The sequence below is a fragment of the Streptomyces sp. NBC_00659 genome, assembly GCF_036226925.1.
In the GTDB taxonomy this organism is placed as follows: domain Bacteria; phylum Actinomycetota; class Actinomycetes; order Streptomycetales; family Streptomycetaceae; genus Streptomyces.
Window position 1 is genome coordinate 2,585,237 of the sequence record NZ_CP109031.1, and the last position, 55,488, is coordinate 2,640,724.

The window sequence follows — 55,488 nt, forward strand, 5'->3', positions numbered from 1 at the left end:
ACAGTCCCCGCTTATTTCGCGGGCAGTCCGTGCTGCCCACTCGCACCGTACCGGGGACGTCGGACCAGGAGAACTCCATGCCCACCGGCACCCCCGCCCCCGACAGCCCGTCAGCCGGCTTACGCCCGAGCCGACTCCGCCCCGCGGACGAGACCGGCACCACCGCCCTCCTCGTCATCGTGACGGCCTATCTGATGGTCGGAATCGACTCCACCGTCGTCAACGTCGCCCTGCCGGACGTCCAGCGGGACCTCGGCTTCACCCCCACCGGCCTGTCCTGGGTCCTCAACACCTACACCCTCGCCTTCGGCGGCCTTCTCCTCCTCGGCGGCCGGATCGGCGACATCGCGGGCCGCCGTCGCACCCTCACCGCCGGCGCCCTCCTCTTCGCCGCCGCCTCCCTGCTCGGCGGCCTCGCAACCGAGAGCTCCTGGCTGCTCGCGGCCCGTGCGCTCCAGGGCGTGGGCGCCGCACTCATCGCTCCCAGCACCCTCGCCCTCATCACGACCGGTTTCCCCGAGGGCCCCCGCCGCCACCACGCCCTCGGCGTCTACTCCTCGATGGCCGGGATCGGCGCGTCGGTCGGCCTGGTCCTCGGCGGTCTGCTCACGTCGTGGGCGTCCTGGCGCTGGTCCCTGCTGATCAACGTGCCGATCGGCATCGCCGTCGCCGGCGCCCTGCCGCGCTTCGTCACCGAGACCCCGCGCCACGCGGGCCGCTTCGACGCGGCGGGGGCGCTCACCGGCACGGCGGGCACGGCCTCGCTGGTCTACGCGTTCATCCGGGTCTCGGAGCGGGGCTGGAGCGACACCCAGGCGATGCTGGGCTTCAGCACGGCGGCGGCCCTGCTCGTCGGCTTCCTCCTGGTGGAGACGCGCGCGGAGCAGCCGATCATGCCGCTGCGTCTCTTCGCCGACCGCAACCGGGCGGGCGGTTACGCCGGTGTCCTGCTCCTGCCCGCCGGCATGTTCGGCGCGTTCTACTTCCTCACCCTGTTCTGCCAACAGGCCCTCGGATACAGCCCGTTGCGCACGGGGTTCGCCTTCCTGCCGATGACTCTGGTGATGTTCACGACCGTGCGTCTCGTGCCACGACTGCTCCAGCGCTTCGGCGCCAAGCCCGTCCTGCTGTCAGGCATGTCCCTGATCGCCGTCGCGGGCGCCTGGCTGTGGCGACTGGAGCCCGGCGACGGCTACCTCGCCGGCCTGCTGGGCCCGTTGCTGGTGATGGGGCTGGGCGTCGGCCTGAGCTTCCTGCCGCTGAACGCCACCATCCTCGCGGGTGTCGGACCGCGTGAGGCGGGATCCGCGTCCGGACTGCTCCAGACCCTCCAGTGGCTCGGCGGCACCCTCGGACTCTCCGTCCTGGTCACCGTCTTCGGCACGGCGACCCGGCACTCCCGCGGCTCACCGCCGGAGATCCTCACCGAGGGCTCGGCCCGCGCGTTCGGCGCCGGTTCCCTGATCGCCCTGACCGCACTGGTGCTGTCGGCGTTCGTGATCACCGGCACCGCACGCGAACGCGGGGCTTGAGAGGCCGGTCCCGCCGGACCCGGCACGCACGGGGGCGCGGCCCGTACCGAAGTACGGGCCGCGCCCCTGTCCCGGACCCGAGGGCCTCACCCCTCAGCCGGCCTGGCCCCACGGCCAGTCCGCGTCCCGCGCCGACTCCAGAAGCGGAACCATCCGGAAAGCCGCGTCCGAGAGCCCCCCGAACGTGTGCCGGTTGCCCTTCCCCGAGGGGCCGTGGCCCGCGCGGTATCCGGCGAGGTTCCAGGTGTAGACCGGGATGTGCGCCGGGACCTGCTGGGTCGGGTCGCCGTAGTGGCTGTACGCGGCCTGCTCGTCGGTGACGATGAGGACCCGGTCGTGCTTCTTGTAGTGCGCGCGGACCGCCTCGCTGGTGTTGGTGCCGCCGAGGTCGCCGAACCGCTCGATGACCTTGAGCACCGACTCGCCCTCGCGGAACTTCACCCGCTTGCTGGTGGTGCCGAACTCGACGAGATCCGCGTCCGCCGCCCGCAGCGCGAGCGCCGTGCCGAAGATCGCCGCCGCGTCGGCCCGGTTGAGCTCGGAACGCTCCGACAGACGCGAGTAGAACATCGAGCCCGAACGGTCCACGAGCACCAGGGTCCGGCCGGGCAGCGCGGGCACGTTGGCCAGCGAGTGACCGAGCGCCTGCTCCAGCGGGTACGACCAGCGCAGCGACGGCGCGTGCCGGTAGGCCGCGAGGTAGCGGAACGGGAACTGCCGCGAGCGCGCGACCTCCGCCGGGTCACTGATCTTCGCGGCGACCTGTGCCGCCACCTCGTCGCTGACGCCGGCCTCGTCGAAGTTGCGCAGGTTGCGGACGAGCGCCATGGCGCCCATGGACGGAATGACGGCCTCCCAGGCCGCCTTGTCCATCGGCCCCTGAAGCCAGCCCGCCAGCGCCTCCCAGGTCATCCCCGCGTCAGCCAGGCGCCGCGCCCCCTGCGCACCGGTCACGACCTCGCGCCGCTCGGCGGGCCGCAGCGTCATGAGGTCACGGTGGGCGGCCAGCACGGGCAGCGACGTGGGGACGACGGCCGTGTCCGGGTTGTGGCGCCGGTCCAGCGCGTACTGGAACAGGTCGCCCTGCCAGGACTTGTCCGGGTCCGGCGCCGCGTGGACGAGGTTGAGGACGTCGCCGAAGCGGTACCCCTTGGACGCGGTGTCGTACTTCAGCAGCGACTTGCCGTGGTAGAGACGTCGTACGGCGTCGGCGATGCCCCGCTTGACGGGCTTGGGCACGTTGCGGCCGTACCGGGAGGTCCAGTAGGCGAGCAGCTCGCCCGGCTCGTCCGGCCGGCGCAGTACGGAGGCGACGACCTGCCGGTTGGCCGGACCGTCGGTGGCGCCCGCGTCCAGGCGCGCCTTCACGTACTCGGCGGCGCCCACGAGCGCGGCCGTGCGCAGGTTTCCCTCTCCGCGCAGCCAGCCCAGCAGTCCGGCGGTCCAGGACGGGTCGGAGACGGCGAGCTCGCGCACGAGGGCGGCGAACCGGTCGTCGCGGGCCTCGCCGGTCTCGTAGAAGGTCTGCTGCGAGACGAAGTTGGCGATCGCCAGGAGGAAGAGCTCGGAGCGCGCGTCGCGCTCCTGGCCCCGGCCGCCCTGGTGCGTCCGCAGCACACGGCCGGTGGACGTCACGCGAGAAGTGGGCTGGGCCTTCGCGGCCTTGGTGTTGAAGCGTGCCATGGTGAATTCCCCCGAATTCTTTCTACGACGATGACGTCGCGTTTCGGAGGGAGACACAGCAAATGGAGGGTGCCCGAGGTCAGAAGTCGGCGACGGACTTGCGCAGATGCTCTACCGTTGAGCTACACCGACCCGAAGTCGATGACGGGATTTGAACCCGCAACCCTCTGATCCCAAATAGAAGTAACCGTTGCCTGCGCACCGGGCACCCACCATGAGCTGCGCCTCCCGAGATCAAGTCGGCCGCGGCATGGATTCTTTGGAAGAGAAGTAGCCGCGGCCCGCGCACCGGGAGGTGCATGAAGTTGTGGTGTCCAGAGTTCAGGTTCGGCTGAACCGACGTAGGTGCTCTAACCCCTGAGCTACACCGGCGCGTTGTACCGGTGGCGGGACTCGAACCCGCGGCCGCCCCATTATGAGTGGAAGTAGGTCCTGCCTTCGCACCTGGACAGGCATCACTTTAGGAGGGCGGCCGCGCGTCGGGCGAGCGAATTAAATCGCCGGGGAAACGACAGGAGTTCAGCCGCGCTTCTGGCGCTTCCAGGGGCCGGTGATGGCGAGCATGATGCCCGGCACCTGGATGTTGGCGTAGAGGGTCCGGCCGTCGGGCGAGAAGGTGACGCCGGTGAACTCGCTGTATTCCGGCGCCTCGGCGGTGCCGATGTTCAGCTCGTTGCGGGCGATCGGGTACGTACGGCCGCTCTCGGTGGCGCCGAAGAGGTGCTGGACGCCCTCGCCGTCCTCGGCGATGACGAGGCCGCCGTACGGGGAGACGGTGATGTTGTCGGGGCCGTCGAAGGCGCCGTCGACGGACGGGTCGGGGTTCACGCCGATGAGGACCTTCAGCGTCAGGGTGCGGCGCTTGGGGTCGTAGAACCAGACCGCTCCGTCGTGCGCCTGGCCGGGGCTCTCGGTGCGGGCGTAGGAGGAGACGATGTAGACGCCGCCGTCGCTCCACCACATGCCCTCGAGCTTGCGGGCGCGGGTGACCTGACCGGCGGTGAACTGCTTGCGGACGGACACGGTCCTGGCATCACGGTCCGTGACGTCGACCCAGTCCACGCCGTACACGGTGCCGATCTTCGTGGCACGGGAGAGGTCGTCGACGAACTTGCCGCCGGAGTCGAAGCACTTGAAGGCCTGGAGCGACCCGGCGTCGTCGGCGAGGGTGCGGAGCTTTCCGTGGCCGTGCTCGAAGCCCTGCGGGGGCGTCCAGCGGTACAGCAGGCCGTTGGGGTTCGAGGCGTCCTCGGTGAGGTAGAGGCGGTCACGCTTGGGGTCGACGACGACGGCCTCGTGCGCGTAGCGGCCGAGCGCCTTGATCGGCTTGGGGTTCCGGTTGCGGCGGCGGTCCTCGGGGTCGACCTCGAAGACGTAGCCGTGGTTCTTGGTGAAGCCGTTGGTGCCGGCCTTGTCCTCGGTCTCCTCGCAGGTGAGCCAGGTGCCCCAAGGGGTGTTGCCGCCCGCGCAGTTGGTGGCCGTGCCGGCGATGCCGACCCATTCGGCGACCTTGTCCCGGCGCACCTCGACGACCGTGCAGCCGCCCGCGGCGGCGGGGTCGTAGACGAGGCCTTCGGTGAGCGGCACCGGGTAGGGCCAGTTGGCGCGGGGGCCGGCCAGCTCGTGGTTGTTGACCAGGAGGGTGGCGCCGCGCGGGCCCTCGAAGGTGGACGTTCCGTCGTGGTTGGAGGGCGTGAACTCGCCCGACTCCAGCTTGGTCTTGCCGCTGTGGGTGATGACGCGGTAGGAGAACCCGGCGGGCAGCGCGAGGAGGCCTTTGGGATCGGTGACGAGCGGGCCGTAGCCGACGCCGCCGTGGCGGGACTCCGCCGAGTCCTCACCCGCGCCCCCGGTCTCCGTCTCCGTGGCGGCGAGCGCGTTGGGGGCGGTGGCAAGGGCGCCCACGCTGCCGATCAGGGCCACGCCTGCACCGGTGATCGCGGACTGCCTGGCGAAGTCCCTGCGAGAGAGCGACATGTGATGTCTCCTGTGACGGTGGACTCGAACTGTCTTGGGGGGGGCGGCTGGCGACCTCGGATCGCGGCCACACCGTCCCGCCCTCCCCTGAACACGAGTTGAACGCGCGCCGACTTCCGAGGGCCCGCTTGCGTGAATCCAATCGACCGGCGTACGGAACGGGCCGCTCCGGGGAGCGACCCGCCCAGGCCAGGCACACGGGCCCGGCACACGACACACAGCGCCCGGCAGACGGCGCCGGACAAACGGCCCCGAACACAAGGCTCCGGGTACACGGTGACCGAGTCACCTCACCGGCGGTGTCACACTCCCTGCTGCGACCGGGCCTTGAACGCCGCCTTGCGGGCCTCCTTGGCGACCCTCTTGTCGGGGTGCAGACGGCCCATGGCCTCCAGGACGTCCGGGGCGGCGGGGTGATCGACCCGCCAGGCCGTGTCGAAGAAGCCGCTGTGCTGCCGGGCCAGGCCCTCGACCAGGGACTGGAGCTCCGCGGAGTTCCCCTCCGCGGCGAGCTGTGCCGCCACCGTGTCGATGGTCAGCCAGAAGACCATCGCCTCGGACGGCGGAGGCACGTCGGGCGCGCCGCGCTCGGAGAGCCAGACCCGCGCGAGACCGCCCAGTTCGGCGTCGTCGAGCACCTCGCGCAGCGCCGGCTCGGCCTCCGTGCCGACGAGCGCGAGTGCCTGCTGGCAGTGCAGGCGGCGCAGCGGGGCGTTCGGGTCCGCGCCACGCGCCGCGGAGAGCAACTCCCGCGCGGCGGGGAGCGGTTCACGCCGGGCGAGCCACTGCTCGATCTCGGCCTGGGCGGCGGTCGGAGGGAAGCCGACCGTGCCGTCCAGCAGTGTGTCCGCGCCCTTGTCGGTCAGCTCGCCGACCGCGGGGGCGGAGAAGCCCGCCTCGATCAGCCGGGCGCGCAGTCCGTACAGACCGAGCGGTGTCAGGCGCACCACCCCGTACCGTGACACGTCCATGTCGTCCGCGGGGGCCGGCTCCTCGGCGGCTTCCGCCATCAGGGCCTCGTCGACCGGCTGGTACTCGACGAGTCCGATGGGTTCCAGCAGCCTGAACTGCTCGTCGAGCCGCATCATGGCGTCCGAGACCTGCTCCAGGACGTCGTCGGTGGGCTCCCCCATGTCGTCGGGGAGGATCACCGAGGCGGCGAGCGCGGGCAGCGGCACCGGCACCTCGCCGAGCGCGTCCTCGCCGACGGTCAGCAGATACAGGTTGCCGAGCACCCCGTCGAGGAGCGCGGACTCCGCGTCCGGGTCCCAGTCCAGCGAGGAGAGGTCGATCTCGCCCTCCTCGTCCATGGCGTCGACGAGACCGCCGAGGTCGGGCACGCTCGCGTCGGCCAGCACGACGTCGAGGGCGCCGAGCCAGAAGCCGAGGACGTCCTGCGGGGCGCCGGAGGTGAGCAGGGCGAGGTCCTCCCCCTGGGTGACGGTGCCCTCCGCCTCGTCCTCCTCGTCCACGATCTCGACGAGCCCGGTGTCGACGGCCACCCGCCAGGCCTCACCGGCGAGGGCGGCCGCTTCGTCACCGGTCAGGCCGAGGACTCCGGCCGCCTCGGGAAGCTGTTCCTCGACGAGTTCGCCTCCGGCGCCGACTCGGGTGGCGGGGCCTGCCCAGCGGGCCAGCCGCGCGGCGCGGGAGAGCAGCGGCGCGGCGAGTGCGTCCCGTGCCAGCCGCGCCTCGGAGTGCAGTTGCACGGGCGGCAGGGAAGAGCTGTCTGACATCGGCTGAGTTCTCCTCCGAACACCATCGGTCACGGCGTGCGCCGGATCCCGCCGGGCGCCGGCGGGCCCGAGGCCCGGGGGCGGCCCGGGAAATCCGTGCCGACTGCTCAGCCTAGACGGATTTCCACCCATGCCGCCCGGTTCATGTGTCCGACAGGTCTCGTACACCGTCGAAACCTTGACAACTCCCCCTGTCACACACGAGATTGACGCGCGTAGAAGTTCAACAGCCTTACGGCCAGACTCTTCTACGCGCGTCACTGGCCCGCAAGCAGGTCGCGCTCCCCCCACCAGTCCACCCTCGTCCCGGCGCTCACGAACGTCCCCGGAGGGATTCCCTTGCCGAGCAAGAGAACCGCGCGCATCGGCGCGCTGACCGTCGCCGCGGTCTGTTCCACCGTCTCCGCCGTTGTGCTCACCACACCGGCCCAGGCGGACACCGTCCACATCCACGACATCCAGGGCACCACCCGGACCTCCCCCCTCGCGGGCACGAAGGTCACGGACGTGCCCGGCATCGTCACCGGCGTGCGGACATACGGTTCGTCCAAGGGCTTCTGGTACCAGGACCCCACCCCGGACGCCGACCCCGCCACCAGTGAGGGCGTCTTCGTCTTCACCAGCTCCGCCCCCAAGGCCGCCGTCGGCGACTCGGTCACGGTGACGGGCACGGTCTCGGAGTACGTCCCGGGCGGCGTCTCCACCGGCAACCAGTCGGTCACCGAGGTCACCAAGCCGACGGTCACCGTCGTCTCCAGTGACAACGCCGTCCCGGCCGCGACGGTCGTCGACGCCAGGTCCGTGCCGAACACCTACGCCCCCACCGGCGACACCGCCGCGGGCGGTTCGGTGAACGCCCTCACCCTGGAGCCGGCGAACTACGCCCTGGACTACTACGAGTCCCTCGAGGGCACGACCGTCCAGGTCGCCGACGCCCGGGTGGTCACCGCCACCGACCCGTACACGGAGCTGTGGGTCACGGTGAAGCCGCGCGAGCACGCCACCCACCGCGGCGGCACGGTGTACGGCTCGTACACCTCGCAGAACACCGGCCGGATACAGATCCAGTCCCTCGGCGCGACCGCCGACTTCCCGACCGCGAACGTCGGCGACAAGCTCACCGGCACCACGGCGGGTCCGCTCGACTACAACCAGTTCGGCGGCTACACCCTCGTCGCCAACCAGCTGGGCACCCTGGAGAAGGGCGGCCTGGAGCGCGAAACGACGCGGAAGCAGTCGCGCGGCGAGCTGGCGGTGGCGACGTACAACGTCGAGAACCTGGACCCGGGCGACGCCACGTTCGACGCCCACGCGTCCGCGATCGTGAACAATCTGAAGTCGCCCGACATCGTGTCCCTGGAGGAGATCCAGGACGACAACGGCGCGACGGACGACGGCACGGTCTCCGCCGCCCAGACGGTCCAGAAGCTCATCGCCGCGATCACCGCGGCGGGCGGCCCGGCGTACGACTGGCGTTCCATCGACCCGGTCAACGACCAGGACGGCGGCGAGCCCGGCGGCAACATCCGCCAAGTCTTCCTCTTCAACCCCGAGCGGGTCTCCTTCACCGACCGCGCGGGCGGCGACTCGACGACCGCCGTCGGGGTCACCAAGGTGCACGGCAAGACGCAGCTCACCGCGTCGCCCGGCCGCGTCGACCCGGCGAACGAGGCCTGGAAGAGCAGCCGCAAGCCGCTCGCGGGCGAGTTCGTCTTCCGCGGCCACACGGTCTTCGTGATCGCCAACCACCTCAACTCCAAGGGCGGTGACCAGGGGCTGACGGCGCAGTACCAGCCGCCGACGCGCAGCTCGGAGGTCCAGCGGCACGCCCAGGCGACCGCGGTGAACGCCTTCGTCGACGAGATCCTGAAGTCGCAGAAGAACGCCGACGTCATCACGCTCGGCGACATCAACGACTTCGAGTTCTCCGACACGGCCAAGATCCTGGAGGGCGACGGCGAGCTCTGGTCGGCGATCAAGTCGCTGCCGAAGAGCGAGCGTTACACGTACGACTACCAGGGCAACGCCCAGGTTCTCGACCAGATCCTGGTCAGCCCGTCGATCCGCAAGGACTGCGGGCTGGAGTACGACAGCGTGCACATCAACTCGGAGTTCTCCGACCAGATCAGCGACCACGACCCGCAGGTGCTGCGGTTCCGTCCGTAGTCGCTCCGGTACGCGAGAGCCCGGCCCCGTCGTCCGGGGGGCCGGGCTCTTCGCCTGCACGGAGTGCCGACGGGCGGGTCAGCCCGCGAAGACCCCGTCGAGCCAGCCCTTCCAGGCGGTCTCGTTGGCCTTGGCGTCGGCGCCGGGCGCGAAGTCGTGGACGCTCATGCCGACCGGCGCACCCCAGCGGCCTCGCCCGAAGAAGCGGATGAGCGCACTGTCGGTGCGCAGCCCGATGAAGTACGGGTTGCGGTAGTCGAGTACGGCGTCGAAGTCCTCGCCGCCGGGTCCCTTCGCCCGCACCGTCGCGCCCCCGGCGGTGTCGTCCGAGAGGCCGAGCTCCCTTCCGACGGCCGCGAAGGCGTCGGAGTCCGCGGACACGCCGGGCCCGTCGAAGGTCGCGAAGGCCACCGGCCGGCCCGCGAAGTGGGTCACGTACTCGCGCAGGGTGTGCAGGTAGAAGTCGGTGTGCTTGTCGGCTCCGTCGTACTGGTTGTCCCAGTCGTCGGTGAAGATGCCGCTGTGCACGTACCGGACCCAGGAACTGCGGCCGTCGTCGCGGGGCTCGATGGTGTGGTCGATCTGGTTGAGGCTCTGCGTCGGGAACCCGACGTCCTCGGTGCGCACGGTCAGCCGGTGCGGCGGGTCCCAGGTGGTGATGGTGCTGCCGAAGGGGCCGGCCCCGCCCTCGCGCGGCTCGTACTCCATGGGCCACAGCCAGCCGCCGCTGCCGCTGGTGATCGCGTCCCACACCCGGCTGGGCGGAACGTCGACCTCGTACTCGCGGGCGACCTCGAATTCCTTGGGCATGATGATGACTCCTGGCTGATCAGTGGGTGGTTTCGGGGCCCCCGGGGGCCTCCACGGCTTCGGTCCGCGCCGCAGCTTCGGGTTCTGCCGCGGCTCCGGGTTCGGGTTCGGGTTCGGCTTCGGTCCGTGCCACGGCTCCGGCCACGGCTTCGGGTTTGACCGTGGGGTGGACGGCGACGACGATCCGGTGCGGGCGCCCTGCCTCCGCGTCCCCGTCGTGGTACTTGCGGATGAGCGCGCTCACCCCGGCCGTCAGCTCCTCGATGAACGCGGCACGGTCGGCCGCCGAGGCGAAGGTCACCTCGCCGTCGAGCGCGTACGTCGCAAGCCGCTTACGGGCCTTCGCGGCTCCGGTGACCAGAAGGCCGACGTCCCGGACGAGCCGGGCGCCGAGCGCGAGGAGCCAGCGGGCGGACAGCTGGTCCCGGAAACGGTCCGGATCGGGCTGTACGGCGGCCAGCGCCTGGGGCGAGATGACGTACGACGCCGCGGTCGCGCGCATCATCCGCTCGGTGACGTTCCCCTTGCGGCGCTCGCCCGCCAGCTCGACCAGGCCGTGCCGCTCCAGGGTCTTGAGGTGGTAGTTCACCTTCTGCCGGGGCAGGCCGACCTTGCCGGCCAGCATGGCGGCCGACGCGGGCCCGGCGGCCAGCTCGGCGAGCAGCCGGGCCCGTATGGGGTCCAGCGACACGGCGGCGGCCTCGGCGTCCTCGATCACGGTCACGTCCAACATGACTCCAGCCTCCCACCGAAAACTTTTCTTGTCCAGACGATTCGAATCGTCGGTGGCCACGGGGCCGGAGTTCAAGAAGGCCCGTGTTCCGGAGCGGCCCGGGCGCTCCCGGCGGGCTTCAGGAGCCGGATCCGGGCAAGACGGCGGTCATGGACGAGAAGCGACCGGAATCGAAGCAGCGCGCTCTTCCGGACCCGGTCACGGACGCGGACGCGGGCACGAGCACCGGCATCAGGACGAGTACGGGCACAGGCACGGGCACGCGGACGGCGGGGCCCGGCGGGAAGGACGGTCCCGTCAGGCTGACCGCGCGAGCGTGGTGCTCCGTGGCCTGGCGCACGGTGAAGGAGTTCCGCGACGACGAACTCGCCGACCGCGCGGCGGCATTGACCTACTACGGCGTACTGTCACTGTTCCCCGCACTGCTGGTGGTGGTCTCCCTCCTGGGTGTCATGGGGCAGCGCGTCACGGACAGACTCCTCGACAACGTGGGGGACTTGGCGCCGGGCCCGGCACGCGACATCCTGCGTGACGCGGTGACGCAGCTGGCGCACAGCGGCGGTACGGGCGGGGTGCTGGCGATCGTCGGGCTGCTCGCGGCGCTGTGGTCCGCGTCCGGGTACGTCGGCGCGTTCATCCGTGCGTCCAACGCCGTGTACGACCTGCCGGAGGGCCGTCCGGTCTGGAAGGTCACGCCGCTCAGGCTGGCGCTCACCGTCACGCTGATGCTGCTCCTCACCGGGAGCGCGATCATCGTGGTCTTCACCGGACCGCTGGCCGAACGCGCCGGTACCGCGTTCGGGCTCGGTGGCGCGGTGATCACCACGTGGTCGATCGTCAAGTGGCCTGTCCTGCTGGTGTTCGTGGAACTGATGATCGGGCTGCTGTACTGGGCGGCGCCCAACGTCTCCGGCCGCGGCTTCCGTTGGTTCAGCGCAGGCAGCGTCCTCGCCACCCTGGCCTGGCTGACCGCGTCCGCGGGATTCGCCGTCTACGCCGCCGGCTACGGCTCGTACAACAAGACGTACGGAACGCTCGCGGGCGCCATCGTCTTCCTCGTCTGGCTCTGGCTCACCAACCTCGCCATCCTCCTGGGACTGGAGTTCGACGCGGAACTGGCCCGCCAGCGCGCCATCACCCACGGCCGGCCCCCGACCGAGGAGCCCTACGTCGAACCGCGCGACACCCGCAAGTGGCCGCCTCGTCTGCGGGCGTTGCGCGCGGCCCGGGAGAAGGTGGAGACAGGGATCGCGCCGACGCGTGCCGAGGCCGGCCGGGACACCGCCGAGCGGGTGTGAGGAGAGGGCCGGCGGGGTGCGTACGACGCGGCGGCGGACCGGCATCCGGTCCGCCGCCGCGTCATTCCCCTCCGGCTCCTTCGATTACCCGGCCCGGCGCGCGCTACCCCTGGGTTCCCCGGTCGTGCAACTGGCCCAACTGGCTCTGGAACCAGTCGAGTCGGGCCTGGAGCAGAGCGGCCTCCGCGACCAGCTCGGCCACCCCGAGGCCGGCCGCGGCACCGCCGAGACCGGTCATGGCACCCCCGGGACCGGCCGTGGCGCCCCCAGGACCTTCGACGCCGGCCACGGGGCGGCCTGCGGCCCGGACCCGCAGACCCTCACCGGCCAGCCGCGCGAAGGAGGCGAGCGAGAGCGACGTACGGCCGTGTACGCAGCCCGCGCACGCCGCCGTCAGGGCGCGCCAGCCCGGACGCCCCCAGCCGGCATCGGCCAGCGCCGCGGCCACGGCGCCGCAGCCGCAGGGACCGACGTCGGCGCTGCGCACCCGCTGACGGGCGTAGCGGAATCCCCGCTCGAAGCGGATGTAGGCGCCGAGGACGGAGACTTCGAGGAGAACGGCGGCCCGGTGTTCGGCGGTGCACAGCATCGCCTCGGCGACGGCGGACTCGTGCACGCAGTGGAAGCCGCAGTCGCAGCGGCGGTGCGGGGCGCGGTGCCGCCGTCCGTAGACACAGCGCGCCTCGTCCACCACTCCGTAGGGCAGGGCACCACCCAGCGATACGCCGGTGAACCCGGCCCGGGTGCCGTCCTGGGACAGCACCGGGTGGGCGATCTTGTATCCGGTCGGAGGCTCCGCCGGGCGTTCCTCGGGGAGCCGCAGCCTCATCGGCCGGCCGGAACCTCTTCGGGCACGGAGGCAGCCTCCGGCTCCTCGACGAGGTCGGGGATTTCCGCCGTTTCCTCGTGTGCGTGGACCTGTTCCTCCGCGACTCCGGTGGCGAGTGCCTTGCCGAGCCTCATGACGCCTCCCGCTGTGCCGACGACTGCCGTTCAGGCCATGGTGACCCATGACGCCCCGGTTTGGCACCAGTGCCTCGCTCATCCCCACACCCCGACGACGTAGCACTCGTTGACGACATCTCGTAGAAGATTTAAGTGGAGCTTCACAATGGAGTGGCCGAGACTACGTTCATGACCGTTCCGAGGACCACTCCCGCGACGCCCGTCCCCCCTGCCCCGGCCGTCACCGCCGGCCCGCACCCGGCGCGACCCGCTCCTCCCTTCGGCCGTGCCCTCTGCGCGATGGTCACGCCGTTCACGCGGGAGGGCGCGCTGGATGTCGAGGGCGCGCAGCGGCTCGCCGGGTGGCTGGTGGCCGAGGGGTGCGACGGGCTGGTGCTCTCCGGGACGACGGGCGAGTCGCCGACCACGTCGGACGCCGAGAAGGCCACGCTGGTGCGGGCGGTACGGGAGGCGGTGGGCGACCGGGCGTCGATCGTGGCGGGGGTGGGGACCGCCGACACCCGGCACACCGTGGAACTGGCCCTGGCGGCCGAGAAGGCGGGCGCGGACGGGCTGTTGGTGGTCGCGCCGTACTACAGCAGGCCTCCGCAGGACGCGGTCGAGGCGCACTTCCGGGAGATCGCGGACGCATCGGGGCTGCCGCTCATGCTGTACGACATCCCGGGACGCACCGGGACGCGGATCGAGCCGGAGACGATGATCCGGCTCGCGGGGCATCCGCGGATCATGGCGGTGAAGGACTGCGCGTACGACCTGCTCGGTACGCAAAAGGTGCTGGCCCGGACGGAGTTGGCGTACTACGCGGGCTGCGACGAGTACGTCCTCGCGCTGTACGCGATCGGCGCGGCCGGGTGCGTCAGCACGGTGGCGAACGTCGTGCCGGGCCTGATGCGGGCCGTGCTCGACGCGTTCGACGGCGGCGACACGGCGGGGGCGGCCGGGCTGACGCGGCGGGCCATGCCGCTGATCGAGGCGATGATGGCGGCGGGCCTGCCCGGCACGGTCACCGCGAAGGCGCTGCTGGCCACGCTCGGGCTGCCGGCGGGCCCGGTCCGGGCGCCGCTGCGGCCCGCCGGCCGGGAGACGGCCGACGGGCTGCGGGCGGTGCTCGCCCAGGTCACGGACGATTTCGCCGTGGCCTAGCGGATCACCTGCGGGCCTCAGCGATCGGCGAAGAGGGGCTCCCAGCGCCCCGCCGAGCCGTCGGTGCCCTTGAGGAAGCCACTGAGCGGCACCTCTTTGTCACTGCCGATGGTGACCAGCACCAGCCGATTGTGGAACTCGTTCTTCTCGCCCTTGGCGATGTCCCAGGCGATCAGGGACTTGTCGTCGGCCCAGGCGAGGAGCTGCTGGCCGTGGACCTCGGCCAGGTGCTTGCCGGTGCGCGGGTCGAGGATCCAGGAGGAGGTGTACCACTTCTCGCCCGCGAAGTCCCCGGCCATCTTGGTGCCGTCGGGCGACAGGCCAGCCTTGACGAACCAGGTGCGGTACCGCTCTTCGTGGGGCGCGCTCACCTCCCGGCCGGACACGTCGTAGAAGCGGTCGCCGGACGTGAGCGACTGCAGGCCCGTGATGGTCCTCCCGTCGCGGCAGAACCCGAAGTCCTGACGTGTGTTGATCTCGTTGCCCTGGTCGTCCCTGACCACCCCCACGTCGGCCCAGGCGCCCTTGCCCGAGGCCACGTCGAAGACGTAGAAGCCGGTGCGGGAGGGCTTCACCGACACAGGAACTCTGTCGATGTTGTCCATCTTGATCCGCTTGTCGGGATTCTCGCTGTACGTCGTGGCCACGAGTCTCGTGCCGTCGCGCGAGAACTCCAGCCCGCCCACCGGGTGGTCGACCGGAATCCACCGAGCGACCTTGCCGCTCGTGAGGTCGAGCAGCCCGATCCGGCTCGCGGGCAGGTGCCGCTCCAGTACGGCGGCGGTCCGCAGGCCGGGGGCCACGGCGACCCACGACCACCGGGTGTCCTTCTCGTAGTGGCCGGACTTCGGGTCGAGCAGCCAGTAGGTGCGCACCCCGATGCCCTTGCGGATGCCGTCGTGGGTGCTCTGCCAGTCGGTCTTCTGGGTGTAGTAGGCGGCCATCGCCGTTCTCCCGGCCGCGACCAGCTCGTGCACCGGTGACTGCCCCGGGTGCGCCGAGGGCACCGGGTGCGTGGTGGCCGGCTTGGGGTCCACCCCGCGCAAGGGACGTACGTCGTGCCCTCCGGAGTCCAGGCTCGGCACCGCGATCGCGGCGGTGAGCACCACGGCCGCGGCGGCCGCGACGGACGCGATGCGCCGGGTCCTGCGGCGCCTGCGGACGGCGAGCACACGGTCGGCGAATCCGGGCGGTGTGCGCGGGCCGTCCTCTGCCTGCTCCCGGAGTGTGTCGCGGAGGAGTTCTTCGACGTTCACCGGTGTACCTCCACGGGCGAGAAGTCACGGGACGGCGGCTGGGGCTCGTGCCCCGGGCCGAGCGCGGCCAGTTCGGGGGCGAGCGTCCGCAGCCGGGCGAGCGAGCGATGGGTCGTGGAGCGCACGGTTCCGACCGAGCAGCCGAGGAGCCGGGCCACCTCGGCCTCGGGCAGATCCTCGAAGTAGCGCAGCACGAGCACGGTGCGCTGCCGCGCGGTGAGCCGGGCCAGCGCGCCCCGCATGACGATCCGCAGTTCGGCGGCCGCCGAGGCGTCCGTGCCGGGGACCGCGGGGCCGGACGTCTCGGGCGGTTCGGCGACGCTCAGTTCGCGTCTCGGCCACTTCAGCCGCCAGCGGCTCACCTGCTGCCGGTACAGGATCCGCCGTACGTACGCCTCGGGCTCGTCGATCCGGTTCCAGCGGCCGGCCACCTTGATCAGCGCGTTCTGCAGCAGGTCCTCGGCGGCGTGCCGGTCTCCCCCGCTGAGCAGCACCGCCGTCTTCAGCAGCGCGGACGACCTGTTCGCCACGAAGTCCCGGAAGGTCTCATCCGCTTCGGCATCCATCGTCACCTTCTCGTCCCCGGCGGTCCCTTGCGACCGACCTCTGTGTCCCTGGTGACGCGTGCCGTCGTCTCCCGCTATGCCTCCCGGCACGAACCGAGCCGAAAAGGTTTCCCGCCCCGGCCCCGGCGCCCTCTACGGTGACCCGATGAGCCGACCCCTGCTGTTCCTCGACGTCGACGGCCCGCTCAATCCGTACGCGGCCCAGAAGGAGCGCCGGCCCTCTGGGTACACCACGATCCGCGTGGCGCTGAAGCCCGGCCGGCCGCTGCGGGTCTGGCTCCACCCCGGCCACGGCCGTGCCCTCCTGGCGCTCGGCTACGACCTGTGCTGGGCCACCACCTGGATGGACTCCGCCAACCGCTGGATCGGCCCCGTGATCGGCCTGCCCGAACTCCCCTGGGTCGATTTCACCGGCGCCCTCTTCGCCGAGCGCCCCGACGGCGTCCACTGGAAGACGGAGCGCATCGTGGCCCACGCCGAGGGCCGCCCGTTCGCCTGGGTGGACGACGAACAGAGCCCGGCCGACGAGACGTTCGTCTCCGCCCACCACCCCGCCCCCGCCCTCCTGCGCCATGTCGATCCCCGGCTCGGGCTGCGCGAGCCCGACTTCGCCGCGCTGACGGAGTTCGCGTCCCGGCTGTGAGAACGCCGGACGTCGAGAGGTGACGCACGAGCGCCCTCCCGGGCCGGCCTGGGGCCGCGGAAGGGCGCTCGATGGCACCAGCGCCGACAACTGCCCGCGGTGCGGCGGCAGTTCGGAGCGATGAGCCGGCGGACGGCCGCGAGGCGCGGCCGCCGTCGGTCAGTTGTGGCTGTTCTGATTGCGATGCAGGTCAGGGGGTCAACTTGCCCCGTGGGCCGTATCGGGGCCGTCTTCGGTGCTCTCCGGATCCCGAAAGACCCGGTCGACGGCGGCCCGAGTGCGTGCCTCGCTGTTCGGCATCAGGTGCGTGTACGTCCGGAGGGTGAAACCGGCACGTTCACCGTGATCCGCTGCTCAGCCCGGATCACCTGATAGACGTCCGCCATGTGCGAGACGAGAGCTTCGAGGAGATCGAGAGCGGTGTCGGGGTTGTCGGCGAGCGCGGAGAACCGCCGTGCCAGCGGGAAGAGCTCAACCCCCTGCTTGCAGTCGATGCCGACCAGGGCGACGTCCATCGGGGCGAGGCCGGCCACCAGGTTCCGCTGATAGACCGACTTCCCCGACTCCGTGGCGCCGAGAGTAAGGCCATGCGGGACGGCCCGGTAGTCGCGGTAGTGCACCGCACCGTCCTCCCGCAGAGCGACCGGGGACCCGCATCGGCGCCGGATCAGCCTTGGCGGGCATCTGGACCCGCTTGAGGACGTCATAGCCGGTCATCCGCACCTCGACCACACCGGAGCGCAGCTCACGCGAGGTCACGCCGTACATGCCGAAGGAGTGGCGCAGCCGGTCGGTGGCAGCGGAGACGTCGAACGCGTCCTGCCCGGGGCGGAGTTTGAGGCGCAGGACCAGGCCGGTCCGGGTGGGGCGAAGGCGCAGGATGCGCGGGGCCCTCGACTCCGGGACGGGCCGGTTGGTCATCCGGGCCAGGGCCAGGCGCCAGCGCGAGGGCGGGACGGTCAGCCTGCACGCGTCCATCACCGACGTGTAGTGGACCAGGACCCGCACCGTGGCGAAGACGGCACCGAAGGCCAGCCAGTACCAAGCGGGACGCCGCCACCGCAGGACCAGCACGGCAGCAACCAGTGCCACCAGGCCGATGCTTAACCCTGTCATGATCAGGCCGCCTTCGATGTCGAACCGGCGGCGGCGAGCGAGGTGACCGCGACCGCGCGGAAGGCGATCCCGTGCCGCTTCTGCCCGTTGAACTCGTTCTCCCAGGCCGAGGCCACCAGGCCCGTCAGCGCGACCGGGGTCCCCATGACCAGGTCCTCGGAGACGCCCGGCTCGGGAACAGTGAGCTTCAGGATCTCCACCTCGTCCGGCGTGGAGAACATGACCTCCACCGTCATCAGCGTGACGCCGTCCTTGTCCACGGCGATCTCACCGGTACGACGGTCCTTGATCTTCGGCTGCGGAGCCTTGGCGACCATCACGGTCGCGTTCGTGGTGTCGACGGGAATCTGACGCATTGTCTTGTCTCTTGCAACTAGGCGAAGTTGACCGGGGCTTGTCGGTGAGTTCAGGAGACCGCGAGACCCCACGGACGTATCACGGTCCGTCTGGACGTTTAGGGACGTCTGAGTTACCGTCAAAACGTCCCTACGTCCTACGGGGAGGACACCTCATGGCGAACGAGCGTCTGCGCGCGGCGATTTCGGCGAAGGGCGAGACCATCCAGTCCACCGCTGATCACGTCGGAGTGGACCCGAAGAGCGTCGAGCGGTGGATCACGACGAATCGCACGCCGCACCGGGGTCACCGCTGGAAGGCTGCGAGCTTCCTGGGCGTCGATGAGGTCTATCTCTGGCCGACAGTGGAGAAGCAGGCGGAGACCGCGAGCACTTCTGAGCTGGTCACGTACTACCCGCACCGCGGCGCCGTTCCAGCTTCCCTGTGGTCGTCGCTGATCGAGGGGGCGAAGGATCAGGTCGAAATCCTCGTATACGCGGGACTGTTCCTCTTCGACAATCACCCCGACCTCCCCGACCAGCTCGCAGAGAAGGCAACGGCCGGCACCCAGGTGCGTGTCCTCCTGGGCGACCCGGAGTCGCAGATGATCCGCCAGCGGGGCGAAGAGGAAGGCATCGGCGACGACCTTGCCGCCCGCGCCCGGATAACCCGCCGCTACCTCGAACCGGCAGCCAAGACGCGCGGCGTGGAGATCAGGCTGCACGACACGATCCTCTACAACTCCATCTACCGCTTCGATGATGACGTGTTGGTGAACCCGCACGTCCTCGGAGCTCCCGCAGGACAGAACCCGGTACTGCACTTCCGATACATTCCGGGTGCCCGCACGTTCCGGCACTACATGCGAAGCTTCGACTACACCTGGGAGCGCGGGACTCCCATCGTGCTGTGACCGTCGACGGACTACCGCTGCTCGCGGAAGTCTTCCCCGAGCTGACTGCCGACATCGTGCGCTTGCTTGGCGACGATGACCCGGTCCTGATCGCGCAGATCCCAGCCTTGCGCTTCCACGGCGTGTGCACTTGTACGCCCACCTGTAGGGCCCTCTTGACGGCGCCGCAGGGTTCGCCCACTCCCTACCTGTGCGAACTGGAGGAGCACGACGAAGTGGTGATCTGGCTCAGTCTTGATCCGACCGGGTCGGTCATCGTGGACATCGAGATCCTGGACGGAAGAGACCTCGGTCCCGCAGCGCGACGAACCTGACCCCTCGCCAGACGTGCGAGGCTGGAACGCATGGCGCGCATCGACTACTTCAATGACCCGAACGCCCCGAAGGCGAACAGCCTCGTCCCCTCCGTGACCGCGGTGACCCGCAACGAGGCCGGAGAAGTCTTGCTGATCCACAAGACGGACAACAACCTCTGGGCACTGCCCGGCGGCGGCATCGACCTGGGCGAGTCGGCTCCTGACGCGGCCGTACGCGAGACCAAGGAAGAGACCGGGTTTGACGTGGAGGTGACTGGTCTCGTCGGGATCTACACGAACCCCGGGCACGTCATGGCGTACGACGACGGCGAGGTACGCCAGCAGTTCTCGATCTGCTTCACAGCCCGGATCACCGGCGGCGAGCTGCGGACCAGCAGCGAAAGTAAGGAAGTCGCCTTCGTGGCCCCGAGAAGGCTGAACGAGCTGAACATTCACCCGTCCATGCGCATGCGGATCGAACACGGCCTCGCGGGCCGGGAGCAGCCGTACATCGGATAGGAGCCGGGCGGACCATGACAACATCACGCGGCATGGACCGCGAAGAAGCCCTGTCCCTCGTACGACGTCTCATGGACGCCGACTTCACGGACGAGGGCGAGGCAGACGAAGTCCTGGCCAAGCTCGAGCGCGGACTCGCCTGCCCTTACATCAGCGACTACATCTACTGGGACTCCGCGGAACCTACCGCTGAGCAGATCGTTGATCGCGCCCTGGCCTACAAACCGTTCGCGCTCTGATCCGCAGCCCGCGTGAGGCGGTCCTGAGTTCGTTGGATCGCTCCCGCGAGGTAGGGCCGTGCTTTGCTGATGGCGGTGTGCACCACGCTGCCCACCTCATAGCGGACAAGGATCTCGTCAATCCGGCGCTCGAAGACGAATGACTGGCCGGCGGGGCCGGTCGTCATGTCCGCGTAGATCAAGGCATCGAGAAGCGGCGAGTCTTCACGCTCGTAGGCTGCCAGCTCAGCCGAGAGGCCTCGTTGCTCCGCTTCGTACACGGCACCAGAGTGGTGGGCGACGAGCCGGACCAGTCGATCAGGAGCGCCGAGACGCACAAGGTGCCGAGCCCCGTCGATCGGGTGAAACCCGGTGTCATGAAGCTCTGGTGCGTAGCCGAGGTCGTGAAGCCATGCAGCGGATACAAGGAGATCGCGTTCGCTCTCTGGGACAGCCGCGGAGACCTCACGAGCCCGAGCCGCTACGGCCTGAGTGTGCAGCCACCGGTTCCCGAGCGGGGGCAACAGAGACTCGGCCAGTGCGGCCGCTTCTTGGGGCGTGTCCAGTGCAGAGGGCATGAATCGCACCGTATCCGAGTCGGCCGCCCAGCCAACAGTCCATGGTCGAACGCCCCAGCAGCACCAGCGCGGTAGAACTTTCCCTACTTCATCAAGTGCCCGCGCGAGCGCGGGCTGGCCCTTAGGCCTTGGCCCCTCTGCGCCTTCGGCGCCGGGGCCAAGCCCTGGGCCGCAGCGAGTGCGGGCCCGAGTCGAGAACAGTAAACCCGTAGATGGGCCGGTTGGCTCCGAGACTTTAGGCAGCCACCATGGGGCGAGCCTCGAAGATCATGGCCCCAACGTCGTGCTTTACGGGCAGGTCCACAGACTGCCCGACTCGCGATGAGCTTACGGGGCCATGATCACTCGCCCCATGGCAGCTCCCGCCCAAAGTCTCGGAGCCAACCTCTCACCGTCGTCGACCGCAGACGGCCGGCCATCCACGCGACCCCACCAGATGTAGCCTTCCCATCCAACCGGAACCATTGATTCCTCCGGATGGTTCCCGAATGTTCAAATCTGATGGAGGGGGAATAGTGCAGGAAATGAAAGAGCTGGCCCGCGCCGAGGGTGATCTTGCGATCCGACGGCTCATTCTCCCGTGGGTTCATGTGGCCGTGGCCGTGACCTGTGCCAGCCTGTCATGGGTCGTACCCGCTGAGGCGGTCCGGCCGTTGGCCTATGCCGCGACGCTGTGCCTGCCCCTCTGGGGAGTGGCGGTCTCCACGCGGTTCGGGCGCAGCGCCTGGCTCCATGGCCTCCCGGAACCTGCGGGTAGCGACGGTGACCACGAAGACGACGAGCCAGAGTTCACACCGGGGCCGACGGCCCACATCTGGGGCATGCGCTTCACTTTCGTCGTGATCGGAGCCATTGGGGCAGGGATGGTCGCTCTGCTTCCGGAAGCATGGATCCCCTGGGTTCTGTCCGCGCTGGCAGTCTGGGCGCTGTGCGAAGCGATCCGGCAGCAGAGGCGTCTGCGACGGTCGCGTGAGCTGTGCCGTGAGGCAGCAGGCAAGCCGTGGCACGCGGAGTACCTGGCGCTCATGGACGAGCGCGGGCGGCAGCTGCGCGACAGTCAAAAGTCGGCGCCCTGACCGACTTACCTGGTCATCGGACGTTGTTGAGAGACCACCGGCTACACACCGGGTCAGAGAGACTGCCTGTCGACGTGCCCCTCCCCTGTCCGTTCAGTCGGGAAACAGCGGGGAACCACGGTCCCTCGCGGGTAACGCTCACGAGATCGACCCCCGACCGATTTACCTGGTCAGGGGCCGTTCACCTGCGGTGGGTGTGGGATTTGAACCCACGGTGACTCGCGCCACGACGGTTTTCAAGACCGTGTACGGATCGACGCCCTCAAAGCGTCGAGTGCGCCCACGGCCGCGTGGATATGAGCTGGGCCGCGACGCAACCGTTCTCCCGCGCACCACCAGCACAGTCGCTCCTGTGCATCCTCCCTTGGATGCATGCCCAGGCCATGCTCGGGGCACAGGGGCCACGCCTGCCACAGAAGCTCCATGACGGTCTCCTGCGCGGCATCGGCGACGCTCGCCAGTGCAGAGGCAAGGCTGTCCTGTGAGTTCGGGTCCAGGTAATTGCCCTGCCACTCACCGTTGGCCATGGCGACGTAGACGTTCTCCGGCTCATCCGCATCGTAGGACGGAAGGGCCAGCAGCTGCAGGGGTTCCAGCTGGGGAAGCGTCACCGCCAGGTCTCGGTTCAGAAGGGCGAGAGCCTGGTCCCACACGGGGTATTCGCCTGGCGAGACGCGGCGAGGCTCGGGAGGGTCGAAAAGAGCGCACATGAGCACCATCCTCCGCCACACCAGGGACAGCCCCAATCGCTCAACAGCGTCGCCCCCTGCAAAAGCCGCGTGTGGCGGCTGACATCAGCGGCTGACACCAACAAGCACGAACAGCAGCGCTCGGCGGCGGACCTCAGTGGACGATCGGCCGAGGCGCAGGCCAGGTTGACCGATGTCGACAGTCCCCTGTGATCGACCTGATAAAGATGAGGCTGCACGTCAAAGTTCGTCTTCCGCAGCTGTCGCTACAAGCCCGCCGCAGGATCGCCGTCGCCGAGGCCTATCCACCAGTGCCCGTCATCCTTCACCAGCAGCAAATCCTGCCGCTGGCCGGTTCGTTCGTACGTCACCGTCACCGAGTTGAAGTAGGGGACGACTCCCTCCAGCACGGTGGCTTCGACGGAGCCGCCCGCCGCTTGGCCGTACATGCGCACGTACTTGGCCGCGATGGGCCCGGGCTGCTTGTAAGCGGGGCCGGCCAGCTCGGCGATCCCCTTCGCGTCTCCGGCCTTGAGCCGCTGCACGTAGACCCGTACGAGAGTGTCGACGTCCTCGGCCGTCTCCTGTACGTCGGGGTACTTGGACTTTTCCGCGCGCACCGTCACGTCGACCTTGGGCGCGTCGGCCAGGGCATAGGGCTCGTGAAACCAGTTCCACCACACCCCTGCGGTGATCCCGACGACCAGCAGGCCACTGCCGAGCGAGACGGTCAACTTCTTCATGCGCACCTTCCTCTACCAGTTGGACTTGACGCGGTGAACGAGTGACCGGTTCCCGCACACAAAGACGGCCAGCCGACTCCGGAACCGCCGTAGTACAGCACGGATGTACAGCAACTGCGGCGACCCCGGCCGACCGTCACCAGCGCTCGATGACCAGTTGACCAGCTCAGGAGACCTCAGCAACCGTCCCGCCCATAGTTCGCATCGAGAGGGTCAAGGGGCTCGGATCGAACTCCGCTACTTGTCGGCTCGATAGACCTTGATGTCCTTGTTGACGAAGAGGTGGACGTACCCACACCCCCAGCAGATCAGGCCTGTAGCGCTCTCGTCGGCCCAAGCCAACTTCATGAACTCCATGCCGGAGCTGTTGAGCATGACGTTCCGCACGCGGAACAGGTCCCCCTCACAGAACTGACAAGTGATCCAGACCTCGCCCCAGGCCGCACGTACCGGCTTTGCCATCTCGCGAACGCCCCCCTCGTTGCCATATAAACGGAGTGAGACTACCGGGCAGTACGAACCGCTCACCGCCCGCTAGCTGTGCTGCAGCGACCGGGCCGCGTGCCACAGCCGTGCCACATCGTGCGGTCAATCACGGTCAACGACAGTTAGCCGCAGTCGAGATCTGCCGCTGAGCTGTGCCCTCGCGGAACGCTGGGTGACCTGGGCGCCTTCGCTGCCTTGCACAGCCGCCCTTACAAGGCGGCCGTCTCCCCCAACGCACGAGCGCCCTCCCGGGCCGTCCTGGGGCCGTGGAAGGGCGCTCGATGGTGACCAGCGTCGACAACTGCCGACAGCTCAGCGGCAGGTCAGAGCGGTGATCGATAAGGTGGCCGCAGGTCACGGCCGCCCATGGTCAGTTGTGGCTGTGCAGGACCTCGTTCAGGCCGCCCCAGACCGCGTTGTTCGGGCGGGCCTCCACGGTTCCGGTGACCGAGTTGCGTCGGAAGAGAATGTTCGAAGCCCCGGACAGCTCGCGGGCCTTGACGATGTCCCCGTCGGGCATCGTCACGCGCGTACCGGCGGTGACGTACAGCCCGGCCTCGACCACGCACTCGTCGCCGAGAGCGATGCCGACGCCCGCCTCGGCGCCGACGAGGCAGCGCTCGCCGATGGTGATCCGGACGTTGCCGCCACCCGAGAGGGTGCCCATGGTGGACGCGCCGCCGCCGATGTCCGAACCGTCGCCGACGACGACACCGGCCGAGATGCGGCCCTCGACCATCGAGGTGCCGAGCGTGCCCGCGTTGAAGTTCACGAAGCCCTCGTGCATGACGGTCGTGCCCGCGGCGAGGTGCGCGCCGAGGCGGACCCGGTCGGCGTCGGCGATGCGGACGCCCTTGGGCGCGACGTAGTCCGTCATGCGCGGGAACTTGTCGATGGAGGTGACCTGGAGGTGCAGGCCCGCGGCGCGCGCGTTCAGCCGGACCTTCTCGACGTCGTCGACGGCGACCGGACCGAGCGAGGTCCAGGCGACGTTGGCGAGCAGCCCGAACACGCCGTCCAGGTTCTGGCCGTGCGGCTTGACCAGGCGGTGCGAGAGAAGGTGCAGACGCAGGTACGCGTCGTGGGCGTCGAGCGGCTTGTCGTCGAGCGAGGCGATGACCGTACGGACCGCGACCACCTCGACGCCCCGGCGGGCGTCCGGGCCGATGGCCTGCGCGGCTCCCTCGCCGAGCAGTTCCACGGCCCGCTCGGTGGACAGCCGCTCGGTGCCGGACGGGCCGGGGCCCTCGGACAGTTCGGGTGCGGGGAACCAGGTGTCGAGAACGGTGCCGTCGGCGGCGAGGGTGGCGAGCCCGGCGGCGACGGCGCCGGTGGTACGAGAAGCAGTCGTGTCGGTCATGAGTGCAACCTAACTTGACGGGGGCCGCGCGGGCGAACCGGTGCGCGGGGCGTCTCGGTGAGCGGGCGTCCGGTCACCGGCCCGGACCGTCCGAGGCCCCCTCGCGGCCCCGCAGGATCCGCGCCAGCGCCTCCCGGGCGTACCCCTCGTCGTACGGCGTCCCGGTCAGCAGTACCTGGAGGCAGATCCCGTCCAGCAGGGCGACGAGCGCCCGTGCGGTGACCGCGTCGGTGCGGTGGGTCAGTGGTCCGACGAGGCTGTCGATCCACTCGGCGGCCACCGGGCGCAGCGCGGGTCTGCGGAGGGCGGCGAGGTAGAGCTCGTACTCCAGCTCCACGCCCGTGCGGTCGCCGGCCAGCCATTCGCCGGTCAGTCCGGCGAGTTCGGCGGCCAGGTCCGCGCGGGTGTCCTCCAGGGTGCCGCGGGCGGCGACCACCTCGGCGAAGCCCTCGTTCGCCTGGCGCAGGGCGGCGACCATGAGTTCGTCGAGGGTCGTGAAGTGGTACGTGGTGGAGCCGAGCGGTACGTCGGCCTCGGCCGCGACGGAGCGGTGGCTGAGCCCGGCGATGCCCTTGGCGCCGACGACTCGGATCGCCGCGTCGATGATCCGCTGCCGCCGCTCGGGGTCATGGCGCCGCGCCATCACGGTGCGCCGTCCGCCGCTCCGGGCCCGGCCATCAGTGCGCCCCGCCCAGGTTCAGCAGGACGACCCCGCCGATGATCAGGACGATCCCGGCGGCCTTCGCGGCCGTGAACCCCTCGCCGAGGAACAGCATGCCGATCGCGGCGATGGCGGCGGTGCCGACGCCGGCCCAGATCGCGTACGCCGTGCCGACCGACACGGTCTTCAGGGTCTGCGCCAGCAGCGCGAAGGCGACGACGTATCCGAGGACGGTCAGCAAGGACGGCCACAGCCTGCTGAAACCCTCCGTGTACTTCATCGCGGTGGTCGCGCCGACCTCCGCCGCGATGGCACCGGCGAGCAGTACATATCCCATGCGTACGACTGTACACATGGAGCCCGCAGTTGTGTACGGGTGTACGCATCCAGTGCCCGCGGCCGTCCGCGCATGGATCCCGTATACGCCATGGGCACCATGCGCCCCAGCGGATATCGTTCGCGATCACAAGGGGGCCGGAGTCGAACAGACTCCCGACAACACATGGAGCGCGAGGGGCATGTCGGACAGTTCTGGGTGGGGGCCGTCAGGGCCGTCGGGACCTTACTGGGGTACTCCGGGCGGCTGGGGCTGGATGCCACCGCCGCCGCCACCGCCCAAGCCGGGTGTGATCCCCCTGGCTCCGCTCGGCGTGGACCACATCCTCGGTGGCGCCTTTGTCACGATGCGCCGCTACGCGAAGCCGCTGTTCGGGCTCGCCCTCGCGGGCGTCGTGGTCCTGGCGGCCCTGACACTGGGCCTGCAAGTCCTCGTCTTCCACTCGACGAAGGATCAGATGGACCGCATGTCCGCGGCGCCCCGGTCCATCGACCCGACCGATCTGCGCACCGTCCTGATCGCGTTCGGCTTCGTGTGGGCCGTGGGCATGCTGGTCTCGCTGGTGGCGAGCTCCTTCATCCAGGCCTCGTCCGCGGCCACCCTGCACGACGCCGTTCTCGGGCGCCGGGTCCCCCTCGGCGCCGTATGGAAGCGCGCCTGGTCGCGCACCCCGTCCGTCCTCGGGGTGACCCTGCTGATGGGCGTGTTCATCGCGATTCCGATGGCGCTGTTCGCCTTGATGTTCTTCGGGCTGATGATGGCCGCCTCGAACGGCGAGCCGTTCGTCCCGGCCGGTCTCGCCTTCCTGCTCCTGCTGCTCTCGGGGCCACTGGTGCTCTGGCTGCTCGTCCGGTTCAGCTTCGCCCCGGCCGCCGCCGTGCTGGAGGGGGCGTCCCCCTTGACCGCGCTGCGTCGATCGGCACGGCTGGTACGCGGCGCGTGGTGGCGCACGTTCGGCATCACCCTGCTGGGCGGTCTGATCGCGTTCGTCGTCGCCATCGTGGTCAACGTGCCGTTCAGGTTCGCGATGCCGACCCCGCAGCCGTACACCGCCTCGGCGCAGACGTCCGTGAGCATGAGCGAGGTCTACGTCCAGTCGCTGCCCGACCTGGGACCGGCCCTGGTGCTCTCGGCGATCGCCGGTGTCTTCGCCCAGGTGTTCTTCATGGTGTTCATGCCGCTGGTGAGCAGCCTGCTGTACATCGACCAGCGCATCCGCAGGGAGGGGCTGGCGGACGTACTGGTGCGCGCGGCCGGCACGGGGACGCCCGGTGGACCCGGTGGACCCGAAGCCCCCGGGGGACCTGGCGCGTCTGGCGGGCCGCAGGCACCCGGCGGACCGCAGCCGGCCGGGTCAGTCGAGTAGCGACTTCTTCGGGCGCAGCACGCAGAACTCGTTGCCCTCGGGATCGGCGAGGACGGTCCACGTCACGTCCTCGCCCTGCCCCACGTCGGCCCGGCTTGCCCCGAGAGCGAGGATCCGCTCGACCTCGGCGGCCCGGTCGTCCGGCGTGAGATCGATGTGGAGCCGGTTCTTGACGGTCTTGCGCTCGCCGACGGGTACGAAGCAGATTCCGGGGAGCGCGTTCGCGTCGGCGCCGATGACGATCTCGTCCTCGTCCTCGAACAGCACCTGCCAGTCGAGGACCTGACACCAGAAGCGGGCGAGCGCCGGCAGGTCGTGGGCGTCGATGACCAGTTGGTAGAAAGAGACAGCCATGAACGGCAGTCTCCCCCGGCGGCAGAGGCTCCGCCACCGCCACCGGGCCACACCTGCGGGCGCACACGGGCGGGCGCTCCGGGACAGCCCTGGCGGGGCCGCCGGCGGCCCCTCATCCGGAAGGGGCCTCTCCCCCGCCCAACTCCCGCGGCTCTGTGGGTGATTGCCCGAGAAAAGCCGCGGGATGTTCCCGGTATCGGTGTGGTAAACGACTGCTCAGTAGCCACTGGTTCCACTACTGTTTCACCAGCCGCACACCGGGTCTCCATGACCGCCCGCTCCGTGTGCCGCGTCCTCACCCTCTCGCTTCACCCCTCACGCGCTCGCCCTCCCCCGCTTAGGAACGCGTATGCCAGAAGTGACGCCCGGATCCGGTCCCGACGGGTCCACCCCCTCCAGGGAGATCGCGCCCTGGCACCCCACCCCGCGCGGCGCGCCCTACCCGGTGTCGACCGACCTCGTACCCGTGTCCCCCACACCCTGGGAGGCCCTCGGGGCGGACGACGAGGGCAGGCTGCCGGGGACCCGCCGGCTCTGGCTGGCCTGTGGGCTCGCGGCGGTGGTCACGGTCACCGTCATCACCGCGATCTCCGTACAGGCGAACTCTTCTGACGACTCGTCACGTCAGGCGGGCAACAGGACCGTGGCCGACACGGCGAACCCCTTCCTCTTCGGCGCGCCCGCGGGAGCGACCACCGCCCCGGCGGGCAAGGACGCGCTGTCCTCGCCGGAGACCTCACGCTCCGCCTCGGCGGATTCCGCGTCCCGGGACGCCGTGTCGCCGGATCCGTCGGACCAGGGCTCCGACAGCGGGACCACCCCCGGGAAGTCGACGCCCGCCGCCTCCGGCAGCGCTTCCGCACCCCAGCAGTCCTCGCGGCTGAAGTCCGTCCAGGCGGTCAACTACCCCGACCGCTACTGGCATCTGAGCGACGGTCAGGTCCGGCTCGACCCGGTCGGCTCCGGCAGCCCGGCCACGACCCGGCGGGCCGCCAGCTTCAAGGTGGTTCCAGGACTGGCGAAGTCCTCCTGCTACTCCTTCGCCACCACCGACGGCTCCTACCTGCGCCACCGCGACTTCATCCTGCGCGCCGACCGCGACGACGGCTCCGCGATCTTCCGGGAGGACGCCACCTTCTGCCCCCGCGCGTCCTCCCGCTCGGGCGCCGTGATGCTGGAGGCGGTCAACTACCCGGGCCGTTTCCTGCGCCACCGCAACTTCCAGCTCGTCCTCGCGCGTTACGAGCGCGACAGGCTCTACGGGGAGGACTCCGCGTTCCGCCTGGTGCGGGGCCTGGCCTGAGCCCAGAGCTCCCGCCGGGAAAACGCGACGGGGCGGCACCCGAAGGTGCCGCCCCGTGCGAGGTACTCGAGGGCCGAAGCCCTGGACCGAGGACTCAGACGTTGAACCCGAGCGCGCGAAGCTGCTCGCGGCCGTCGTCCGTGATCTTGTCCGGGCCCCACGGCGGCATCCAGACCCAGTTGATGCGCAGCTCGTTGACGAGACCGTCCGTGGCGGACTTGGCCTGGTCCTCGATGACGTCGGTGAGCGGGCAGGCCGCGGACGTCAGGGTCATGTCGATCGTCGCGATGTTCGCGTCGTCGATGTGAATGCCGTAGATGAGGCCGAGGTTGACGACGTCGATACCCAGCTCAGGGTCGACGACGTCGTAGAGCGCCTCGCGGACCTCTTCCTCCGAGGCGGGCTTCGTCGTCAGGGTGTCGCCCGACGCCACGGCGGTCTCGCCGGACGCGGCCACCGACTCGTCCGACGTCACGACGGTCTCGTCCGATGTCACAGTGTTCTCGCTCATGCCGTCTTCCTCTCGGCGCTCTCGCCCAGAGCCTGGGCCGTCGCGTCCTTCCACGCCATCCAGCTGAGGAGGGCGCACTTGACCCGGGCCGGGTACTTGGAGACACCGGCGAACGCGACCGCGTCCTCCAGCACCTCCTCCATCGCGTCGTCGGGCTCGATACGGCCCTTGGACTGCATCAGTTCCAGGAAGGTCTCCTGGATCTTCTGCGCGTCGGACACGTCCTTGCCGACCAGGAGGTCGTTCAGAACGGAGGCCGAGGCCTGGCTGATCGAGCAGCCCTGGCCCTCGTACGAGATGTCCTCGATCCGCTCGCCGTCGTACTTCACCCGCAGGGTGATCTCGTCACCGCACGTGGGATTGACGTGGTGCACCTCGGCGTCGCCGTCCCGGAGACCGCGCCCGTGCGGGTGCTTGTAGTGGTCCAGGATGACTTCCTGGTACATCGAATCCAGCTTCACGTTCCCAGCCAGCCCCTCAGCCGAAGAAGTTCCGTACGTGCTCCAGGCCGTCGACCAGAGCGTCGATCTCGGACGGCGTGGAGTACAGATAGAACGACGCCCGCGTGGTCGCAGGAATTCCGTACCTCAGGCAGACCGGACGGGCGCAATGGTGACCGACCCGGACCGCGATGCCCTGCTCGTCGAGAACCTGGCCCACGTCGTGCGGGTGGATGTCGCCCAGCGTGAACGAGATCGCCGCGCCGCGGTCCTCGGCCGTGGTGGGGCCGATGATCCTCAGGTCGGGGACCTCCGCGAGCCGCTTCACCGCGTACTCGGTGAGCGCGTGCTCGTGGGCGAGGATCTTGTCCATGCCGATCGCGGAGAGGTAGTCGATCGCCGCGCCCAGACCGACCGCCTGCGCGATCGGCGGGGTGCCCGCCTCGAACTTGTGCGGCGCCGGCGCGTACGTCGACGAGTGCATCGACACGGTCTCGATCATCTCGCCGCCGCCGAGGAACGGCGGGAGGTCCTCCAGGAGTTCCTGGCGGCCCCAGAGGACGCCGATGCCCGTCGGACCGCACATCTTGTGACCGGTGAAGGCCACGAAGTCGGCCTGGAGGGCCTGGACGTCGAGCGGCATGTGCGGCGCGGCCTGCGACGCGTCGATCAGGACCAGGGCGCCGACCTCCTGGGCGCGGCGCACTATCGCCTCGACCGGGTTCACGGTGCCCAGGATGTTCGACACCAGCACGAAGGAGACGATCTTCGTCTTCTCCGTGATGATCTCGTCGATGTTCGACAGGTCGAGACGGCCGTCGTCGGTGAGGCCGAACCACTTCAGCTTCGCACCGGTGCGCTGCGAGAGCAGCTGCCACGGAACGATGTTGGAGTGGTGCTCCATCTCGGTGATGACGATCTCGGTCTCGTGGTCCACGCGGTAGGGCTCGTCGGCCCAGCCCAGCATGTTGGCCACGAGGTTGAGCGACTCGGAGGCGTTCTTGGTGAAGATCACCTCGTCGCGGCTCGGCGCGTTGATGAACGCGGCGACCTTGTCGCGCGCACCCTCGTACAGCGCCGTGGCCTCCTCGGCGAGCACATGCACACCGCGGTGGACGTTGGCGTTGTAGCGCTCGTAGTACTCGTTCAGGGCGTCCAGCACCTGGCGCGGCTTCTGCGAGGTCGCCGCGTTGTCCAGGTACACGATCTTCTTACCGTCGTGGACCTGACGGTCCAGGATGGGGAAGTCCTTGCGGATCGCCTCGGTGTCGAGGAGGCCCGGCAGCTGTGTCACGCGGATACGCCGCCCTTCGCGTCGAGTGCGTACGACTCGTAGCCCTCGTTCTCCAGCTTGTCGGCGAGCTCGGCGCCACCGGACTCGACGATGCGGCCGCCGGAGAACACGTGCACGAAGTCGGGCTTGATGTAGCGCAGGATGCGCGTGTAGTGGGTGATGAGCAGGGTGCCCACCTCACCGGTCTCGCGGACGCGGTTGACGCCCTCGGAGACGACGCGCAGGGCGTCGACGTCCAGGCCGGAGTCGGTCTCGTCGAGGATCGCGATCTTCGGCTTGAGCAGCTCCAGCTGAAGGATCTCGTGGCGCTTCTTTTCACCGCCGGAGAAGCCCTCGTTGACGTTGCGCTCGGCGAAGGCCGGGTCCATGGAGAGGCGCGCCATGGTCTCCTTGACCTCCTTCACCCACGTACGCAGCTTGGGGGCCTCGCCGCGGACGGCGGTGGCGGAGGTGCGCAGGAAGTTGGAGACCGAGACGCCGGGGATCTCGACCGGGTACTGCATCGCGAGGAACAGGCCCGCGCGGGCGCGCTCGTCGACGGACATCTCCAGGACGTTCTCGCCGTCGAGGGTGACGGTGCCACCGGTGATCGTGTACTTCGGGTGGCCCGCGAGCGAGTAGGCGAGGGTCGACTTGCCGGAGCCGTTGGGGCCCATGATGGCGTGCGTCTCGCCCTGCTTCACGGTCAGGTCGACGCCCTTGAGAATCTCCTTCGTGGCGTTGTCGGCCTCGACGGTGACGTGCAGGTCGTGGATTTCAAGCGTTGCCATGGGTTCCTCAGGACTCCTGGTTGAGGGAGACGAGCACGTCGTCCCCTTCGATCTGAACGGGGTATACGGGGACGGGGCGCGTCGCGGGAAGACCGGACGGCTTGCCGGTGCGGAGGTCGAACGCGGAGCCGTGCAGCCAGCATTCGATCTGACAGTCCTCCACCTCGCCCTCGGAGAGCGAGACGTTCGCGTGCGAGCAGATGTCGTTGATCGCGAACACCTCCCCCTCGGTCTTCACGACCGAGACCGGCGTGCCGTCGAGTTCCACCCGCTTCGGGGTGTTCTCCTCCAGCTCGCTCAGCCCACAGACGCGCACGAAGGTGCCGGGCATCAGAGCGACGCCTCCAGCTCCTCGTCGATCTTCACGAGAAGGCGCTCTTCGATGTCGTCGACACCGATCTGCTGGACCAGTCCGGCGAAGAAGCCGCGGACCACCAGACGGCGGGCCTCGTCGGCGGGGATGCCACGGGCCATCAGGTAGAAGAGCTGCTCGTCGTCGAAGCGGCCGGTCGCGGAGGCGTGGCCGGCGCCGACGATCTCGCCGGTCTCGATCTCCAGGTTCGGCACGGAGTCGACGCGGGCGCCGTCGGTCAGAACCAGGTTGCGGTTCATCTCGTAGGTGTCCGTGCCCTCGGCCTTGGCCTCGATGAGGACGTCGCCGATCCAGACCGCGTGCGCGCCCTCGCCCTGCAGCGCGCCCTTGTACATGACGTTGGACTTGCAGTGCGGGGTGTTGTGGTCGACCAGGAGACGGTGCTCCTGGTGCTGGCCGGCATCCGTGAAGTACAGGCCGAACAGCTCGGCCTCGCCGCCGGTGCCCGCGTAGGCGATGCGCGGGTGGAGGCGTACGAGGTCGCCGCCGAAGGTGACCACGAACGACTTGAAGGTGGCGTCGCGGCCGATCAGCGCGTTGTGCTGGCCGACGTGGACGGCCGAGTCGTCCCAGTCCTGGACGGAGACGACGGTCAGCTTGGCGCCGTCGCCGAGGACGTAGTCGACGTTGGCGGCGAGCACCGCGTCACCGGTGTGGTCGATGACGACGACGGCCTCGGCGAAGGCTCCCAGCTCGATGACCTGGTGGCCGTAGGCGACCCCGCCCTCGCCGTGCACGGCGATCCGGATGGGCTCGGTCAGCACCGTCTCCTTGGGGACGGTGACGACACCGGCCTTCTCGAAGGCCGAGTACGCCTGGGCGGCGACACGGTCCACGGGGGTGCCGGCCCTGCCGATCCGCGCGTCGTCGCGGGCGACCGTCTCGACGGTGACGCCCTCGGGGGCCTCGACGTCGATCCGTACGCCTTCGCCGGTCGCGACGGCGGTGCCGTCGTGCAGCCCGCGCAGGCGCTCCAGCGGCGTGAACCGCCACTCCTCCTCGCGGCCGTGGGGGACGGGGAAGTCCGCCACGTCGAAGGAGGGGGGCGCGCTCATGCGCGTGGCGACGGTCGACTCGGCGGCCACCGCGATCTGGCCGGCGGTCGTGCTGCCCACCGGAATGTTCTGAGCCTCAGCCATGGCTGTCGGTCTGCTCGCTTTCTTACGTGAGTGGCTTGATGGATACGGCGGTCGGCGCTTAGCCGACCGAGCCTTCCATCTGGAGCTCGATCAGCCGGTTGAGCTCGAGGGCGTACTCCATGGGCAGTTCCTTGGCGATCGGCTCGACGAAGCCGCGCACGATCATCGCCATCGCCTCGAACTCCGTCAGACCGCGGCTCATCAGGTAGAAGAGCTGGTCCTCGGAGACCTTGGAGACGGTCGCCTCGTGGCCCATGGACACGTCGTCCTCGCGGACGTCCACGTACGGGTACGTGTCCGAGCGGGAGATCGTGTCGACGAGCAGCGCGTCGCACAGGACGTTCGACTTGGAGCCGTGGGCGCCCTCGCCGATCTCGACGAGACCACGGTAGGACGTACGGCCGCCACCGCGCGCCACCGACTTCGACACGATGTTCGAAGAGGTGTTCGGCGCCATGTGGACCATCTTGGAGCCGGCGTCCTGGTGCTGGCCCTCGCCCGCGAAGGCGATGGACAGGGTCTCGCCCTTGGCGTGCTCGCCCATCAGGTAGACGGCCGGGTACTTCATGGTGACCTTGGAGCCGATGTTGCCGTCGATCCACTCCATGGTCGCGCCCTCGTACGCCACGGCGCGCTTGGTGACCAGGTTGTAGACGTTGTTCGACCAGTTCTGGATCGTCGTGTAGCGGCAGCGGCCGCCCTTCTTCACGATGATCTCGACCACCGCGGAGTGCAGGGAGTCCGAGGAGTAGATCGGCGCCGTACAACCCTCGACGTAGTGGACGTAGGCGTCCTCGTCGACGATGATCAGCGTCCGCTCGAACTGGCCCATGTTCTCCGTGTTGATACGGAAGTAGGCCTGGAGCGGAATCTCGACGTGCACACCCTTCGGCACGTAGATGAACGAGCCTCCGGACCACACCGCGGTGTTCAGCGACGCGAACTTGTTGTCACCGACCGGGATGACCGTGCCGAAGTACTCCTTGAAGAGCTCCGGGTGCTCCTTGAGCGCCGTGTCGGTGTCCATGAAGATGACACCCTGCGCCTCGAGCTCTTCGTTGATCTGGTGGTAGACGACCTCGGACTCGTACTGGGCCGCGACACCGGCGACGAGGCGCTGCTTCTCCGCCTCGGGGATGCCGAGCTTGTCGTACGTGTTCTTGATGTCCTCGGGCAGGTCCTCCCAGGACTCCGCCTGCTTCTCCGTGGAGCGCACGAAGTACTTGATGTTGTCGAAGTCGATGCCCGACAGGTCGGAACCCCAGTTGGGCATGGGCTTCTTACCGAAGAGGCGCAGACCCTTGAGACGGAGCTTGGTCATCCACTCCGGCTCGCTCTTCTTCGCGGAGATGTCGCGGACGACGTCCTCGTTGATGCCACGCTTGGCGGAGGCACCGGCCACGTCGGAGTCGGCCCAGCCGTATTCGTACGTGCCCAGACCCTCGAGCTCGGGGTGGGCAGTCTCCTCGATGGGGAGCGTCATGCGGGGTTCCTCCCGGCGGTACTTGCAGATGCGTTATGAGTGGTTTGCGAAATCTTGGGGATGAACGTCGTGCACACCCCGTCGCCGTGGGCGATGGTGGCCAGTCGCTGGACGTGCGTGCCGAGCAGCTGGGAGAAGAACTCCGTCTCCGCCTCGCACAGCTGCGGGAACTGCTCGGCGACGTGCGCCACCGGGCAGTGGTGCTGGCAGAGCTGCTCGCCGACCGGTGCGCTGCGCGCCGTGGCAGCGTACCCGTCCGCACTGAGGGCCTTGGCCAGGGCTTCCGTGCGTTCCTCGGGCGTCGCGGCCTCGATGGCCTCGCGGTACGCCCCGGCCTGCGCGGCGATCCGGGCGCGGGCGAAGGAGAGGATCGCGTCGTCCCCGCCCTCGCGCTCGGCGATCCAGCGCAGGGCGTCCTCGGCGAGCTTGTCGTAGGACTGGTCGAAGGCGTCCCGGCCACAGTCGGTCAGGGCGAACACCTTGGCGGGACGGCCGCGTGTCCGCGCTCCGTAGACCCGCTGCTCGCGCGCCTCCACGACGTCGTCGGCGACCAGCGCGTCCAGATGACGGCGTACGGCGGCATGGGTCAGGCCCAGTCGGCCCGCCAGGTCGGCGACGGTCGACGGGCCGTGGTCCAGGATGGACCGCGCGATCCGGTTGCGCGTCGAGCGCTCACCGGTCGCGAGTTCCTCCTGCGGGGGCCCCGTGGGGGTCTCCCGAGCCTCGCCAACGTTTTTCACAACACCATTGTTGCGTAATTCCTCAGGGCCTGACAAGCCGCACCCTTCGGGGTGGACGGTGCGCTGCATCACTTAGGTATACCTAACGTGACCTGGGCAAACGATCTTTGATCGATCAATCCGCTGGCGTACGGACGGCCTCTCGGGAAGACTCCGGGACCATGCCGACACCCCCTCCGACCGGCCCACTCGTCACCCGGGACACCCTCGCCGCCGACCTGCGCGCCCTGGGTGTGGGAGCGGGAGAAACGCTCCTCGCGCACTCCTCGCTCAGCGCCCTCGGCTGGGTCAACGGCGGTCCCGTGGCCGTCGTACAAGGACTGCTCGACGTACTCGGTCCGGACGGCACGCTGGTGGTCCCGACCCAGTCCGGCGACCTCTCCGACCCGGCGCTGTGGAGCCGCCCTCCGGTTCCCGAGGAGTGGTGGTCGACCATCCGGGCGACCATGCCCGTCTACGACCCGCGCGTGACGCCCTCCCGCGGGGTCGGCGTGATACCCGAGACCGTCCGCACCTGGCCCGGCGCCCTGCGCAGCGCGCACCCGGAGACCTCGTTCGCGGCGCTCGGCCCGCGCGCGGCGGCCATCGTGGACGGACACGCGCCCGACTGCCGGCTCGGCGAGCGGAGCCCGCTGGCCCGCCTGGAGGCCGGCGGTGCCCGCGTCCTGCTGCTCGGCGCCGGCTACGACACCTGCACCAGCTTCCACCTGGCCGAGTACCGCATCCCCTCACCCGTCGTGGAGGTCGGCCGGCCCTCCCCCACGGGCTGGCGGACGGTGCGGGAGGTGTCGATCACCTCCGAGCTGTTCGAGGAGCTGGGCGCCGACTTCGAGCGGGACCGTCCCGTCGTACGGGGGACCGTGGGCGCGGCCCGGGCGCGGCTCTTCCCGGTGGCCGACGCGGTGGCGTACGCGGAGCGGTGGCTGTCGCTGCACCGGCCGCGGGACCTGTACGTGGATGCGGCCCCCGGCGGTTCCGGGACGCGCCGACGTCCCTAGACTTGCTCCTCATGCGAAGCGAGCCCGTCGTCCAGGTCCAGGCCCTGGTGAAGCGGTACGGAACCAAGACCGCGGTGGACGGCCTCGACCTGGTGGCCACGGCGGGCGTCACCGCCGTACTCGGACCCAACGGAGCGGGCAAGACCACCACGGTCGAGACCTGCGAGGGATACCGCACGCCGGACTCCGGCACGGTGCGCGTCCTGGGCCTCGACCCGGCGAGACAGTCCGGCGAGCTCCACACCCGGATCGGCGTGATGCTCCAGTCCGGCGGCGTCTACTCGGGCGCCCGCGCCGACGAGATGCTCCGCCATGTGGCGAAACTGCACGCCCACCCGCTGGACGTGGACGCGCTCATCGAGCGACTCGGCCTGGAGGGCTGCGGCCGCACGACGTACCGCCGGCTTTCGGGCGGCCAGCAGCAGCGCCTCGCGCTCGCCATGGCGGTCGTCGGCCGTCCCGAGCTGGTCTTCCTGGACGAGCCGACCGCGGGCCTCGACCCGCAGGCCCGCCGCGCGACCTGGGATCTGGTCCGCGACCTGCGTTCCGACGGTGTCTCGGTGATCCTCACCACGCACCACATGGACGAGGCCGAGCAGCTCGCCGACGACGTCGCGATCATCGACGCGGGCCGGGTCGTCGCCCAGGGCTCCCCCGAGGAGCTGTGCCGCGGCGGCGCGGAGAACACCCTGCGCTTCGGCGGCCGTCCCGGACTCGACGTGAACTCCCTGCTCAAGGCCCTTCCGGCGGACTGCACGGCGGCCGAGCTGACACCGGGGGCCTACCGCGTCGGCGGCAAGGTCGACCCGCAGCTGCTGGCGACCGTCACGTCCTGGTGCGCCCAGCACGGTGTGATGCCGGAGAAGATCTCGGTCGAACGCCACACCCTGGAAGACGTCTTTCTGGAACTGACCGGCAGGGAGCTGCGCTCATGACCCAGGCACAGCCCGTAGCCGACCGGCAAGGAGCCGAGTCCGTGACGACCGCCGGTACGTACACCCCGAAGCCGGGCGCCGCCCCGCTGACCCGCATGATCGGCGCGCAGGCCGCGCTGGAGACGAAGATGCTGCTCCGCAACGGCGAGCAGCTCCTCCTGACGGTCGTCATCCCGACCCTGCTCCTGGTGCTGTTCAGCTCGGTGGACATCATCGACACCGGCGCGGGCGAGGCCGTCGACTTCCTGGCGCCGGGCATCCTGGCGCTGGCCGTGATGTCGACGGCGTTCACCGGCCAGGCCATCGCCACGGGCTTCGAGCGCCGGTACGGCGTCCTGAAGCGGCTGGCGGCCTCTCCGCTCCCCCGCTGGGGGCTGATGACCGCGAAGACGGTGTCGGTCCTCGTCACCGAAATCCTCCAGGTGATCCTGCTCACCGCGATCGCGTTCGCGCTGGGCTGGTCGCCGCACGGCAATCCGTTCGCCGTCCTGCTCCTGCTGGTCCTCGGCACGGCCGCCTTCTCCGGGCTCGGCCTGCTCATGGCGGGCACGCTCAAGGCCGAGGCGACACTGGCCGCGGCGAACCTCGTCTTCCTGCTGTTCCTGGTCGGCGGCGGGGTCATCGTGCCGATGGACAAGTTCCCCGCGGGCGCCCAGGACGTGCTTGGTCTGCTGCCCATCTCGGCGCTCTCGGACGGACTGCGGAACGTGCTCCAGCACGGCGCCGGGATGCCCTGGGCCGACCTCGGGATCCTGGCGGTCTGGGCGGTCCTGGGCCTCGGCGCGGCCGGCCGGTTCTTCCGCTGGGAATGACCGGCCCACCCCACCGGAAGTGGTGAACCTTTCACGGGGAGTGAGGGGCCCCGCCCTGGAGGGCGGCCGACCCGCCGCTCCCGGGCGGACCCTCGTGAAAGCGTGCACAAGCGGGCCCCTACGATGGTGCGCGTGCAGAACCTGACCCGAGCCGACGCCCTCAGCGCGGTGCGCAACCCGCTCGCCTTCATCGCCGAACGCTGGACCCCGACCTCCCGGACGGTGCAGCGGGCGGCCCTCGCCGCGCTCGTCATGGCGGTCGTCATCGTGGTCACCGGCGGTGCCGTGCGGCTCACCGGCTCCGGCCTCGGCTGCCCGACCTGGCCCAAGTGCACCGACGACTCGCTCACGGCGACGAGCGCGATGGGCTTCCACGGCGCCATCGAGTTCGGCAACCGCATGCTGACGTACGTGCTGTGCGCCGCCGTCGGGTGGGCGATCATCGCGGCGCGCTCGCGGAAGCCGTGGCGGCGCGGCCTCACCCGGCTCGGCTGGGCCCAGTTCTGGATCGTCATGAGCAACGCGGTCCTCGGCGGGATCGTCGTCCTGGTCGGTCTCAACCCGTACACGGTCGCCGCGCACTTCCTGCTCTCCACCGCGCTCATCACGGTCGCCGCGCTCATGTGGCAGCGCACCCGCGAGGGCGACGCGGCGCCGCGTCCGCTGGTCGGCAAGTCCGTGCAGCAGCTCGTGTGGTTCATGGTCGTCGCCTCGGTCCTGCTGATCGCGGTCGGCACGGTCGTCACCGGTGCCGGACCGCACGCGGGTGACTCGAGCGAGGTCGCCCGCATCCCCGTCGGCTGGGAGAACGTCGCCAAGCTGCACGCCGTGCTGGCCTGGATCGTCGTCACGCTGACCTTCGCCCTCTGGTTCGTCCTGAAGGCGGTGGACGCCCCCCAGGGTCCCCTGCGGCGCACCCGCGACCTGTTCCTGATCCTCCTGGCCCAGGGCGTCATCGGCTACGTCCAGTACTTCACCGACCTGCCCGAGGCCCTGGTCGCCCTCCACATGCTCGGCTCCTGCCTGGTGTGGATCGGGGTGCTGCGGGTGCTGCTGGCCCTGCGCGAGCGCCCGGAGACCGTGGCGGATCTGCCGGGTCCCGCGACCACGTCGGCCCTCACCCGCGCGTAGCTCGTCCGGGCGGCCCGTCCGGGGACGCCGTTGACCTGTGCCTGGCCCGTCCGGGCCGTCCAGGGACACCGTTCACCCGCCCGTGGCCCGTCCAGGCCGTCCGGGGACACCGCGTTCACCCGCGCGCGGCCCGTCCAGGGAGCGCCTTCGCACGCGTAGCCCATCCGGGGGAAAACACCCACGCGGCCCGCCGGGGAGCGCCCTCACGCGCGTGAGCCCTCGGCGGGCGCCGGTGCGCTCACCCCACCCCGTACACCCGCCGCGCGTTGCCCGCCGCCACCATCGTGGCCACGCGCTGGGCGTCCTCCAGGGACCACGCCCCTTCCGCGACCCAGCCGCCGAACACCCGGCCGAGCGCCTCCCGGAACAGGCGGGCACCCACCACGTGCAGCTCGGGCAGGCCCTGCGCCCCGCTGGAGAAGAGGATCTTGCCGAACGGCGCCAGTTCCAGGATCTCGGCGAGGACGGTCGCGGCCCGGGCTCCGGTGCGCACCAGGGCGGCGCCCGAGTCGGCGTAGACGTGCGCGAAGACACCGGCGAGGTGGGCGGCGTGCCGGTGGTACGGGTAGCCGTGCAGCAGGACCAGGTCGGTGCCGAGGCCTGCCGTGGCCCGGACGAAGTCCGTCAGCAGCACCGGGTCCGTGCGGTCGATGCGCTGGCCCGGTTCGCCGAGGCCAGCGTGGAGCTGGAGGGGCAGGCCCGAGGCGACGGCGATCCACAGCAGATGGCGGAGCAGGACGGGGTCGGTGAGCGTGCCGCCGACCCGGCGGCCCGCGAGCCAGCGGCCCGCCGCGCCCCGTACCTCCCCCGGTCCCGGCGGTTCGGGCGCGAGGGCCAGACCGTGCCGCACGCCCGCGACGGAGGTGAAGGCCACGGCGTTCACGGCGGCTCCGTGGACGGATTCGGCGAGATTGGCGAGAAATGCCTCGCCGGTTCCCGAGGTGTCGGCGACCTGTTCGGCGAGCAGCTCCAGCCGGACGATCTCGTGCGCTCGCGCGTCTCCCGTGGAGGCCATCTCGCCCGGCCCGGTCAGATCTCCGGGCAGACCGGTGTCGACGAGATACGTGGTGATGCCGCTGCCGCGCAGCAGTCTGCGGCCCGACTCCAGGACGCCGAGTTCGCGGCGCCGGGCCAGATAGTGCGCGGGCGTGCAGTGCGGTTCGAGTCCGAGCAGGGGCGGGCACCAGCGTCGTACGGCGAAGCCGGTCTGGGTGTCGAAGAAGGTGGTGCCCGCGGCAGGCGGCCCTTCGGTCCTGGTGAGGTGGGCCTCGAACGTGCCGAGGCCCAGCTCCGTCCGCAGTACGCCGTGGCAGTACTGGTCCACCAGGGACGGCGTTTCGATCATCCGGACTCCCGCGAATGGACCGTTGCTTTTCAGGTCCTAACGGCTGAGCCGGGTGTCAGGTGTTGGTCGCGCACACCCCGTGCGAACAGCCGACGATTGTCGGCCGTCCGTGCGAGGGGTGACGTGTCAGTCGTTGGAGGGACCGCCGACCTGGATGCCGGCCATGCGCTTCCACTCGTACGGGCCGGTCTTCACCTTGGCCGCGAACTCGCCGTCGAACGCCTCGTGGACGGTGATCCCGGCCTTCTTGACTGCCTTCTCGGCGATCTCGTAGCTCGTCGCCACGAGGTCGCCCCAGCCGCCGTCCTCGCCGACGAGGACGATGCGGGCGCCGCGCTGTCCGATGTACGCGACCTGCGCCTCGGCCCCGCCGTGCGCCTTGGAGAAGGCGGTGATCCGCTGCGCGAGCTTGGCGGCGGCGCGTTCGGCCTTGGGGTCCTGGACGGCGCCGGGGGTCTCGTCGATCTGCTGGGTGTCTGCCATGGCCAGGATGCTACCGACGGGTAGATCGAACGGCGACGGGAGGGGTGCGTGGCCTTGACCACGCACCCCTCCCGTCCACGGTTCACCGGGTCCGGCGGAGGGTCTAGCGGAGGAAGGGGTCCACCGCGACGGCCACGAAGAGGATCGACACGTAGGTGATCGACCAGTGGAACAGCCGCATCTCCTTGAGCTTGATGCCCGTGGCCTCGGCCTTGGCGCGGTTCTGCAGGCCGTGCGCCTCCCACAGCCAGAACCCGCCCGCGCCGAGCGCGACCGCGGTGTAGAACCAGCCCGTGTACCCGAGCGGGGTGAGCAGCAGCGAGACCGCGACCATCACCCAGCTGTAGAGGACGATCTGGCGGGCGACCACCTTGTTGCTCGCGACGACCGGCAGCATCGGCACGCCCACGCGCGCGTAGTCCTCGCGCACCTTCATGGACAGCGGCCAGTAGTGCGGCGGCGTCCAGAAGAACATGACGAGGAAGAGGATGACCGGCGCCCACGACATGGAGTTCGTGACGGACGACCATCCGATGAGCACGGGCAGACAGCCGGCGATGCCGCCCCACACGATGTTCTGCGAGGTACGCCGTTTGAGAATCATCGTGTAGACGACGACGTAGAAGAGGAGCGCCCCGAGCGACAGCCAGGCGGACAGCCAGTTGACGGCGAGACCGAACAGCAGGGTCGACACGACCGCCAGCGTGATGCCGAAAGCGAGGCACTCACGGGGGCTGACCATGCCGGTGACGAGCGGACGCTGCGAGGTGCGCTCCATGAGGGCGTCGATGTCGCGGTCGATGTACATGTTGAGCGCGTTGGCGCCGCCCGCGGACAGATAACCGCCGAGGCAGGTGAGGAGCACCAGCTTCAGATCCGGCACACCTTGCTGGGCCAGGAACATCACCGGAACGGTGGTGATCAGCAACAGCTCGATGATCCGCGGCTTGGTCAGCGCCACGAACGCCTTGACACGGGCCCCGAACGGCCGCTGGCCCCGGCTGCTGCTCGTCCCGAGCACACCCGCTGGACGGGATTCGACGGCCGTCACGCACACCCCTGACAGAGACATCCCAGCGGGCCTCGGGATGAATTCCCCGCAAAGGCCCGCGCGTACCACGCCACTGTAGACGTTGCCCAGACCCCGGCATTCGCGGGGGTGGGCCCGTGTTGAGGAGTGCGGCCGGAAGAGCTGATCGAGACTCGATTGAGCACTCGGACGAGCGGCTCCGTATTCACTTGCCGAACACGGAACGACCTAGTCGGGAGGCGGATCCCGACGAGTCCCGGCAGTCTGGAATGACTCGAAAAAACGCGCGTACTCACGGGGGTAGGCTCGACAACGGCCGGGGCGCCCAGTGCACCGGCATTTCGACATGCGTGACATGTGGAGAGGAGCCCTGACCCAGGGTGAGCACCAAGCCGACCACCACAGACCTCGAGTGGACCGAGCTGGACCAGCGGGCCGTGGACACCGCCCGCGTCCTGGCCGCCGATGCCGTACAGAAGGTCGGCAACGGCCATCCCGGTACGGCCATGAGCCTGGCGCCCGCCGCCTACACCCTCTTCCAGAAGGTGATGCGGCACGACCCGGCGGACACCGACTGGGTTGGACGGGACCGCTTCGTGCTGTCCGCCGGCCATTCGTCCCTGACCCTCTACACCCAGCTCTACCTGGCCGGTTTCGGCCTGGAGCTGGACGACCTGGAGTCCTTCCGGACCTGGGGCAGCAGGACCCCCGGACACCCCGAGTACGGTCACACGCCGGGCGTGGAGACCACGACCGGTCCGCTCGGCCAGGGTGTCGCCAACGCGGTGGGCATGGCGATGGCCGCCCGCTACGAGCGTGGTCTGTTCGACCCCCAGGCGCCGCAGGGCGAGTCCCCGTTCGACCACTTCATCTACGCGATCGCCGGTGACGGCTGCCTCCAGGAGGGCATCTCCGCGGAGGCCTCCTCCATGGCCGGGCACCAGAAGCTCGGCAACCTGGTCCTGCTGTGGGACGACAACCACATCTCGATCGAGGGCGACACCGAGACCGCGGTCTCCGAGGACACCGTCAAGCGCTACGAGGCGTACGGCTGGCACGTGCAGCGCGTCGCCCCGAAGCCGGACGGCGACCTGGACCCGCACGCCATCTACAACGCGATCGAGGCCGCGAAGAAGGTGACGGACAAGCCGTCCTTCATCGCGATGCGCTCGATCATCGCCTGGCCCGCCCCCAACGCGCAGAACACCGAGGCCGCGCACGGCTCGGCGCTCGGCGACGACGAGGTCGCGGCCACCAAGCGCGTCCTCGGCTTCGACCCGGAGAAGTCCTTCGACGTCGCCGCCGAGGTGCTGGCCCACACCCGTCAGGCCCTGGACCGGGGTGCCCAGGCCAAGGCCGAGTGGGAGAAGGGCTACGCCGCCTGGCGTACCGCCAACCCGGAGCGCGCGGCGGAGTACGACCGTATCGCCGCGACCGAGCTGCCGAGCGGCTGGGAGGAGAAGCTCCCCGTCTTCGAGGCGGGCACGGGCGTCGCCACCCGCGCCGCGTCCGGCAAGGTGCTCCAGGCCCTCGGCGCGGTCATCCCCGAGCTGTGGGGCGGCTCCGCCGACCTCGCCGGCTCGAACAACACCACGATCGACAAGAGCAGCTCGTTCCTCCCGGCGGACAACCCGCTGCCGGAGGCGGACCCGTATGGCCGCACGATCCACTTCGGCATCCGCGAGCACTCCATGGCCGCGGAGATGAACGGCATCGCGCTGCACGGCAACACGCGCGTCTACGGCGGCACCTTCCTGGTGTTCTCCGACTACATGCGCAACTCGGTCCGCCTGTCGGCCCTGATGCACCTGCCGGTGACGTACGTGTGGACGCACGACTCGATCGGCCTCGGCGAGGACGGTCCCACCCACCAGCCGGTCGAGCACCTCGCCTCGCTGCGCGCCATCCCCGGCCTCAACGTCGTCCGTCCCGCGGACGCCAACGAGACGGCCATCGCCTGGCGCGAGATCCTCAAGCGCTACACCAAGGTGTTCGGCAAGGGCGCCCCGCACGGTCTCGCCCTGACCCGTCAGGGTGTGCCGACGTACGAGGCGAACGAGGACGCCGCCAAGGGCGGTTACGTGCTGTTCGAGGCCGAGGGCGGCTCGCCCGAGGTCATCCTGATCGGCACCGGCTCCGAGGTGCACGTGGCCGTCGAGGCGCGTGAGCAGCTCCAGGCCGCGGGCATCCCCACGCGGGTGGTCTCCATGCCGTGTGTGGAGTGGTTCGACGAGCAGGACCAGGGGTACCGGGACAGCGTCCTGCCGCCTTCGGTGAAGGCCCGTGTCTCCGTCGAGGCCGGAATCGGTCTCACCTGGCACCGATTCGTCGGGGACGCCGGACGCATTGTTTCGCTGGAGCACTTCGGTGCTTCGGCCGACGGCAAGGTGCTCTTCCGCGAATTCGGTTTCACTGCCGAGAACGTCGCGGAAGCCGCCCGGGAATCGATCGCCGCAGCCCAGCGCTGACGCCGACATACGACACGTAGGAGATGCAATTTCCATGACAGACGCACTCAAGCGCCTCTCCGAGGAAGGCGTCGCGATCTGGCTGGACGACCTGTCGCGCAAGCGGATCACGTCCGGAAACCTTGCCGAGCTGATCGACCAGCAGCACGTCGTCGGCGTCACCACCAACCCGTCGATCTTCCAGAAGGCGATCAGCAGCGGAGACGGCTACGAGCAGCAGGTTTCCGAGCTCGCTGCCCGCAAGGTCACCGTCGAAGAGGCCCTGCGCATGATCACCACGGCGGACGTGCGCGACGCCGCCGACATCCTGCGCCCCGTCTTCGACGCCACCGAGGGCCAGGACGGCCGCGTGTCGATCGAGGTCGACCCGCGTCTGGCGCACAACACCGCGGCGACCATCGCCGAGGCCAAGCAGCTTGCCTGGCTGGTGGACCGCCCCAACACCCTCATCAAGATCCCGGCCACCAAGGCGGGTCTGCCGGCGATCACCGAGGTCATCGGCCTCGGCATCAGCGTCAACGTCACGCTGATCTTCTCGCTGGAGCGCTACCGCGAGGTCATGGAGGCCTTCCTCCTCGGCCTGGAGAAGGCCAAGGAGCGCGGCCTGGACCTCTCGAAGATCCACTCCGTGGCGTCGTTCTTCGTGTCCCGCGTGGACACCGAGATCGACAAGCGGCTCGACGCCCTGGGCACCCCCGAGGCCAAGGCCGCCCGCGGCAAGGCGGGCCTCGCCAACGCCCGGCTCGCCTACGAGGCGTACGAGGAGGTCTTCTCCACGGACCGCTGGGCCGCCCTCGACCGGGCGCAGGCCAACAAGCAGCGCCCGCTGTGGGCCTCGACCGGCGTCAAGGACCCGGCGTACAAGGACACCCTGTACGTCGACGAGCTGGTCGCGCCCAACACCGTGAACACCATGCCGGAGGCAACCCTGGGGGCCGCCGAGGATCACGGCCGGATCACCGGGAACACGATCGCCGGTACGTACGAGCAGTCCCGTACCGAACTCGACGCCGTCGAGAAGCTCGGGATCGCCTACGACGACGTGGTCCAGCTCCTTGAGGACGAGGGCGTCGAGAAGTTCGAGTCCGCCTGGAACGACCTGCTCAAGTCGACCGAGGCGGAGCTCCAGCGCCTCGCCCCTTCGGAGGGCTGAAATCTTGTCGAGCAGCAACCCGCTGCGTGACCCCGCAGACCGACGGCTCCCGCGTATCGCGGGGCCGTCGGGCCTGGTCATCTTCGGCGTCACGGGCGATTTGTCACGTAAAAAGCTGATGCCCGCGGTGTACGACCTCGCCAACCGGGGCCTTCTTCCGCCGGGCTTCTCGCTCGTCGGGTTCGCCCGCCGCGAGTGGGCCCACGAGGACTTCGCCCAGGAGGTCCACGACGCGGTCAAGGAGCACGCCCGCACGCCCTTCCGCGAGGAGGTCTGGCAGCAGCTCGTCCAGGGCATGCGCTTCGTCCAGGGCACCTTCGACGACGACGACGCGTTCGACCGGCTGCGCTCGACCATCGAGGAGCTCGACAAGGCGCAGGGCACGGGCGGCAACTTCGCCTTCTACCTGTCCGTGCCGCCCTCCGCGTTCCCGGTGGTGATCCAGCAGCTGAAGAAGCACAAGCTGGCCGACCAGTCGAACGGCCAGTGGCGCCGCGCGGTCATCGAGAAGCCCTTCGGCCACGACCTCAGGTCGGCCGAGGAGCTCAACGCGATCGTGCACGAGGTCTTCGCCCCGGACCAGGTCTTCCGCATCGACCACTACCTGGGCAAGGAGACCGTCCAGAACATCCTGGCGCTGCGCTTCGCCAACACGATGTTCGAGCCGATCTGGAACCGGTCGTTCGTCGACCACGTGCAGATCACCATGGCCGAGGACATCGGCATCGGCGGCCGGGCCGGCTACTACGACGGCATCGGCGCCGCCCGTGACGTCATCCAGAACCACCTGCTCCAGCTCATGGCGCTGACCGCGATGGAGGAGCCCTCCTCCTTCGACGCGGACGCGCTCGCCGCGGAGAAGACCAAGGTGCTCGGCGCGACCAGGCTGCCGAAGGACCTGGGCAAGAGCACGGTCCGCGGCCAGTACGCGGCGGGGTGGCAGGGCGGCGAGAAGGTCGTCGGCTACCTCCAGGAGGACGGTATCGACCCCAAGTCGAAGACCGACACCTTCGCCGCGATCAAGGTCGAGGTGGACAACCGCCGCTGGGCGGGAGTCCCGTTCTACCTGCGCACCGGCAAGCGCCTGGGCCGCCGCGTCACCGAGATCGCGGTCGTCTTCCAGCGCGCCCCGCACTCCCCCTTCGACCACACGGCGACGGAGGAGCTGGGCCAGAACGCGATCGTCTTCCGCGTCCAGCCCGACGAGGGCGTCACGGTCCGCTTCGGTTCCAAGGTGCCCGGCACCTCCATGGAGATCCGGGACGTCTCGATGGACTTCGCGTACGGCGAGTCCTTCACGGAGTCGAGCCCGGAGGCGTACGAGCGTCTGATCCTCGACGTGCTGCTCGGTGACTCGAACCTCTTCCCGCGCACCGAGGAGGTCGAGCTGTCCTGGAAGATCCTCGACCCGATCGAGCAGTACTGGGACAAGCACGGCAAGCCCGCACAGTACCCCTCGGGCACCTGGGGCCCCGTCGAGGCCGACGAAATGCTCGAACGAGACGGACGGAGCTGGCGTCGCCCATGAAGACCGATCTCACGGACACCACGGCCAGCAAGGTCAACAAGGCGCTCGTCCAGGGCCGCCGCGCCATCGGCACGCCCGCCGTCGGCATGGTGCTCACCCTCGTCATCGTCACCGACGAGGAGAACGCGTACGACGCCCTGAAGGCCGCCAACGAGGCCTCGCGCGAGCACCCCTCACGCACCCTCGTGGTCATCAAGCGTGTCTCCCGCTCGCCCCGCGACCGCACGACGTCACGGCTCGACGCCGAGGTACGGCTCGGGGCGGAGGCGGGCACCGGCGAGACGGTGGTGCTGCGCCTGTACGGCGAAGTGATCAACCACGCCCAGTCGGTCGTCCTGCCGCTGCTGCTGCCGGACGCGCCCGTCGTCGTCTGGTGGCCGGTGAACGCGCCGCTCGACCCGGCGAAGGACCCGCTCGGTTCGCTCGCCCAGCGCCGGGTGACCGACACCTACGCCGCCGAGGCCCCGGTACGGGAGCTCAACGCCCGCGCTGAGGCGTACACCCCGGGCGACACGGACCTGTCGTGGACCCGCATCACGCCCTGGCGTTCGATGCTGGCCGCGGCCCTGGACCAGGTCACCTGCGATGTGGACGCGATCGAGGTGGAGGGCGAGGAGTTCAATCCGAGCTGCGAGCTGCTCGCGATGTGGCTCGCGGAGCGGCTGGAGGTCCCCGTCAAGCGGTCGCTGTCCTCGGGCCCCGGCCTGACCGCGGTCCGGCTGGAGACGAGCTGCGGCCCGATCGTCCTGGACCGCGCCGACGGCACCCTCGCGACGCTGTCCATCCAGGGGCAGCCCGACCGTGCGGTGGCGCTCAAGCGCCGCGACACGGCCGAGCTGATGGCGGAGGAGCTGCGCCGCCTCGACCCGGACGACACCTACGCCTCGGCGCTGCGCTACGGGGTGAACCGGCTGAACTCGGCGGACACCGCCGGTTCCGCGGGCGGGACCGCGACCGCCACCAAGGCGGCCCCGGTCGCCAAGGACTCCCCCGCCGGGGTGGCGGAGACGCTCGCCAAGAAGGCGGCGGACAAGGCGGCCGCCGAGTGAACACCCCGCAGCTCGTCGTCCACCGCGACAAGGAACTGATGGCCCAGGCCGCGGCGGCGCGGCTGATCACGAAGATCGTGGACGCGCAGGCCTCGCGCGGCTCCGCCTCGATCGTGCTGACCGGCGGGCGCAACGGCAACGGGCTCCTCGCGGCGCTCGCCGCCGCGCCCGCCCGGGACGCGATCGACTGGGCGCGCCTGGACCTGTGGTGGGGCGACGAGCGGTACCTCCCCGAGGGCGACCCCGACCGCAACGACACACAGGCCCGCGCAGCCCTGCTCGACACGGTGCCGCTGGACCCGGCGCGGGTGCACGCGATGCCCGCGTCCGACGGTCCGTTCGGCGCCGACGTGGAGGCGGCTGCCGAGTCGTACGCGGCGGAGCTCGCGAAGGCCGCCGGCCCGGAGAACCACGGTCCGGTCCCGGCCTTCGACGTCCTGATGCTGGGCGTCGGCCCGGACACCCACGTGGCCTCGCTCTTCCCGGAGCTGCCCGCGGTGCGGGAGACCGAGCGGACGGTGGTCGGCGTGCACGGCGCGCCCAAGCCGCCGCCGACCCGGATCTCGCTGACCCTGCCCGCGATCCGCTCCGCCCGCGAGGTGTGGCTGCTCGCGGCCGGCGAGGACAAGGCGCAGGCGGCCGCCATCGCCCTGTCCGGCGCGGGCGAGATCCAGGCCCCGGCCGCCGGCGCGTACGGCCGCTCCCGCACGCTGTGGCTCCTGGACGCGCCGGCGGCGTCCCAGCTGCCACGCTCGCTGTATCCGCCGGCGTCCGCCTGAGCGACCGCCGCACGGAACGGCTGAACCACCGAAGGGGCGGCAGGGTCACCGACCTTGCCGCCCCTTCGTGCGTTCACCGGGCCTACGGGCTCCCTGTGATCGCCAGGAAGGTCCCGGGAAGCGGGCGGACCCTTGCCGCCCGCTTCCCCTCAGTCATGCTCAACGACCGCGCAGCGTCCGGTACTTGGCGACCAGGGCCTTGGTCGACTCGTCCAGTCCCGGCACGTCGGCGCCTTCGGTGAGGGCGGGCTCGACGCGCTTGGCGAGCACCTTGCCGAGTTCGACGCCCCACTGGTCGAAGGAGTCGATGTTCCAGATCGCGCCCTGGACGAACACCTTGTGCTCGTAGAGGGCGATCAACTGGCCCAGGACCGAGGGGGTGAGTTCGGCGGCGAGGATCGTGGTGGTGGGGTGGTTGCCCTCGAACGTCTTGTGCGGCACCAGTTCCTCGGGCACGCCCTCGGCACGGACCTCCTCCGGCGTCTTGCCGAAGGCCAGCGCCTGCGTCTGCGCGAAGAAGTTCGCCATCAGCAGGTCGTGCTGCGCGATCAGGCCCGGCAGCAGGTCGGCCACGGGCTCGGCGAAGCCGATGAAGTCGGCGGGGATCAGCTTCGTGCCCTGGTGGATCAACTGGTAGTAGGCGTGCTGGCCGTTGGTGCCGGGCGTGCCCCACACCACCGGTCCGGTCTGCCATTCGACCCGCTGCCCGTCACGGTCCACGGACTTGCCGTTGGACTCCATGTCGAGCTGCTGGAGGTAGGCCGCGAACTTCGACAGGTAGTGCGAGTACGGCAGCACGGCGTGCGACTGCGCGTCGTGGAAGTTGCCGTACCAGACCCCCAGCAGACCCAGCAGCAGCGGGACGTTGGCCTCCGCCGGAGCCGTGCGGAAGTGCTCGTCGACCAGGTGGAACCCGTCGAGCATCTCGCGGAAACGGTCCGGACCGATCGCGATCATCAGCGACAGGCCGATCGCCGAGTCGTACGAGTACCGCCCGCCGACCCAGTCCCAGAACTCGAACATGTTCGCCGTGTCGATGCCGAAGTCCGACACCTTCTCCGCGTTCGTCGACAGCGCCACGAAGTGCTTCGCCACCGCCTCCTGACCGGCCTTCAGACCGGTCAGGAGCCAGTCACGCGCCGAGGTGGCGTTGGTGATCGTCTCGATCGTGGTGAACGTCTTCGAGGCGATGACGAACAGCGTCTCGGCCGGGTCCAGGTCCCGCACGGCCTCGTGCAGGTCCGCGCCGTCCACGTTCGACACGAACCGCACGCTCAGCGAACGGTCGGTGAAGGAACGCAGCACCTCGTAGGCCATCGCCGGACCGAGGTCGGAGCCGCCGATGCCGATGTTGACGACGTTCTTGATGCGCCTGCCGGTGTGCCCGGTCCACTCGCCCGAACGGACCCGCCCGGCGAAGTCCGCCATCTTGTCCAGGACCGCGTGCACGGCCGGCACGACGTTCTCCCCGTCGACCTCTACCACCGCGTCCCGCGGCGCCCGCAGCGCGGTGTGCAGCACCGCCCGGTCCTCGGTCACGTTGATCTTCTCGCCCCGGAACATCGCGTCCCGCAGCCCGAACACGTCCGTGGCGGCGGCCAGCTCGCGCAGCAGTCGGAGCGTCTCGTCGGTGACCAGCTGCTTGGAGTAGTCGACGTGCAGATCGCCGACCTGGAGCGAGTAGCCGGAGCCGCGTCCGGGGTCGGCCGCGAACAGGTCGCGCAGATGGGTGCCGGCGAGCTCCTCGCGGTGCTTGGCCAGAGCGGTCCACTCGGGTGTCTGGTTGAGCCTGGTACGGCTTTCTGCGTTCATCTCGGACTTCCGCCTTCTTTCCTGCCTGTGCTGCTGCGTACCTTGCCCCGCTGCCGGTCCCAACCTAATTGATCAGGGCTGGACACGAGCTGTCGTAGTGCGTCCACCGGCTCAACAACAGATACGTCCCGTCGGCCCGCAGGTGTCAGCGGGGTGACGGCGAGAGGGATGCGTGGGGCCGGGGCCGCAGGGAATGCCGGGCCGACACATCCGGCTCGATTTTCGGCCCGCACTGCTGCATCGGCGTGACCCGGCCACCCCGTCACGACAAGGCACGACACGGCACGCAGAGCGCCGCACCGTGACACGGCGGCTCGCCACGGTACGAGGATGCGGGCGCGGGTACGAGGACGTGGCGCGCGGCGGATGAGTCGGCCCCTCGCGGCGGGCGTCCTGATGATGCGACAGGGCCGTGGTGCGGGCATCCGGGCACGGCGGATCCGGCGGCGGGCCGGAACGCGGCCGCGAAGTCGCCGTGAAACGGTTCCGGCCAGACATCCATGGGACGCCCGGCCGGCTCTCAACTCCTAGATCTCGCCCCGCAGTTTGGCGAGCGCCTCGGCGAGGATCGCCTCGCCGTCCGCGTCGCTGCGCCGCTCCCGCACGTACGCGAGATGCGTCTTGTAGGGCTCGGTGCGCGGCGGGTCCGGCGGGTTGTCCCGGTCCTGTCCGGCGGGGAAGCCGCAGCGCGGACAGTCCCAGGTGTCGGGAACCTGCGCGTCGCTGGCGAAGCTGGGCTGCGTCTCGTGCCCGTTGGAGCACCAGAAGGAGATGCGCAGCCGCGGCGCGGACTCGCCGCGCTCGGCCTCGCCCATCGGCCCCGCCCCGACCCGGCTTCCTCGGATCGCGTTGCCACTTGCCACGGTGTAACTCCCTGCGTGATGGTGCCGCGAAGCGAGTCGGCGTTTCGCTTCGTTGCGAGCGCCTCAGTCTACGTAAGGCCCAACGCACGTCCAGTGATTGGAGTTACATCCCCACCCCTAGACGCAAGCCCCATGATAGGCGGCGCTTGGAGGCGCGTACCGGACATGGGGCCTTACGTACGGAATGTGCTGCGTGATGTGCAGTTGTGCTGTCCTACCGATGCCGGCCGTCGATCAGTTGTTGATCTTCATCAGGACACCGAGAACAACAATGCACGCGAACCAGAGCAGACCGATCATCAGGGTGATGCGGTCGAGGTTGCGCTCGGCGACCGAGGAGCCGCCGACGGACGACTGCATGCCGCCACCGAACATGTCGGACAGGCCGCCGCCCTTTCCCTTGTGCATCAGCACCAGCAGCATCAGCAGCAGGCTGAAGACGATCAGGGCGATCGAGAACCCCAAAACCACGGCTGGACCAACTTCCTCGGAACTGGATGGACGACGGGGGCCCGGTGCAACGGCACCAGACCCCCGCAAGGGTACGACGAATCGCCGCTACCGCATACTTACTGGTCGCGGAACCGGACGATCTTGACGAACTCGTCGGCGTCCAGCGACGCGCCGCCGACCAGAGCGCCGTCGATGTCGGGCTTCGCCATGATCTCGGCGACGTTGCCGGACTTCACCGAGCCGCCGTACTGGATGCGGACCTGGTCGGCCAGCTCCTGGGAGTACAGCTCGGCGAGCTTGGCGCGGATCGCGGCGCAGACCTCCTGCGCGTCGTCGGCGCCGCAGACCTTGCCGGTGCCGATGGCCCAGACGGGCTCGTACGCGATCACGACGGACTCGGCCTGCTCGGCCGGGAGGTCCTTCAGACCGCCCTCGACCTGGGCGAGGGTGTGGGAGACGTGGTTGCCCGCCTCGCGGACGTCCAGCTCCTCGCCGACGCACAGGATCGGGGTCAGGCCGTACTTGTAGGCGGCCTTGACCTTGGCGCCCACGATCTCGTCGGTCTCGTTGTGGTACTGGCGGCGCTCGGAGTGGCCGACGGCCACGTACGTGCACTTGAGCTTGGCCAGCATCGAGCCGGAGATCTCGCCCGTGTAGGCGCCGGAGTCCTGCGCGGACAGGTCCTGGGCCCCGTACTTGATCTTGAGCTTGTCGCCGTCGACCAGGGTCTGCACGGAGCGCAGGTCGGTGAAGGGCGGCAGGACGGCGACCTCGCAGGCCTCGTAGTCCTTGTCGGCCAGGGCGAAAGCGAGCTTCTGGACGTGCGCGATGGCCTCGAGGTGGTTGAGGTTCATCTTCCAGTTGCCCGCCATCAGCGGCGTGCGCGTGCTCATCTAGGTCAGTCCTCCAGTGCGGCGAGGCCGGGGAGCGTCTTGCCCTCGAGGTATTCGAGGGAGGCGCCGCCACCGGTCGAGATGTGGCCGAATGCGTTCTCGTCGAAACCGAGGGTGCGCACCGCGGCGGCGGAGTCACCACCGCCGACGACGGTGAAGCCCTTGGACTCGACCAGAGCCTGGGCGACCGCCTTGGTGCCCTCGGCGTAGTCGGGGTGCTCGAAGACGCCCATGGGACCGTTCCAGAACACGGTCTCGGCGTCGGCGAGCTTGGTCGCGTACAGGGCGCCGGCCTTCGGGCCGATGTCCAGGCCGAGCTGCCCCTCGGGCATCTTGTCCGCGTCGACGGCGGAGTGCTCGGTGGGCGCCTTGGCCTTCAGGTCAGGGAATCCGGGGGAGACCACGACGTCGACCGGGAGCACCAGCTCGACGCCCAGCTTGTCGGCGCGCTCCATGTACTCGGTGACGGCCGGGATCTGGTCCTCCTGCAGCAGGGAGGCGCCGACCTCGTAGCCCTTGGCCTTGAGGAAGGTGAAGGCCATGCCGCCGCCGATCAGGATGCGGTCGGCCTTGCCGAGCAGCTGGTCGATGACGGCGAGCTTGTCGGAGACCTTGGAGCCGCCGAGCGCGACGACGTAGGGCCGCTTGACGTCCTCGGTGAGCTTCTTCAGGACGCCGACCTCGGTGGCGATGAGGTAGCCGGCGTAGTGCGGCAGACGGGCCGGGAGGTCGTACACCGAGGCGTGCTTGCGGTGCACGGCGCCGAAACCGTCGCCCACGTAGACGTCGGCCAGGGCGGCCAGCTGGTCGGCGAACTCGCCGCGCTCGGTGTCGTCCTTGGACGTCTCGCCGGCGTTGAAGCGGAGGTTCTCGATGACCGCGACCTGGCCGGGCTGCAGGCCGTTCACCGCGTCGTGGGCCGCGGGGCCGACCGTGTCCTGCGCGAACGCGACCGGCGTGCCCAGCAGTTCACCGAGTCGCTCGGCGGGTTGGAGGAGGGAGAACGCCGGGTCCGGGGCGCCCTTGGGGCGGCCCAGGTGCGAGGCGACGATGACCTTGGCGCCCGCGTCGGCCAGGGCCTTGACGGTGGGCAGGACGGCGCGGATGCGGCCGTCGTCGGTGATGAGGCCGTTCGCCAGCGGCACGTTGAGGTCGGCGCGGACGAATACCCGCTTGCCGGCCACTCCTTCGGCGAGAAGCTCGTCGATCGTCTTCATAAAGGGACTCCTAGGGAAGGCTCTTCGGATCCGCGAGGGCTGACCGATCTGCGCTGATCGGTCACTACGTGGCGCAGGGCCCGGACAGCGCGGCGGCGCGCTGCCCGAGCCCTGGCTCACATCGAGGTGCCTGCTCCGGGAGTTAGAGCTGGCCGCCGACGAAGACCGTGAGGTCGACGAGGCGGTTGGAGTAGCCCCACTCGTTGTCGTACCAGCCGAGGATCTTCACCGTGTTGCCCTCCTGGACCATGGTCAGGGAGGAGTCGAAGGTGCAGGAGGCCGGGTCGCTGACGATGTCCGAGGAGACGATCGGGTCCTCGGTGTACGCCAGGAAGCCCTTGAGGTCGCCGTCCTCGGAGGCCTTCTTGAACGCGGCGTTGACCTCGTCCTTGGTGACCTCGCGCTGGAGCGTCACGACCAGGTCGGTGGCCGAGCCGGTCGGGACCGGCACGCGCATGGCGATGCCGTCCAGCTTGCCCTTGAGCTGCGGGAGGACCAGGGCGGTGGCCTTCGCGGCACCGGTCGTGGTCGGGATGATGTTCTCGGCGGCGGCGCGGGCGCGGCGCAGGTCCGAGTGGGGGAAGTCCAGGATGCGCTGGTCGTTCGTGTACGCGTGAACCGTCGTCATCAGGCCCTTGACGATGCCGAAGTTCTCGTCGAGAACCTTGGCCATCGGCGCCACACAGTTGGTGGTGCAGGAGGCGTTGGAGATGATGTTGTGGTTCGCCGGGTCGTACTGGTCCTGGTTGACACCCATCACGATGGTGATGTCCTCGTCCTTGGCCGGAGCCGAGATGAGGACCTTCTTGGCGCCGCCGGCGATGTGCTTCTCGGCGTCGGCCTTCTTCGTGAAGATGCCGGTCGACTCGATGACGATGTCGACGCCCAGCTCGCCCCACGGGATGTCGGCGGGGTTGCGCTCGGACAGG

General features: G+C 69.7%; 56 protein-coding genes, 1 tRNA gene and 1 pseudogene (1 of these 58 running past the window's edge). 21 read left to right on the top strand and 37 right to left on the bottom strand.

What is annotated here, in order from left to right; genetic code table 11:
• Positions 1–77: 77 nt before the first annotated feature.
• Complete coding sequence (locus OG410_RS11220; protein ID WP_329298987.1) at positions 78–1,532, top strand: MFS transporter; 1,455 nt, start codon at positions 78–80, stop codon at positions 1,530–1,532.
• 93 nt (positions 1,533–1,625) lie between these two features.
• On the opposite strand, the gene OG410_RS11225 is transcribed toward OG410_RS11220, so the two are convergent.
• The 3 genes from OG410_RS11225 to OG410_RS11235 form a co-directional block, all read right to left on the bottom strand.
• Complete coding sequence (locus OG410_RS11225; RefSeq protein ID WP_329298988.1) at positions 1,626–3,215, bottom strand: TROVE domain-containing protein; 1,590 nt, start codon at positions 3,213–3,215, stop codon at positions 1,626–1,628.
• A gap of 519 nt (positions 3,216–3,734) precedes the next feature.
• Positions 3,735–5,192 (bottom strand): alkaline phosphatase PhoX, encoded by a 1,458-nt coding sequence (locus OG410_RS11230; protein WP_329298989.1) that lies wholly within the window; start codon positions 5,190–5,192, stop codon positions 3,735–3,737.
• Between the two features lie 302 nt (positions 5,193–5,494).
• On the bottom strand, positions 5,495–6,928 hold the full coding sequence (locus OG410_RS11235) for a hypothetical protein (protein WP_329298990.1): 1,434 nt from the start codon (positions 6,926–6,928) through the stop codon (positions 5,495–5,497).
• A gap of 339 nt (positions 6,929–7,267) precedes the next feature.
• Here OG410_RS11235 and OG410_RS11240 point away from each other — a divergent pair, with 339 nt between their 5' ends.
• Positions 7,268–9,094, top strand: a complete 1,827-nt coding sequence (locus tag OG410_RS11240) for an endonuclease/exonuclease/phosphatase family protein (protein WP_329298991.1) — start codon at positions 7,268–7,270, stop codon at positions 9,092–9,094.
• Positions 9,095–9,172: 78 nt separating this feature from the next.
• Here OG410_RS11240 and OG410_RS11245 read toward each other — a convergent pair whose 3' ends face one another.
• Positions 9,173–9,904, bottom strand: a complete 732-nt coding sequence (locus OG410_RS11245) for an SRPBCC family protein (protein WP_329298992.1) — start codon at positions 9,902–9,904, stop codon at positions 9,173–9,175.
• A gap of 19 nt (positions 9,905–9,923) precedes the next feature.
• Complete coding sequence (locus OG410_RS11250) at positions 9,924–10,637, bottom strand: ArsR/SmtB family transcription factor (RefSeq protein ID WP_329298993.1); 714 nt, start codon at positions 10,635–10,637, stop codon at positions 9,924–9,926.
• Positions 10,638–10,786: 149 nt separating this feature from the next.
• Between OG410_RS11250 and OG410_RS11255 the strand changes: the two genes are divergently transcribed.
• Entirely contained in the window at positions 10,787–11,935 is a 1,149-nt protein-coding gene (locus OG410_RS11255) for a YihY/virulence factor BrkB family protein (RefSeq protein ID WP_329298994.1), read from the top strand.
• Between the two features lie 103 nt (positions 11,936–12,038).
• Here OG410_RS11255 and OG410_RS11260 read toward each other — a convergent pair whose 3' ends face one another.
• Positions 12,039–12,764, bottom strand: a complete 726-nt coding sequence (locus OG410_RS11260; RefSeq protein WP_329298995.1) for a hypothetical protein — start codon at positions 12,762–12,764, stop codon at positions 12,039–12,041.
• Positions 12,761–12,898 (bottom strand): hypothetical protein, encoded by a 138-nt coding sequence (locus OG410_RS11265; protein WP_328668428.1) that lies wholly within the window; start codon positions 12,896–12,898, stop codon positions 12,761–12,763. Before OG410_RS11265 ends, OG410_RS11260 begins: the two co-directional genes overlap by 4 nt.
• A gap of 171 nt (positions 12,899–13,069) precedes the next feature.
• Here OG410_RS11265 and dapA point away from each other — a divergent pair, with 171 nt between their 5' ends.
• Positions 13,070–14,044: a 4-hydroxy-tetrahydrodipicolinate synthase gene (gene dapA / locus OG410_RS11270; protein WP_329298996.1), complete on the top strand. Its 975-nt coding sequence runs from the start codon at positions 13,070–13,072 to the stop codon at positions 14,042–14,044.
• Positions 14,045–14,061: 17 nt separating this feature from the next.
• Here the strand turns inward: dapA and OG410_RS11275 are convergent, their stop codons facing one another.
• Positions 14,062–15,300 (bottom strand): WD40 repeat domain-containing protein, encoded by a 1,239-nt coding sequence (locus OG410_RS11275; protein WP_329298997.1) that lies wholly within the window; start codon positions 15,298–15,300, stop codon positions 14,062–14,064.
• Positions 15,297–15,866 carry a SigE family RNA polymerase sigma factor gene (locus OG410_RS11280; RefSeq protein ID WP_329298998.1) on the bottom strand — a complete coding sequence of 190 codons (570 nt, stop codon included), beginning with the start codon at positions 15,864–15,866 and terminating at the stop codon, positions 15,297–15,299. The genes OG410_RS11275 and OG410_RS11280 overlap by 4 nt, the downstream gene beginning before the upstream one ends.
• Positions 15,867–16,011: 145 nt before the next feature.
• Between OG410_RS11280 and OG410_RS11285 the strand changes: the two genes are divergently transcribed.
• Positions 16,012–16,509 (top strand): hypothetical protein, encoded by a 498-nt coding sequence (locus tag OG410_RS11285; RefSeq protein WP_329298999.1) that lies wholly within the window; start codon positions 16,012–16,014, stop codon positions 16,507–16,509.
• 329 nt (positions 16,510–16,838) lie between these two features.
• Here the strand turns inward: OG410_RS11285 and OG410_RS11290 are convergent.
• Together OG410_RS11290 and OG410_RS11295 are read right to left on the bottom strand one after the other, a co-directional pair.
• Positions 16,839–17,625 (bottom strand): annotated as a pseudogene (locus OG410_RS11290) (FtsK/SpoIIIE domain-containing protein); the annotation flags it as partial.
• Positions 17,626–17,627: 2 nt separating this feature from the next.
• Positions 17,628–17,981, bottom strand: coding sequence for an SCO3933 family regulatory protein (locus tag OG410_RS11295; protein ID WP_329299000.1), 354 nt, complete (start codon positions 17,979–17,981; stop codon positions 17,628–17,630).
• A gap of 155 nt (positions 17,982–18,136) precedes the next feature.
• Here OG410_RS11295 and OG410_RS11300 point away from each other — a divergent pair, with 155 nt between their 5' ends.
• From OG410_RS11300 to OG410_RS11315, 4 genes are read left to right on the top strand one after another with little or no spacing between them, the layout of a single operon-like run.
• Entirely contained in the window at positions 18,137–18,874 is a 738-nt protein-coding gene (locus tag OG410_RS11300; RefSeq protein ID WP_329299001.1) for an XRE family transcriptional regulator, read from the top strand.
• On the top strand, positions 18,871–19,188 hold the full coding sequence (locus OG410_RS11305) for a hypothetical protein (protein WP_329299002.1): 318 nt from the start codon (positions 18,871–18,873) through the stop codon (positions 19,186–19,188). The genes OG410_RS11300 and OG410_RS11305 overlap by 4 nt, the downstream gene beginning before the upstream one ends.
• 30 nt (positions 19,189–19,218) lie before the next feature.
• Entirely contained in the window at positions 19,219–19,689 is a 471-nt protein-coding gene (locus OG410_RS11310) for an NUDIX hydrolase (RefSeq protein WP_329299003.1), read from the top strand.
• Positions 19,690–19,703: 14 nt separating this feature from the next.
• Entirely contained in the window at positions 19,704–19,928 is a 225-nt protein-coding gene (locus tag OG410_RS11315; RefSeq protein WP_329299004.1) for an e9imm peptide, read from the top strand.
• Here the strand turns inward: OG410_RS11315 and OG410_RS11320 are convergent.
• On the bottom strand, positions 19,907–20,485 hold the full coding sequence (locus OG410_RS11320) for an HD domain-containing protein (RefSeq protein WP_329299005.1): 579 nt from the start codon (positions 20,483–20,485) through the stop codon (positions 19,907–19,909). The two genes, OG410_RS11315 and OG410_RS11320, sit on opposite strands and share 22 nt — an antisense overlap.
• Before the next feature lie 524 nt (positions 20,486–21,009).
• On the opposite strand from OG410_RS11320, the gene OG410_RS11325 reads away from it, so the two are divergent.
• On the top strand, positions 21,010–21,561 hold the full coding sequence (locus tag OG410_RS11325; RefSeq protein ID WP_329299006.1) for a hypothetical protein: 552 nt from the start codon (positions 21,010–21,012) through the stop codon (positions 21,559–21,561).
• A gap of 191 nt (positions 21,562–21,752) precedes the next feature.
• On the opposite strand, the gene OG410_RS11330 is transcribed toward OG410_RS11325, so the two are convergent.
• The 7 genes from OG410_RS11330 to OG410_RS11360 all read right to left on the bottom strand — a co-directional run bounded on the left by OG410_RS11330 (position 21,753) and on the right by OG410_RS11360 (position 25,915).
• Positions 21,753–21,827: transfer RNA gene (locus OG410_RS11330), tRNA-OTHER, on the bottom strand.
• A complete protein-coding gene (locus OG410_RS11335; protein ID WP_329299007.1) occupies positions 21,798–22,271 on the bottom strand; it encodes a hypothetical protein in 474 nt (157 codons plus the stop codon). The genes OG410_RS11330 and OG410_RS11335 overlap by 30 nt, the downstream gene beginning before the upstream one ends.
• Positions 22,272–22,516: 245 nt before the next feature.
• The gene (locus tag OG410_RS11340; RefSeq protein ID WP_329299008.1) at positions 22,517–22,993 is read right to left on the bottom strand and encodes a hypothetical protein; all 477 of its coding nucleotides are present in this window, start codon (positions 22,991–22,993) and stop codon (positions 22,517–22,519) included.
• Between the two features lie 237 nt (positions 22,994–23,230).
• Positions 23,231–23,455, bottom strand: a complete 225-nt coding sequence (locus OG410_RS11345) for a hypothetical protein (protein WP_329299009.1) — start codon at positions 23,453–23,455, stop codon at positions 23,231–23,233.
• Positions 23,456–23,849: 394 nt separating this feature from the next.
• A complete protein-coding gene (gene dapD / locus OG410_RS11350; protein ID WP_329299010.1) occupies positions 23,850–24,839 on the bottom strand; it encodes a 2,3,4,5-tetrahydropyridine-2,6-dicarboxylate N-succinyltransferase in 990 nt (329 codons plus the stop codon).
• Positions 24,840–24,912: 73 nt separating this feature from the next.
• Positions 24,913–25,482 carry a TetR/AcrR family transcriptional regulator gene (locus OG410_RS11355; protein WP_329299011.1) on the bottom strand — a complete coding sequence of 190 codons (570 nt, stop codon included), beginning with the start codon at positions 25,480–25,482 and terminating at the stop codon, positions 24,913–24,915.
• Between the two features lie 34 nt (positions 25,483–25,516).
• Entirely contained in the window at positions 25,517–25,915 is a 399-nt protein-coding gene (locus OG410_RS11360) for a DMT family transporter (protein ID WP_443063881.1), read from the bottom strand.
• A gap of 211 nt (positions 25,916–26,126) precedes the next feature.
• Here OG410_RS11360 and OG410_RS11365 point away from each other — a divergent pair, with 211 nt between their 5' ends.
• Positions 26,127–27,203: a DUF7847 domain-containing protein gene (locus tag OG410_RS11365; RefSeq protein ID WP_329299013.1), complete on the top strand. Its 1,077-nt coding sequence runs from the start codon at positions 26,127–26,129 to the stop codon at positions 27,201–27,203.
• On the opposite strand, the gene OG410_RS11370 is transcribed toward OG410_RS11365, so the two are convergent.
• Positions 27,192–27,557 carry a VOC family protein gene (locus OG410_RS11370; RefSeq protein ID WP_329299014.1) on the bottom strand — a complete coding sequence of 122 codons (366 nt, stop codon included), beginning with the start codon at positions 27,555–27,557 and terminating at the stop codon, positions 27,192–27,194. The genes OG410_RS11365 and OG410_RS11370 overlap by 12 nt on opposite strands.
• A 349-nt stretch (positions 27,558–27,906) precedes the next feature.
• On the opposite strand from OG410_RS11370, the gene OG410_RS11375 reads away from it, so the two are divergent.
• Positions 27,907–28,860, top strand: a complete 954-nt coding sequence (locus OG410_RS11375) for an AbfB domain-containing protein (protein ID WP_329299015.1) — start codon at positions 27,907–27,909, stop codon at positions 28,858–28,860.
• A gap of 94 nt (positions 28,861–28,954) precedes the next feature.
• On the opposite strand, the gene OG410_RS11380 is transcribed toward OG410_RS11375, so the two are convergent.
• From OG410_RS11380 to OG410_RS11415, 8 genes are read right to left on the bottom strand one after another with little or no spacing between them, the layout of a single operon-like run.
• On the bottom strand, positions 28,955–29,371 hold the full coding sequence (locus tag OG410_RS11380) for a metal-sulfur cluster assembly factor (RefSeq protein WP_443063736.1): 417 nt from the start codon (positions 29,369–29,371) through the stop codon (positions 28,955–28,957).
• Positions 29,368–29,832: a Fe-S cluster assembly sulfur transfer protein SufU gene (gene sufU, locus OG410_RS11385; protein WP_151470345.1), complete on the bottom strand. Its 465-nt coding sequence runs from the start codon at positions 29,830–29,832 to the stop codon at positions 29,368–29,370. The genes OG410_RS11380 and sufU overlap by 4 nt, the downstream gene beginning before the upstream one ends.
• A 16-nt stretch (positions 29,833–29,848) precedes the next feature.
• Positions 29,849–31,105 carry a cysteine desulfurase gene (locus OG410_RS11390; protein WP_328668438.1) on the bottom strand — a complete coding sequence of 419 codons (1,257 nt, stop codon included), beginning with the start codon at positions 31,103–31,105 and terminating at the stop codon, positions 29,849–29,851.
• The gene (gene sufC / locus OG410_RS11395) at positions 31,102–31,875 is read right to left on the bottom strand and encodes a Fe-S cluster assembly ATPase SufC (protein WP_326788473.1); all 774 of its coding nucleotides are present in this window, start codon (positions 31,873–31,875) and stop codon (positions 31,102–31,104) included. The genes OG410_RS11390 and sufC overlap by 4 nt, the downstream gene beginning before the upstream one ends.
• Positions 31,876–31,882: 7 nt before the next feature.
• Positions 31,883–32,206, bottom strand: a complete 324-nt coding sequence (locus tag OG410_RS11400) for a bifunctional 3-phenylpropionate/cinnamic acid dioxygenase ferredoxin subunit (RefSeq protein ID WP_261703358.1) — start codon at positions 32,204–32,206, stop codon at positions 31,883–31,885.
• Entirely contained in the window at positions 32,206–33,387 is a 1,182-nt protein-coding gene (gene sufD, locus OG410_RS11405; protein WP_329299016.1) for a Fe-S cluster assembly protein SufD, read from the bottom strand. Before sufD ends, OG410_RS11400 begins: the two co-directional genes overlap by 1 nt.
• Positions 33,388–33,445: 58 nt before the next feature.
• Positions 33,446–34,870: a Fe-S cluster assembly protein SufB gene (gene sufB / locus OG410_RS11410; protein ID WP_329299017.1), complete on the bottom strand. Its 1,425-nt coding sequence runs from the start codon at positions 34,868–34,870 to the stop codon at positions 33,446–33,448.
• Positions 34,867–35,610 (bottom strand): helix-turn-helix transcriptional regulator, encoded by a 744-nt coding sequence (locus OG410_RS11415; protein ID WP_329299018.1) that lies wholly within the window; start codon positions 35,608–35,610, stop codon positions 34,867–34,869. Before OG410_RS11415 ends, sufB begins: the two co-directional genes overlap by 4 nt.
• Before the next feature lie 161 nt (positions 35,611–35,771).
• On the opposite strand from OG410_RS11415, the gene OG410_RS11420 reads away from it, so the two are divergent.
• The 4 genes from OG410_RS11420 (at position 35,772) to OG410_RS11435 (ending at position 39,486) form a co-directional block, all read left to right on the top strand.
• Positions 35,772–36,608: an aminoglycoside N(3)-acetyltransferase gene (locus tag OG410_RS11420; protein ID WP_329299019.1), complete on the top strand. Its 837-nt coding sequence runs from the start codon at positions 35,772–35,774 to the stop codon at positions 36,606–36,608.
• A gap of 11 nt (positions 36,609–36,619) precedes the next feature.
• On the top strand, positions 36,620–37,543 hold the full coding sequence (locus OG410_RS11425; RefSeq protein WP_329299020.1) for an ABC transporter ATP-binding protein: 924 nt from the start codon (positions 36,620–36,622) through the stop codon (positions 37,541–37,543).
• Positions 37,540–38,355: an ABC transporter permease gene (locus OG410_RS11430; protein ID WP_329299021.1), complete on the top strand. Its 816-nt coding sequence runs from the start codon at positions 37,540–37,542 to the stop codon at positions 38,353–38,355. The genes OG410_RS11425 and OG410_RS11430 overlap by 4 nt, the downstream gene beginning before the upstream one ends.
• A gap of 123 nt (positions 38,356–38,478) precedes the next feature.
• On the top strand, positions 38,479–39,486 hold the full coding sequence (locus OG410_RS11435; protein WP_329299022.1) for a COX15/CtaA family protein: 1,008 nt from the start codon (positions 38,479–38,481) through the stop codon (positions 39,484–39,486).
• 238 nt (positions 39,487–39,724) lie between these two features.
• Here OG410_RS11435 and OG410_RS11440 read toward each other — a convergent pair whose 3' ends face one another.
• The 3 genes from OG410_RS11440 to OG410_RS11450 form a co-directional block, all read right to left on the bottom strand.
• The gene (locus tag OG410_RS11440; protein ID WP_329299024.1) at positions 39,725–40,831 is read right to left on the bottom strand and encodes an amidohydrolase family protein; all 1,107 of its coding nucleotides are present in this window, start codon (positions 40,829–40,831) and stop codon (positions 39,725–39,727) included.
• A 126-nt stretch (positions 40,832–40,957) separates the two neighbouring features.
• Entirely contained in the window at positions 40,958–41,314 is a 357-nt protein-coding gene (locus tag OG410_RS11445; protein ID WP_326788463.1) for a hypothetical protein, read from the bottom strand.
• A gap of 103 nt (positions 41,315–41,417) precedes the next feature.
• A complete protein-coding gene (locus OG410_RS11450) occupies positions 41,418–42,371 on the bottom strand; it encodes a heme o synthase (protein WP_326791002.1) in 954 nt (317 codons plus the stop codon).
• Positions 42,372–42,724: 353 nt separating this feature from the next.
• Here OG410_RS11450 and tkt point away from each other — a divergent pair, with 353 nt between their 5' ends.
• The 5 genes from tkt to pgl are packed head-to-tail and all read left to right on the top strand — an operon-like array spanning position 42,725 to position 49,321.
• Positions 42,725–44,812 (top strand): transketolase, encoded by a 2,088-nt coding sequence (gene tkt / locus OG410_RS11455; protein ID WP_329299025.1) that lies wholly within the window; start codon positions 42,725–42,727, stop codon positions 44,810–44,812.
• 34 nt (positions 44,813–44,846) lie between these two features.
• Positions 44,847–45,965 (top strand): transaldolase, encoded by a 1,119-nt coding sequence (tal, locus tag OG410_RS11460; protein WP_329299026.1) that lies wholly within the window; start codon positions 44,847–44,849, stop codon positions 45,963–45,965.
• 1 nt (position 45,966) lies between these two features.
• Positions 45,967–47,493 (top strand): glucose-6-phosphate dehydrogenase, encoded by a 1,527-nt coding sequence (gene zwf / locus OG410_RS11465; RefSeq protein WP_326791001.1) that lies wholly within the window; start codon positions 45,967–45,969, stop codon positions 47,491–47,493.
• Entirely contained in the window at positions 47,490–48,542 is a 1,053-nt protein-coding gene (gene opcA, locus OG410_RS11470) for a glucose-6-phosphate dehydrogenase assembly protein OpcA (protein WP_329299027.1), read from the top strand. Before zwf ends, opcA begins: the two co-directional genes overlap by 4 nt.
• Complete coding sequence (pgl, locus tag OG410_RS11475; protein ID WP_329299028.1) at positions 48,539–49,321, top strand: 6-phosphogluconolactonase; 783 nt, start codon at positions 48,539–48,541, stop codon at positions 49,319–49,321. The genes opcA and pgl overlap by 4 nt, the downstream gene beginning before the upstream one ends.
• A 159-nt stretch (positions 49,322–49,480) precedes the next feature.
• Here the strand turns inward: pgl and pgi are convergent, their stop codons facing one another.
• The 6 genes from pgi to gap all read right to left on the bottom strand — a co-directional run.
• Entirely contained in the window at positions 49,481–51,133 is a 1,653-nt protein-coding gene (gene pgi, locus OG410_RS11480; protein WP_329299029.1) for a glucose-6-phosphate isomerase, read from the bottom strand.
• Between the two features lie 527 nt (positions 51,134–51,660).
• Positions 51,661–51,948, bottom strand: coding sequence for an RNA polymerase-binding protein RbpA (locus OG410_RS11485; protein WP_004002138.1), 288 nt, complete (start codon positions 51,946–51,948; stop codon positions 51,661–51,663).
• A 282-nt stretch (positions 51,949–52,230) separates the two neighbouring features.
• Complete coding sequence (gene secG, locus OG410_RS11490) at positions 52,231–52,467, bottom strand: preprotein translocase subunit SecG (RefSeq protein ID WP_261703385.1); 237 nt, start codon at positions 52,465–52,467, stop codon at positions 52,231–52,233.
• Between the two features lie 98 nt (positions 52,468–52,565).
• Complete coding sequence (gene tpiA, locus OG410_RS11495; RefSeq protein WP_329299030.1) at positions 52,566–53,342, bottom strand: triose-phosphate isomerase; 777 nt, start codon at positions 53,340–53,342, stop codon at positions 52,566–52,568.
• Positions 53,343–53,347: 5 nt separating this feature from the next.
• On the bottom strand, positions 53,348–54,559 hold the full coding sequence (locus tag OG410_RS11500; RefSeq protein WP_329299031.1) for a phosphoglycerate kinase: 1,212 nt from the start codon (positions 54,557–54,559) through the stop codon (positions 53,348–53,350).
• Between the two features lie 142 nt (positions 54,560–54,701).
• A protein-coding gene (gene gap, locus OG410_RS11505) for a type I glyceraldehyde-3-phosphate dehydrogenase (RefSeq protein WP_328668454.1) crosses the window boundary here: on the bottom strand, positions 54,702–55,488 show its 3' portion. 224 nt of this gene lie beyond the right edge of the window; the window shows 787 of its 1,011 coding nt (coding positions 225–1,011); its start codon lies off the right edge, out of view; it ends in the stop codon at positions 54,702–54,704.

Bases quoted from the DNA above. Each gene is read 5' to 3' on its own strand.
- OG410_RS11225 (WP_329298988.1), bottom strand. From the start codon at position 3,215: ATGGCACGCTTCAACACCAAGGCCGCGAAGGCCCAGCCCACTTCTCGC.
- OG410_RS11420 (WP_329299019.1), top strand. From the start codon at position 35,772: ATGCCGACACCCCCTCCGACCGGCCCACTCGTCACCCGGGACACCCTC.
- tal (WP_329299026.1), top strand. From the start codon at position 44,847: ATGACAGACGCACTCAAGCGCCTCTCCGAGGAAGGCGTCGCGATCTGG.
- tpiA (WP_329299030.1), bottom strand. From the start codon at position 53,342: ATGAGCACGCGCACGCCGCTGATGGCGGGCAACTGGAAGATGAACCTC.
- pgi (WP_329299029.1), bottom strand. From the start codon at position 51,133: ATGAACGCAGAAAGCCGTACCAGGCTCAACCAGACACCCGAGTGGACC.
- OG410_RS11440 (WP_329299024.1), bottom strand. From the start codon at position 40,831: ATGATCGAAACGCCGTCCCTGGTGGACCAGTACTGCCACGGCGTACTG.
- OG410_RS11500 (WP_329299031.1), bottom strand. From the start codon at position 54,559: ATGAAGACGATCGACGAGCTTCTCGCCGAAGGAGTGGCCGGCAAGCGG.
- OG410_RS11425 (WP_329299020.1), top strand. From the start codon at position 36,620: ATGCGAAGCGAGCCCGTCGTCCAGGTCCAGGCCCTGGTGAAGCGGTAC.
- OG410_RS11255 (WP_329298994.1), top strand. From the start codon at position 10,787: ATGGACGAGAAGCGACCGGAATCGAAGCAGCGCGCTCTTCCGGACCCG.
- OG410_RS11370 (WP_329299014.1), bottom strand. From the start codon at position 27,557: ATGGCTGTCTCTTTCTACCAACTGGTCATCGACGCCCACGACCTGCCG.
- OG410_RS11220 (WP_329298987.1), top strand. From the start codon at position 78: ATGCCCACCGGCACCCCCGCCCCCGACAGCCCGTCAGCCGGCTTACGC.
- OG410_RS11325 (WP_329299006.1), top strand. From the start codon at position 21,010: ATGAAAGAGCTGGCCCGCGCCGAGGGTGATCTTGCGATCCGACGGCTC.
- OG410_RS11320 (WP_329299005.1), bottom strand. From the start codon at position 20,485: ATGCCCTCTGCACTGGACACGCCCCAAGAAGCGGCCGCACTGGCCGAG.
- OG410_RS11375 (WP_329299015.1), top strand. From the start codon at position 27,907: ATGCCAGAAGTGACGCCCGGATCCGGTCCCGACGGGTCCACCCCCTCC.
- OG410_RS11280 (WP_329298998.1), bottom strand. From the start codon at position 15,866: ATGGATGCCGAAGCGGATGAGACCTTCCGGGACTTCGTGGCGAACAGG.
- OG410_RS11245 (WP_329298992.1), bottom strand. From the start codon at position 9,904: ATGCCCAAGGAATTCGAGGTCGCCCGCGAGTACGAGGTCGACGTTCCG.
- OG410_RS11340 (WP_329299008.1), bottom strand. From the start codon at position 22,993: ATGAAGAAGTTGACCGTCTCGCTCGGCAGTGGCCTGCTGGTCGTCGGG.
- sufD (WP_329299016.1), bottom strand. From the start codon at position 33,387: ATGGCTGAGGCTCAGAACATTCCGGTGGGCAGCACGACCGCCGGCCAG.
- OG410_RS11310 (WP_329299003.1), top strand. From the start codon at position 19,219: ATGGCGCGCATCGACTACTTCAATGACCCGAACGCCCCGAAGGCGAAC.
- sufC (WP_326788473.1), bottom strand. From the start codon at position 31,875: ATGGCAACGCTTGAAATCCACGACCTGCACGTCACCGTCGAGGCCGAC.
- OG410_RS11485 (WP_004002138.1), bottom strand. From the start codon at position 51,948: ATGGGCGAGGCCGAGCGCGGCGAGTCCGCGCCGCGGCTGCGCATCTCC.
- OG410_RS11235 (WP_329298990.1), bottom strand. From the start codon at position 6,928: ATGTCAGACAGCTCTTCCCTGCCGCCCGTGCAACTGCACTCCGAGGCG.
- OG410_RS11315 (WP_329299004.1), top strand. From the start codon at position 19,704: ATGACAACATCACGCGGCATGGACCGCGAAGAAGCCCTGTCCCTCGTA.
- dapA (WP_329298996.1), top strand. From the start codon at position 13,070: ATGACCGTTCCGAGGACCACTCCCGCGACGCCCGTCCCCCCTGCCCCG.
- OG410_RS11260 (WP_329298995.1), bottom strand. From the start codon at position 12,764: ATGAGGCTGCGGCTCCCCGAGGAACGCCCGGCGGAGCCTCCGACCGGA.
- OG410_RS11230 (WP_329298989.1), bottom strand. From the start codon at position 5,192: ATGTCGCTCTCTCGCAGGGACTTCGCCAGGCAGTCCGCGATCACCGGT.
- OG410_RS11265 (WP_328668428.1), bottom strand. From the start codon at position 12,898: ATGAGGCTCGGCAAGGCACTCGCCACCGGAGTCGCGGAGGAACAGGTC.
- OG410_RS11295 (WP_329299000.1), bottom strand. From the start codon at position 17,981: ATGCGTCAGATTCCCGTCGACACCACGAACGCGACCGTGATGGTCGCC.
- OG410_RS11430 (WP_329299021.1), top strand. From the start codon at position 37,540: ATGACCCAGGCACAGCCCGTAGCCGACCGGCAAGGAGCCGAGTCCGTG.
- OG410_RS11445 (WP_326788463.1), bottom strand. From the start codon at position 41,314: ATGGCAGACACCCAGCAGATCGACGAGACCCCCGGCGCCGTCCAGGAC.
- OG410_RS11400 (WP_261703358.1), bottom strand. From the start codon at position 32,206: ATGCCCGGCACCTTCGTGCGCGTCTGTGGGCTGAGCGAGCTGGAGGAG.
- OG410_RS11435 (WP_329299022.1), top strand. From the start codon at position 38,479: ATGGTGCGCGTGCAGAACCTGACCCGAGCCGACGCCCTCAGCGCGGTG.
- OG410_RS11300 (WP_329299001.1), top strand. From the start codon at position 18,137: ATGGCGAACGAGCGTCTGCGCGCGGCGATTTCGGCGAAGGGCGAGACC.
- OG410_RS11355 (WP_329299011.1), bottom strand. From the start codon at position 25,482: ATGGCGCGGCGCCATGACCCCGAGCGGCGGCAGCGGATCATCGACGCG.
- OG410_RS11250 (WP_329298993.1), bottom strand. From the start codon at position 10,637: ATGTTGGACGTGACCGTGATCGAGGACGCCGAGGCCGCCGCCGTGTCG.
- opcA (WP_329299027.1), top strand. From the start codon at position 47,490: ATGAAGACCGATCTCACGGACACCACGGCCAGCAAGGTCAACAAGGCG.
- OG410_RS11335 (WP_329299007.1), bottom strand. From the start codon at position 22,271: ATGTGCGCTCTTTTCGACCCTCCCGAGCCTCGCCGCGTCTCGCCAGGC.
- OG410_RS11285 (WP_329298999.1), top strand. From the start codon at position 16,012: ATGAGCCGACCCCTGCTGTTCCTCGACGTCGACGGCCCGCTCAATCCG.
- sufB (WP_329299017.1), bottom strand. From the start codon at position 34,870: ATGACGCTCCCCATCGAGGAGACTGCCCACCCCGAGCTCGAGGGTCTG.
- OG410_RS11380 (WP_443063736.1), bottom strand. From the start codon at position 29,371: ATGAGCGAGAACACTGTGACATCGGACGAGACCGTCGTGACGTCGGAC.
- OG410_RS11345 (WP_329299009.1), bottom strand. From the start codon at position 23,455: ATGGCAAAGCCGGTACGTGCGGCCTGGGGCGAGGTCTGGATCACTTGT.
- dapD (WP_329299010.1), bottom strand. From the start codon at position 24,839: ATGACCGACACGACTGCTTCTCGTACCACCGGCGCCGTCGCCGCCGGG.